This is a genomic window from Paenibacillus sp. FSL R5-0475 (genome assembly GCF_038004585.1).
GTDB lineage: Bacteria > Bacillota > Bacilli > Paenibacillales > Paenibacillaceae > Paenibacillus_AQ.
The window spans coordinates 3,285,417-3,343,087 of record NZ_JBBORK010000001.1 but is presented as its reverse complement, the minus strand read 5'-3'; the positions used below and the strand labels follow the sequence as shown (position 1 = coordinate 3,343,087).

General features: G+C 44.3%; 45 protein-coding genes (2 of these 45 cut by a window edge). 38 read left to right on the top strand and 7 right to left on the bottom strand.

Annotation, left to right across the window (positions count from 1 at the left end):
- Positions 1-640 carry the 5' portion of a LysR family transcriptional regulator gene (locus tag MKX41_RS14965; protein WP_076284590.1) on the bottom strand. The gene continues 272 nt to the left of window position 1, outside the view, so only the first 640 of its 912 coding nucleotides appear in the window; the start codon lies at positions 638-640; its stop codon lies off the left edge, out of view.
- A 189-nt stretch (positions 641-829) separates the two neighbouring features.
- Positions 830-2,179 carry an FAD-binding oxidoreductase gene (locus tag MKX41_RS14960; protein ID WP_340971511.1) on the bottom strand — a complete coding sequence of 450 codons (1,350 nt, stop codon included), beginning with the start codon at positions 2,177-2,179 and terminating at the stop codon, positions 830-832.
- Between the two features lie 257 nt (positions 2,180-2,436).
- Here MKX41_RS14960 and leuC point away from each other — a divergent pair, with 257 nt between their 5' ends.
- The 17 genes from leuC to mglC all read left to right on the top strand — a co-directional run bounded on the left by leuC (position 2,437) and on the right by mglC (position 27,244).
- Positions 2,437-3,861, top strand: a complete 1,425-nt coding sequence (gene leuC / locus MKX41_RS14955; RefSeq protein ID WP_042190084.1) for a 3-isopropylmalate dehydratase large subunit — start codon at positions 2,437-2,439, stop codon at positions 3,859-3,861.
- A gap of 29 nt (positions 3,862-3,890) precedes the next feature.
- Positions 3,891-4,493 (top strand): 3-isopropylmalate dehydratase small subunit, encoded by a 603-nt coding sequence (gene leuD / locus MKX41_RS14950; RefSeq protein ID WP_042190082.1) that lies wholly within the window; start codon positions 3,891-3,893, stop codon positions 4,491-4,493.
- 186 nt (positions 4,494-4,679) lie between these two features.
- Complete coding sequence (locus MKX41_RS14945) at positions 4,680-6,248, top strand: N-acetylmuramoyl-L-alanine amidase family protein (RefSeq protein ID WP_340971508.1); 1,569 nt, start codon at positions 4,680-4,682, stop codon at positions 6,246-6,248.
- 147 nt (positions 6,249-6,395) lie between these two features.
- Positions 6,396-7,835 (top strand): N-acetylmuramoyl-L-alanine amidase family protein, encoded by a 1,440-nt coding sequence (locus MKX41_RS14940; RefSeq protein WP_340971506.1) that lies wholly within the window; start codon positions 6,396-6,398, stop codon positions 7,833-7,835.
- A gap of 114 nt (positions 7,836-7,949) precedes the next feature.
- Complete coding sequence (locus tag MKX41_RS14935; protein WP_340971504.1) at positions 7,950-8,609, top strand: GerMN domain-containing protein; 660 nt, start codon at positions 7,950-7,952, stop codon at positions 8,607-8,609.
- An 87-nt stretch (positions 8,610-8,696) separates the two neighbouring features.
- On the top strand, positions 8,697-11,429 hold the full coding sequence (locus MKX41_RS14930) for an S-layer homology domain-containing protein (protein WP_340971502.1): 2,733 nt from the start codon (positions 8,697-8,699) through the stop codon (positions 11,427-11,429).
- A gap of 219 nt (positions 11,430-11,648) precedes the next feature.
- Complete coding sequence (nth, locus tag MKX41_RS14925; RefSeq protein WP_042190074.1) at positions 11,649-12,329, top strand: endonuclease III; 681 nt, start codon at positions 11,649-11,651, stop codon at positions 12,327-12,329.
- A 25-nt stretch (positions 12,330-12,354) separates the two neighbouring features.
- Positions 12,355-12,621, top strand: coding sequence for a hypothetical protein (locus tag MKX41_RS14920; RefSeq protein ID WP_042129455.1), 267 nt, complete (start codon positions 12,355-12,357; stop codon positions 12,619-12,621).
- Between the two features lie 404 nt (positions 12,622-13,025).
- On the top strand, positions 13,026-16,712 hold the full coding sequence (locus tag MKX41_RS14915) for a dynamin family protein (RefSeq protein WP_340971497.1): 3,687 nt from the start codon (positions 13,026-13,028) through the stop codon (positions 16,710-16,712).
- Between the two features lie 149 nt (positions 16,713-16,861).
- Positions 16,862-18,052, top strand: coding sequence for a formate-dependent phosphoribosylglycinamide formyltransferase (gene purT, locus MKX41_RS14910; RefSeq protein ID WP_042190070.1), 1,191 nt, complete (start codon positions 16,862-16,864; stop codon positions 18,050-18,052).
- Positions 18,042-18,506, top strand: coding sequence for a GNAT family N-acetyltransferase (locus tag MKX41_RS14905; protein WP_231573317.1), 465 nt, complete (start codon positions 18,042-18,044; stop codon positions 18,504-18,506). The genes purT and MKX41_RS14905 overlap by 11 nt, the downstream gene beginning before the upstream one ends.
- A 157-nt stretch (positions 18,507-18,663) precedes the next feature.
- Complete coding sequence (locus tag MKX41_RS14900) at positions 18,664-20,316, top strand: response regulator (protein WP_339266128.1); 1,653 nt, start codon at positions 18,664-18,666, stop codon at positions 20,314-20,316.
- A 2-nt stretch (positions 20,317-20,318) separates the two neighbouring features.
- Positions 20,319-22,148, top strand: a complete 1,830-nt coding sequence (locus MKX41_RS14895) for a sensor histidine kinase (protein ID WP_340971494.1) — start codon at positions 20,319-20,321, stop codon at positions 22,146-22,148.
- Positions 22,145-23,167 (top strand): substrate-binding domain-containing protein, encoded by a 1,023-nt coding sequence (locus MKX41_RS14890; RefSeq protein ID WP_076284597.1) that lies wholly within the window; start codon positions 22,145-22,147, stop codon positions 23,165-23,167. The genes MKX41_RS14895 and MKX41_RS14890 overlap by 4 nt, the downstream gene beginning before the upstream one ends.
- 283 nt (positions 23,168-23,450) lie before the next feature.
- Entirely contained in the window at positions 23,451-24,527 is a 1,077-nt protein-coding gene (locus tag MKX41_RS14885) for a galactose ABC transporter substrate-binding protein (RefSeq protein WP_143764073.1), read from the top strand.
- 145 nt (positions 24,528-24,672) lie between these two features.
- A complete protein-coding gene (locus MKX41_RS14880; protein ID WP_076284598.1) occupies positions 24,673-26,184 on the top strand; it encodes a sugar ABC transporter ATP-binding protein in 1,512 nt (503 codons plus the stop codon).
- A 52-nt stretch (positions 26,185-26,236) separates the two neighbouring features.
- A complete protein-coding gene (gene mglC, locus MKX41_RS14875) occupies positions 26,237-27,244 on the top strand; it encodes a galactose/methyl galactoside ABC transporter permease MglC (protein WP_339266122.1) in 1,008 nt (335 codons plus the stop codon).
- Positions 27,245-28,351: 1,107 nt separating this feature from the next.
- On the opposite strand, the gene MKX41_RS14870 is transcribed toward mglC, so the two are convergent.
- Positions 28,352-28,621 (bottom strand): hypothetical protein, encoded by a 270-nt coding sequence (locus MKX41_RS14870; protein ID WP_340971490.1) that lies wholly within the window; start codon positions 28,619-28,621, stop codon positions 28,352-28,354.
- 238 nt (positions 28,622-28,859) lie between these two features.
- Between MKX41_RS14870 and MKX41_RS14865 the strand changes: the two genes are divergently transcribed.
- From MKX41_RS14865 to MKX41_RS14830, 8 genes are all read left to right on the top strand, one after another.
- Positions 28,860-30,824 (top strand): WG repeat-containing protein, encoded by a 1,965-nt coding sequence (locus MKX41_RS14865; protein WP_340971488.1) that lies wholly within the window; start codon positions 28,860-28,862, stop codon positions 30,822-30,824.
- Between the two features lie 258 nt (positions 30,825-31,082).
- Positions 31,083-31,862: a CAP domain-containing protein gene (locus tag MKX41_RS14860; RefSeq protein ID WP_340971486.1), complete on the top strand. Its 780-nt coding sequence runs from the start codon at positions 31,083-31,085 to the stop codon at positions 31,860-31,862.
- Between the two features lie 247 nt (positions 31,863-32,109).
- Positions 32,110-32,946, top strand: a complete 837-nt coding sequence (locus MKX41_RS14855; RefSeq protein WP_042190053.1) for a GDSL-type esterase/lipase family protein — start codon at positions 32,110-32,112, stop codon at positions 32,944-32,946.
- A gap of 108 nt (positions 32,947-33,054) precedes the next feature.
- The gene (locus MKX41_RS14850; RefSeq protein WP_340971484.1) at positions 33,055-34,035 is read left to right on the top strand and encodes an ABC transporter ATP-binding protein; all 981 of its coding nucleotides are present in this window, start codon (positions 33,055-33,057) and stop codon (positions 34,033-34,035) included.
- Positions 34,028-35,017: an ABC transporter permease gene (locus tag MKX41_RS14845; RefSeq protein ID WP_340971482.1), complete on the top strand. Its 990-nt coding sequence runs from the start codon at positions 34,028-34,030 to the stop codon at positions 35,015-35,017. The genes MKX41_RS14850 and MKX41_RS14845 overlap by 8 nt, the downstream gene beginning before the upstream one ends.
- Before the next feature lie 167 nt (positions 35,018-35,184).
- Positions 35,185-37,167, top strand: a complete 1,983-nt coding sequence (gene parE, locus MKX41_RS14840; protein ID WP_042190046.1) for a DNA topoisomerase IV subunit B — start codon at positions 35,185-35,187, stop codon at positions 37,165-37,167.
- 254 nt (positions 37,168-37,421) lie between these two features.
- The gene (gene gyrA / locus MKX41_RS14835) at positions 37,422-39,863 is read left to right on the top strand and encodes a DNA gyrase subunit A (protein WP_042190043.1); all 2,442 of its coding nucleotides are present in this window, start codon (positions 37,422-37,424) and stop codon (positions 39,861-39,863) included.
- A gap of 204 nt (positions 39,864-40,067) precedes the next feature.
- A complete protein-coding gene (locus MKX41_RS14830) occupies positions 40,068-40,499 on the top strand; it encodes a MarR family winged helix-turn-helix transcriptional regulator (protein WP_340971479.1) in 432 nt (143 codons plus the stop codon).
- A gap of 44 nt (positions 40,500-40,543) precedes the next feature.
- On the opposite strand, the gene MKX41_RS14825 is transcribed toward MKX41_RS14830, so the two are convergent.
- Together MKX41_RS14825 and MKX41_RS14820 are read right to left on the bottom strand one after the other, a co-directional pair.
- The gene (locus tag MKX41_RS14825; protein ID WP_231573316.1) at positions 40,544-41,290 is read right to left on the bottom strand and encodes an RluA family pseudouridine synthase; all 747 of its coding nucleotides are present in this window, start codon (positions 41,288-41,290) and stop codon (positions 40,544-40,546) included.
- A gap of 3 nt (positions 41,291-41,293) precedes the next feature.
- Positions 41,294-42,157 carry a class I SAM-dependent methyltransferase gene (locus tag MKX41_RS14820; RefSeq protein ID WP_042190039.1) on the bottom strand — a complete coding sequence of 288 codons (864 nt, stop codon included), beginning with the start codon at positions 42,155-42,157 and terminating at the stop codon, positions 41,294-41,296.
- A gap of 228 nt (positions 42,158-42,385) precedes the next feature.
- On the opposite strand from MKX41_RS14820, the gene MKX41_RS14815 reads away from it, so the two are divergent.
- From MKX41_RS14815 to MKX41_RS14800, 4 genes are all read left to right on the top strand, one after another.
- Positions 42,386-43,246 (top strand): helix-turn-helix domain-containing protein, encoded by an 861-nt coding sequence (locus MKX41_RS14815; protein WP_340971476.1) that lies wholly within the window; start codon positions 42,386-42,388, stop codon positions 43,244-43,246.
- Positions 43,247-43,338: 92 nt separating this feature from the next.
- Positions 43,339-43,704: a VOC family protein gene (locus MKX41_RS14810; RefSeq protein ID WP_042190035.1), complete on the top strand. Its 366-nt coding sequence runs from the start codon at positions 43,339-43,341 to the stop codon at positions 43,702-43,704.
- Between the two features lie 169 nt (positions 43,705-43,873).
- The gene (locus MKX41_RS14805) at positions 43,874-44,326 is read left to right on the top strand and encodes a flavodoxin (RefSeq protein WP_042190032.1); all 453 of its coding nucleotides are present in this window, start codon (positions 43,874-43,876) and stop codon (positions 44,324-44,326) included.
- Positions 44,327-44,351: 25 nt separating this feature from the next.
- Positions 44,352-45,107, top strand: coding sequence for a hypothetical protein (locus MKX41_RS14800; RefSeq protein ID WP_340971473.1), 756 nt, complete (start codon positions 44,352-44,354; stop codon positions 45,105-45,107).
- A gap of 78 nt (positions 45,108-45,185) precedes the next feature.
- Here the strand turns inward: MKX41_RS14800 and MKX41_RS14795 are convergent, their stop codons facing one another.
- Positions 45,186-46,031, bottom strand: coding sequence for a GNAT family N-acetyltransferase (locus MKX41_RS14795; protein WP_076284608.1), 846 nt, complete (start codon positions 46,029-46,031; stop codon positions 45,186-45,188).
- A gap of 89 nt (positions 46,032-46,120) precedes the next feature.
- Positions 46,121-46,408 carry a GNAT family N-acetyltransferase gene (locus tag MKX41_RS14790; RefSeq protein ID WP_340971471.1) on the bottom strand — a complete coding sequence of 96 codons (288 nt, stop codon included), beginning with the start codon at positions 46,406-46,408 and terminating at the stop codon, positions 46,121-46,123.
- Positions 46,409-47,291: 883 nt separating this feature from the next.
- On the opposite strand from MKX41_RS14790, the gene MKX41_RS14785 reads away from it, so the two are divergent.
- The 9 genes from MKX41_RS14785 to MKX41_RS14745 form a co-directional block, all read left to right on the top strand.
- Positions 47,292-48,194 carry an ArsR/SmtB family transcription factor gene (locus tag MKX41_RS14785; RefSeq protein WP_340971469.1) on the top strand — a complete coding sequence of 301 codons (903 nt, stop codon included), beginning with the start codon at positions 47,292-47,294 and terminating at the stop codon, positions 48,192-48,194.
- A 231-nt stretch (positions 48,195-48,425) separates the two neighbouring features.
- On the top strand, positions 48,426-50,174 hold the full coding sequence (locus MKX41_RS14780; protein WP_339266101.1) for an ABC transporter substrate-binding protein: 1,749 nt from the start codon (positions 48,426-48,428) through the stop codon (positions 50,172-50,174).
- Between the two features lie 55 nt (positions 50,175-50,229).
- Positions 50,230-51,183 (top strand): ABC transporter permease, encoded by a 954-nt coding sequence (locus MKX41_RS14775; RefSeq protein WP_042190021.1) that lies wholly within the window; start codon positions 50,230-50,232, stop codon positions 51,181-51,183.
- A gap of 16 nt (positions 51,184-51,199) precedes the next feature.
- Positions 51,200-52,123 carry an oligopeptide ABC transporter permease gene (gene opp4C, locus MKX41_RS14770; RefSeq protein ID WP_339242614.1) on the top strand — a complete coding sequence of 308 codons (924 nt, stop codon included), beginning with the start codon at positions 51,200-51,202 and terminating at the stop codon, positions 52,121-52,123.
- An 11-nt stretch (positions 52,124-52,134) separates the two neighbouring features.
- Positions 52,135-53,118: an ABC transporter ATP-binding protein gene (locus MKX41_RS14765; RefSeq protein ID WP_076284612.1), complete on the top strand. Its 984-nt coding sequence runs from the start codon at positions 52,135-52,137 to the stop codon at positions 53,116-53,118.
- Positions 53,111-54,076 carry an ABC transporter ATP-binding protein gene (locus tag MKX41_RS14760; protein ID WP_340971467.1) on the top strand — a complete coding sequence of 322 codons (966 nt, stop codon included), beginning with the start codon at positions 53,111-53,113 and terminating at the stop codon, positions 54,074-54,076. The genes MKX41_RS14765 and MKX41_RS14760 overlap by 8 nt, the downstream gene beginning before the upstream one ends.
- Positions 54,077-54,286: 210 nt before the next feature.
- Positions 54,287-54,895 (top strand): 50S ribosomal protein L25, encoded by a 609-nt coding sequence (locus MKX41_RS14755; protein WP_052404365.1) that lies wholly within the window; start codon positions 54,287-54,289, stop codon positions 54,893-54,895.
- Positions 54,896-55,218: 323 nt separating this feature from the next.
- Positions 55,219-57,066, top strand: a complete 1,848-nt coding sequence (locus MKX41_RS14750; RefSeq protein WP_340971463.1) for a fibronectin type III domain-containing protein — start codon at positions 55,219-55,221, stop codon at positions 57,064-57,066.
- Positions 57,067-57,485: 419 nt separating this feature from the next.
- Positions 57,486-57,671: the start of a hypothetical protein gene (locus tag MKX41_RS14745; RefSeq protein ID WP_340971461.1), read on the top strand. 360 nt of this gene lie beyond the right edge of the window; only the first 186 of its 546 coding nucleotides appear in the window; it begins with the start codon at positions 57,486-57,488; the stop codon falls past the right edge of the window.

Below are 57,671 nucleotides of genomic sequence, written 5' to 3'. Positions count from 1 at the left end.
TTCGGCACAGATCCATAGTCATTTTACGGAAGCCTTGGCCTTCTTTAAGTACGATAAATGGCTCGTCCTTTAGTTCTTCCAAAGAGGTCTTAGTTCCATCTAAGCTACGTTTAGCTAGCGGGTGTTCGGGTGGGACTGCAAGATCGATCCTTTCCTCACCCAGTTCTTCGTAAGCAAGTGCCGGAATTTCGAGCGGCAATGAGAGCAGGCTTAAATCAGTCTGACCACTCGCAGTGAGCTTCTCTAGGTTCATGGAGGAGTCTTCGAGCAGAGTGATTTCTACTTCCGGGTAATTTTGTTTAAAAACCGGAAGCACATGCGGCAGTAAATGTGCACCAGTGATCGGCATACTGCCTACAACGACGCGCCCGGTACGCAGTTCAGAAATATCAGACATTTCTTGTCGCAGCAGTTCTACGCCATCAATGATGATTTGAGCTTGCTCTACGAATTTAGATCCAGCATAGGTCAGTTCAACAGAGCTGGTATTTCGCTGGAACAGCATTACACCGAGCTCTTTTTCCAGCTTGGAAAGCTGCTGACTGAGTGATGGTTGGGCAATGTGCAGCTTGTCCGCTGCACGGGAGAAGTTTTTTTCGGCTGCGATTTGCAGTACATATTGTAGTTGTCTCAGTTCCATGTATAAACTCCTTTGGGAGATTGTTTTTACTTATAAGTATAAACTATGAAACTGAAGTTTTATATAGGTTCACATGTAAGTTCGTGCACGAACGCACTGACCGGCAAATAGGAAGGGGTGGATTACCAGTATTCGCTGGAGTCCTTTATGTTTGCCGGTCTAATTTCGATGCTACGCTATTATGTCTTACTATACTTTGCGGGCTGGAGAGATGCTTTGAGGGTTGTTAAATATATTTCCCGGGTCATATTTAGCTTTGACTCTCCGTAATCTAGGATAGTTCGCTCCATAATATACTGGTCCGGAATTTTTAATTCCCTGGTCTGGAACGTTGATGTAGCTCCCCACGATAAATGGCTGCAGCTTCCGGCGTGTATTTCGTACTACGAATATATTTCTGGCAGCTTCCGATTTCTTGATCCATGAGCTATTCCACTCAACATAGAATTTCGCTTTACGCCAGTAAAAGGCTGTAGATTTGGGTGACTTACGGCTCACAGCTCCACCCCAGTTGAGGAAAAAGAAACCTGCGAATTCTCCCTCCACTTTCTCTAAGAATTCACGCATGGACTTAATTGCCTTGTCCGGGAAGGGTTTTCTTACGAAACCGCTGGAGAACTGGTTGCTGACTCTTTGAGTTAGCACTGGATCAGGCGCTAACATAAAACTCACTACTTTTGTATAGGGCAAAGAGCGGATGATTTGATTCGTAGGCGTTCCAACGCTCGTAACGGGCTTTAAGAGGCGGGAAGCCTCTGCCTTTGATCCGAGGAACAGCCCCGTCATAGTGACATTACCGCCTTTTTTCGGACCAATGGATAATTCACTGCCCAGTTTGGTATTAACGCAAGGAGCCCAGAGTTGCCAAGCTTTGAATACCTTCTCGAACTGATCCCAAGGCCAGGTGATACGAAAAACGGTAGCCGAAGCTGGAGCAGGACGTACTTTGAATTTGTAACTGGTGTAAACTCCGAAATTCCCCCCGCCACCTCCGCGGGAAGCCCAGAGGAGATCAGAGTTACTATTCTTATTGGCACGAATAATTTTCCCTTTGGCATCAACCATTTCGAGTTCGATTAGATTATCACTAACAAGGCCCACGGTTCGCTGGAGCGGTCCGATACCCCCGCCTAGGGTGATGCCTCCGATTCCAACCGTAGGGCTATCACCGAATGGAGCCATATATCCTTGCCCAGCAAGCGTGTGTGCAATTCTCCCCACTGTATTTCCGGTACCCACAAAAACAGTTCCTGATTTTTTATTTAGTTTGATTTTCTTCATTTCACTTACATCGATGACAATTCCTCCGGTGACCTGTGAAAGATTAACCTCCAGAGAATGTCTACCGCTTCTTGCGCGGATGGGGACTTTATTCTCGTTAGCCCATTTTATGGCGTTCGCAACATCTTGTGTTTTTTGTGCGAAAACAAACACTTTCGGGAATTTGTCAGTATGCGGATCCCAATTCTTACGTGCCGTTTCATACCCTTGATCACCTTTGAAAATTACTCGCCCGGTAAGTCTCGTTCCTGACCTCAATTGTTCCAACTCCTTCTGCGCTAACAAATGCACTGCATTTCAACAACCAGGACCCGATATAGTATGAAGGGCATTCGTCTAAGGAGTGGGCTGACTAGGGTCTCAGCAAAAAAATCATCTTCAATTTATAGGTTAAACCTATCACTTCTATAGATATCATATCTTGGAATTATAAAGATGGTGATGTTATATTTAGATCATTCAAGAGAGACTCCACGCTCTCTTCCAATGAACGATTCTATTAATGAGGTGAAATTATGAGCAACAAGACAATGTTTGAAAAGATTTGGGATAATCATGTTATTCATCAAGAGGAAGGTAAACCTAGCATTATTTATATCGATCTGCATTTGGTTCATGAAGTAACTTCTCCACAAGCTTTCGAAGGACTTCGCCTCAGTAACCGCAAGGTTCGCCGTCCTGAGCTGACTTTCGCTACAATGGATCACAACGTTCCTACCAAGGATCGTTTTAATATTAAAGATCCAATTTCCAAGCAGCAAATTGATACACTTTCTAAAAACTGTGCAGATTTTGGTGTTAGATTGTTCGACCTGAATGATATCGATCAAGGCGTTGTACACGTAATGGGACCTGAGATCGGCTTGACGCACCCTGGTAAAACTATCGTTTGCGGTGACAGCCATACCTCCACACATGGAGCATTTGGTGCGCTGGCTTTTGGTATCGGTACTAGTGAAGTTGAACATGTAATGGCTACCCAATGTTTGCAGCAATCCAAAGCTAAGACTATGGAAGTTCGTTTCACAGGTAAACGCAATCCTGGCGTAACAGCAAAGGATATGATCCTTGGTGTTATTGCTAAGTATGGTACTGATTTTGCAACAGGTTATGTAATTGAATACACAGGTGAAGCTATTCGTGAGCTGTCGATGGAAGAACGTATGACCGTCTGCAACATGTCGATCGAAGGTGGAGCAAGAGCAGGTTTGATCGCTCCTGACGAAACTACTTTTAACTATCTGCGTGGACGTCAATATGTGCCGCAAGGCGAAGCATATGACGCTGCTGTTGAAGGATGGAAGAGTCTTGTTAGTGACGAAGGTGCTCAGTATGATACGGTGGTTGAATTCGATGTGGAGACATTGATTCCACAAGTGACTTGGGGTACTAGCCCGGGCATGGGTACAGATATCAACTCTAGCGTGCCAAATCCGGCTGACTTTACCACTGAAAATGAACGCAAAGCTGCTGAAAAAGCGCTTGAATATATGGATTTGACTCCTGGAACTCCTATTTCTGAAATTCCAATTGATTATGTATTTATCGGTTCTTGTACTAACGGACGGATCGAAGATTTGAGAGCCGCAGCCGTGGTAGCAAAAGGCCATAAAGTCTCTGACAAGGTTACTGCCATTGTTGTTCCTGGATCTGGTCGTGTTAAAATGCAGGCTGAGAAGGAAGGGCTTGATAAAGTCTTTACTGACGCGGGCTTTGAATGGCGCGAAGCGGGATGCAGCATGTGTCTTGCGATGAACCCTGATGTACTGCAACCTGGGCAACGCTGTGCATCTACCTCGAACCGTAACTTTGAAGGACGTCAAGGTCGCGGTGGACGCACGCATCTGGTATCCCCAGCTATGGCTGCTGCAGCTGCGATAAAAGGCCGTTTCACTGATGTACGTGATTGGAACTATAAGACGGAAGCTGTCAGCTCATAGAACTAGAGAGAACACGGGAGGATAAAACTATGGATGCTTTTAAAAAATTAACAGGAATTGTTGCACCAGTAGATCGGGTGAATGTAGATACGGATGCTATTATCCCAAAGCAGTTCCTGAAACGGATTGAACGGACAGGATTTGGACAATTTTTGTTCTACGAATGGCGTTTTGATGAAGCTGGTAACGATAACGCTGCCTTTGAAATGAATAAGCCACGCTATAAAGGTGCTTCTGTCTTGATCTCACGTGCTAACTTTGGCTGTGGTTCCTCACGGGAACATGCACCTTGGGCGATTATGGATTATGGGTTCAGAGTTGTTATTGCACCTTCTTATGCAGATATCTTCTACAACAACTGCTTTAAGAATGGCATTTTGCCGATCAAGCTTTCGGAAGAGCAAGTGGATGAGCTATTTAATCGGACAGCCGAGCATGATGGCTACCAGTTGACCGTGGATCTTGAGAGCAATACACTTCACGATGAATTTGGACTGAGCATCAGCTTTGATCTGGATGAGCACCGTCGTCAGTTCTTGCTGCAAGGTCTGGATGATATCGGATTAACCCTTCAGCATGCAGATGAAATTGCTGCGTATGAAGAGCGTCATGCGGCTAAGTTATTCTCTTAATAATAGGATATAACTGGTTTCATTCTTAACTTTTACAAAAATTACGCAAAACTTCTATTTCCGGGTGTCGGAAATAGAAGTTTTTTTGCTATAATCGAAATATTGATTGGTGATAAAGGAAACATTTGGTGATTTCTGTCGTCTTAATACTTATCTAGATCTATTACTTGCAGAAGGAGCGGGAAAATGAGAAGAGTTGGGTATCGAACGTTGCTACTATTGTTGCTGCCATTATTATTACTATCATTCACTGGACGTGAAGCTGCCGCAGCTGGTAGCAGCTCAGGCAGAATTATTATGGACAATCAAGAGCTTGCTTTGCCAAAAGGAATTAAACTTGAGAATGTCAATGGTAGCGTTATGATTCCCGTCAGAGTGGTAGTGGAGAATCTTGGATTTGAGGTATTGTGGGAGCAGCAGGCCCGCAAAGTAACGGTTCACCAAGATGGAAAAAGCATTGAGCTGGCTGTAGGAAAAAAAACAGCTGATGCGGATGGAGTAACGTTTGATTTAAACGCAGCACCCAAGCAAAGCGGTGGTACAGTTCTCGTTCCGATTCGCTTCGTAAGTGAGCAGTTCGGTCTAAAGGTTGGCTGGGATAATAGCGATAAAACGGTCTATTTGACGGGTGGACAAGCTTCGGTGGCTACACCTGAGGGAACCGTTACTAGTCCAACAGCAACAAGTACTCCTTCTCCAACCCAGATTACTACACCCGGCGTGGATAATGGCACAAGCACTGGAAGTGTTTTGCCCTCACCGACACCACAATCATCCTCAGTACCAGGAAGCACTGGTGTGAATGCAGCAGGTCCGCTGGTAAATGGGGCAGCCTTCACTGAGAATCGATTAATCATCGCTGTTTCTGGGGCCCCTAAACCTAGCATCACAAAAATGAGCAGTCCAGATCGAATCGTCGTAGATTTTCCCGGTGCAGCTTTTGCTCCTGATTTCGTAGGAGGTCTACCGAGTATTACCACAAACGGAAGTCCGCAAGGGAAGCTGGATGTTACTGGTTACCCTCTAGTTTCTGAGATCCGGTATGCGTTGTTCAGTGTAAGTCCTTCTACTGTTAGGTTCGTGATTCAAACGGTCGGGAGCCAGCCTTATCAATTAAGTACGGATGAAAGTACTGGACTGGTGACACTGGATTTGAATGTTACAGGCAGTGAAGGGAACCCCTCAGGTGGTAGTGGAATGACAGGAAAGCCAGTTGTAGTTCTCGACGCGGGTCATGGAGGGACACAATCAGGAGCAGTCAGTCTCACGGGTAAGCTGGAAAAAGACTTCAATCTGGCAGTTATCCGTAAAGTACAAACACTACTTATGCAGGAAGCTTTGGTTGACGTCGTATTTACTAGGACTGAAGACATTACGTTGGGTCTTCAGGATCGAGTAAATATCGCAGAAGCAGCAAAGGCTAATCTATTTATTTCAGTGCATGGGAATTCACTAGAGTTGGGTTATCCGAATAGAGACAAAATAAATGGCAGTGAAACGTACTATTCGCGTAGTGGGAGTCTGCCGCTTGCTCAGGTCATGCACAAACATCTGATAGCAGGTACTGGATTCAAGGACAACGGAGTAAGAACGAAGAGCCTGCATGTTACAAGAGAAACCAGTATGCCGGCAGTACTTCTAGAAGTGGGGTATCTTACTAATTCAGGAAATGAATCAGGGATGTATAGTGAGCAGCTTCAAGACAAATTAGCGAGAGAAATTGTAGCCGGTATTAAGGAATATCTAGGACTTTAATGCTTAATGTTGGTGAGATTTCTCAATTTTTATGGAATATATTCGCAACCTTTATAGATTATTAGCGTCTAATAGAGGTCTGAGGTTGACGTAGACAGGCCATCACGATCGCCATTCACAGGCGAATACTAGATTTAGAGGTGAAGAATGAAGAAATTCAGTTTGATGTTGTTTTTGTTGCTCTTAGTATTTGTTTTGCCTGAGAACGGACATGCTGCTGCCGGGAATAGCAAGATTTTTCTGGACGGCAAGGAGCTGACCGCAGGGCAAAATGTCCCGGTTGAGAATGTGAATGATACAATCATGGTGCCGTTAAGGTTGATCTCTGAAAGCCTTGGATATAACGTGGGTTGGGATCAGAAGAGCAAGACGGTAACGATTGAACAGCAAGGAAAGGTCATCAAATTGGTTGTGAATCAAAAGATAGCCTCAGTTGATGACAAGACAGTAACACTTACCACAGCACCTATCCTTCGTAGTAATACGACACTTGTACCGATTCGGTTCATTAGTGAACAGTTTGGATTAAATGTCTCGTGGGACAACGTGAAGAAGAGTGTGTATCTTATTACCCCAGGATCCTCAAATGATAACGGCAGTTCAGGTGGAAATACTGAAAATGGTGGATCTGAGGTTGTACCGCCGGTAGATCCTTCAAAGAATTTAACGATGGTAAATGGTGTGAGCTTTAGCGAAAATCGTTTGAGCATTGCCATGGAGGGTAATTCAGTACCGAAAGTGACAGTGATGACTGGGCCGGATCGGTTAGTTGTTGATTTACCTAATACCACCTTCTCAGACCTATTTGGCACAGGACAGATCCTTGATCCTGACCTAAACGGTAGCTTGGAAGTGAAAGATTATCCCGATGTATCAGGAGTACGTTACTCCCTTTATAGCACGAATCCTTATACAGTACGTTTTGTAATCGATTTGAACTATGCTAAGAATTACAACGTTAGCGTAACTGGAGACGATTCTAAGCTGGTTGTAATCGATCTAAATGCGGAAAGCACTGATGATACTACTACACAACCAGGAAATAATGGCAGAAAGCTAGTAGTATTAGATGCAGGGCATGGGGCTAAAGATTCTGGAGCAGTGGGTGTTACAGGTAAATACGAGAAGAATTTTAATTTGGCCATCGTACTTAAGACAGCTGAATTGCTGAAAAAAGAAAGTAATATTGACGTCGTGTTAACACGAAGTAATGATACTTTCTTGGAGCTTAAAGAAAGAGCAGCTATGGCGAATAATTTAAAAGCTGATATCTTCATATCTGTACACGCCAATAGCTCAGGTTCCTCATCAGCTAGTGGAACAGAAACGTATTATCAACGGGAAGCCAGTAAAGCATTGGCGAACGTGATGCATAAATATCTTGTTCAAGCTACAGGGCTTAGCGATCGCGGTGTACGTTATGGGAATTTCCATGTTATCCGTGAAACGAAAATGCCTGCAGTATTACTTGAAGTGGGATACCTTAGCAACAAAAAAGATGAAGCATTGCTCTTTACAGATGCACTTCAAAACAAAGTTGCGGCTTCAATAGTGAGTGGGATTAAGGAATATTTGGGTATAAAATAACAGACCAGTGGCAGACGAGCGCCGCAAAGTCAGCTTTCTGCTTTTATTTTAAAAGGCAAGAAGTGGTTTTGCGGTACCTGTCTGCCCGTATTCATCTAGAGGAGGCGTTTATTAATGATGAAACAAAAATGGAGTACAATTGGGATCGCTACACTGCTTCTGCTAGTGATTGCTGGCTGTGGAGACAAGCCTACTGCGGCTCCAGCAAATGGTGTGGAGCAAGATACTTCAAATGTTGTAAGTGGTGCGGGGGAAAGTACACCGGCTCCAAGCGATGAACCAGGAAATGAAGTGACTAGCACTCCGCAACCGACAGCAGATAATAGCAACACAGAAACTCAGGCAACTGCAAAGCCAGTAGCAGATGAGAAGCAAAAACAGAGCCAGAGTATCGATGCATATTATACGGATTCACAAGTTATGGATCTGATTCCTGCTAAGACTAGCATTAGCTTCTCTGACGATGTTGAGAAATATACAGAGACGTTCAAAGCATTGCAAAGCAACGAGAATACTGACCTTGTATCGTTATGGAGCAAGATTGAACTGAAATCGTTAAAGTTTGTTGATGGTCAAATTGTGATGGATCTTCATAAACCGGATGAAGCACAGCTGGGTGCTGGTGGGGAGTCCTTAGCGATTTCATCACTTGCCAAAACCTATTTTCAATTTGAAGAAGTAAAAAGCATCGAAGTTTTGGTGGATGGTGAAAAGGTTGAAAGCTTGATGGGTCATGTTGACCTAATGCATCCTATGACTAGAGATAATAGCTAATTGTTATTACAACAAAGGATAAAAGCATCTAACTGACGAATTTTAAATTATACTATTTATTTGAGTCATAGAGAGGGGAATAATCTATTGTCCGCGCAAAAAAGGTCAAAACGACCATTGAAGGCTTATTCTACGAAAGCAGTATCGGCTGTTATGGCTGGAACCATGATTTTTAGTGGCGCAAGCGCAGTGTTTGCAGACACAGCTGCTACGACAGCAGCAACAACCACTACACAATCTGTAGGGATTTTTAGCGATGTGAAGACAGGCTTCTGGGCTGAAAAGCATATTTATAAATTAGCATCACAAGGAATTGTGGTTGGAAATAATGGTTTATTTCGCCCGGGAGATTCTGTAACTCAGCAGGAAGCCGTGCTTATGGCATTACGTTTTATGAAGTTGCAGGATAAAGTGGATACTTCTTCAGCTGTGGCCTTGCCTACTGATTTTAAGGTTTCAAATTATTACAAAGATTATGTTGTTCTAGCTTTCCAGCAAGGTCTTTTGGACAAAACTACGGAAATGTCTCCTGATAATTTGAAAACTTCATGGGGTGAACGTAAAGCATCCCGAGAATGGATTGCTGAACTGTTAATTCGTGCACTAGGAAAAAGTGCAGATGCAACTGTAGCAGCTAGCAAACCGACAGGCTTTGCAGACGATTCTAAAGTTTCTGCGAACAAAAGAGGGTACATCAACGTTGCTGTTGATCTAAAATTAGCCAATGGTCTTGACGGTAATCGCTTTGATCCACAAGGGGCTGTGACCCGTGCTCAGCTGGCGACCTTTTTCAGTCGGGCAGAAGCCCATAATACACTTGAGTATGATAACACTTACACAGGAACAATTAGTCAATTGAAAGACGGGAAACTGACCGTGTTTAATAACGGAAAGTCTTCTACATATACCCTGGGAGCGAGCACCGCTTATTACACAAGCGCTTCTGAAAGTAGAATAAATCTAAGTGATATCCAACCTTACACAAAGGTTACTGTAATTGGAGCGACATATAATGCAGCTTATGTTGAAGTGACTGACCCTACACAACAAGTGGAGAGTCTTTCCGGAAGCTTCGCAATGGTAGCACCTGGTAATAAGCTATGGCTGAAATCAGCTACTGGGTTCACTGAATATTACTACGATGAAACGACTACCTTTGTAGACGCAAGTGGGACTCCAATTGAACCTGCTTCGCTGGTAGCAGACAGTGTAGTTACTTTGCAACGTGAGACTTACAGTGGATCACACAGAGTGGTCAATGTTCAAGTGACTTCAGGGGTAGTTAACAAAACGACAACAGGAACCATTCAAAGTATAGATCTAACTGGAAAAAGAATTACTTTTAAAAATGCTGCTGGTACGGTAGAAACCTTTAAATGGGAAGATGGAACTTCATTATTCACTTATCAAGCATCCGTATTGCAGCCTGCAGAATTGAAGACAGGTTCTGCTGTTAAATATACGGTTAAAGAAAATGTGATACGGTCTGTAGAAGTGACAGAAGGTGTTGAACGGACAGTTCAAGGTGTACTTACAGAACTGACCAGTTCAACTGTTGTTTATAAAAAAGAAGATGGAACTCGTGAAGTCAAACTCCTGGCAACAAAACCATCAATTGTTATTCCGAACATGAATAGCGCTGTGGCCGATGATCTTATAGCTGACACAGTAGGTGGGGACAAAATTCAGCTTACGCTGAACAGCAGTGATCAAGTCATAAAGATTGAAGTGTTAAGCCGTCAAATTGAGCAGTATAGTGGAGCGACGGTTATTGATTATAATACTAAAACTCAGCTGTTGACAGTTATGGATACCAATAAAAAGGCGCATGTCGTTCAGTTGGATGAAAAAACAAAACTGTTAATTGAAGGTGCACTTCCTAACTTAACTAATATCGGTACGAAACTTATTGAGAACCGTAAAGTAAATGTAAAAGCTATAGGACAACGGGCTTTATCGTTGGAAATTGTCACAAAGTATGAAGGAACCTTGACGGCTGTTAATACTTCCTCGAGAACTATTGTATTGAAGCTTAATGATGGGCAAACTTTAACGATGCCTTATCCACAATTAATTGATCTCTTTGGTAAGAATAGTCCAACTTTAAGTGATGTTCCTGTAGGTAGTAATGTGACAGCCTCACTGACAACTGGCCAGGACATTATTGCAGTACTGAAAGTGAAGACAGCTTTACAAGTTGAAGCAGCAACTGTTAATGCCGGAACCAATCGTTTGAGTGTTAAATGGAGCGGTGGAACAAGTGAGATCAATACTGCTGTACTTCCAATAACAAATGAAGCTGGCGAGAGCATTAAGCTGACAGCTGTGAAATCGGGAGATTTTCTTAATGTGACTTTTGATGGAAGCACTCCGCTTGCTATTCAGCTAGTTAAGCTTACAACGGGTCAGATTAGTTCAGTCGATGCTGCAGCGAATAGTTTGGTTGTAAAAGAGTATGCTGGAGCGGCACAAAACTTTGCTGTAAGCGGTGGGGTTAGAATCATACGTGATGGCGCCACAACAACTGCTCTTAGTAACTTAACAACAGCGGACAGAGTGGAGATTCGTAAAGACACGGATGGAGCGACAGTCATTCGTGTGTTACCACAGTTAACTCGTTCATTCTCTCGCTATGACAGTACGACGAACTCATTGGTGACTAAGAGAGCTAATCTGAACGATAAGTATCAGTTCACTCTTGCTTCAAATGTATATATTCATCAAGGAGATACGACATTGTCCGTGCAATCTCTGAAAGAAAATGATAATATTATAATGTATTTCAATAATGATATCGTGGTTGAAATTGTGAAACAATAGTAGCAATGGTGGATTTCTGAGTGAATCACCGTCTTGACACAGGAGCTTTGCCTGCGTCAAGACGTTTTTTTTGAAATATAAGAAAGTATAAGAGTTGTATTTTCTTGAAATGTATGAAACCATACGTTATAATACAGACTTTGCTTATATTTCTTTACATTAGAGATGACACGCTCATGTGAGTTTTAATGAGCGTAATCGCTCCGTGGAGGGGACACTATGAAAGTTGCAGAGGTCCGCCACATTTTGGATACGATTGGAGACTTGTTCCCTGATGCTCATTGCGAGCTAAATCACAGTAACGCTTTTGAATTAACGATAGCGGTACTGTTATCAGCCCAATGTACGGATGCAACGGTGAACAAAGTGACCGTGGACCTGTTCCAAAAGTACAAAGCCCCCATCGATTATATTTCTGTACCGCTGGAGGAATTGGAGGGGGATATCCGGCGCATCGGCCTATATCGTAACAAAGCTAAGCATATCCAAAGCCTATGCTCTATACTCATAGAACAGTATGGTGGCGAGGTGCCTGAGGCTCATGACTTGCTTGTAACTTTACCCGGTGTAGGTCGTAAAACTGCAAATGTAGTAGTATCCAATGCTTTTGGAGTTCCTGCCATTGCAGTGGACACGCATGTGGAGAGGGTTGCTAAACGACTTGCATTAGCAGGCTGGAAAGATTCTGTGCTGGAAGTGGAAAAGAAGCTGATGAAGGCTGTGCCACGTGACGAATGGACGATCACTCATCACCGGCTTATCTTTTTCGGACGATATCACTGCAAGGCACAGAACCCAAAATGTCAAGTTTGCCCGCTCCTTGATGTATGTCGAGAGGGCAAAAAACGTATGAAAACAGCTGTTGTCAGGAAAGCTAAAGATCATACGCCAAAAAGTTAGAGTTGAAGAAGAGGATGGGATAGAGATGAAATGCATTTCTGTATACACAGATAATTTTGAAGTGTTCTCGGATATTTTTGATCGCGTAGTGGAAAGCCCACTCGAAGAGAACGAAGAGCAAGAAGTAGAAGGTATCACGATCAGTCATTCCGGTGACGTTCCTGAACACTATTTTGAGCGTATGTCAGTGAAACCTGAGGTTGTTGTAATGAGAGATAAATCTCGTGGTTTGACTATTCTGCAACACGGAAAAGTATTCGAAATTCTGTTGCCTGTTTCGGAAACTGCATAAATTTAGAAGTGATAAAAGGAGTCGGCCCTAGGGTTGGCTCCTTTTTTGCTTCTTACTTTTCTAGCGAAAAAGCAGAAAGATGTTTGAATAACCTCATTTCGTAAGAGATGATAGGTTATTTTGTAAGTAGTGTGTATTTAATTTGTATCAAACTGGTGATAAACTGTAATTATTATTTATAAAAAAGGTTCTGCGTGACATCACAGAAATTACACCTGTATAAACATTGAATAAGCATAAACGTCTTCGGCGTCCTTATAAGGACGGTAAGCGTTTAAGCGAGAAATATAAGGATAATGTGAAACTTTTACTTTCTTATATTTTAAAAATGAGTCTGATTTCGTATTATTGAATGGGTTATATTCAAAGCATGATTAGATGGTAACAGTGGAGGTGGAGAGTCAGTGAGAGCGGAACAGGTTAGAATCGAGAAAGAGACATTAAGTGAAACGGCATCGCTGCTTTTCCAGTTGCGTGGATTAATGCATCGCTGGGGTGATGAAGGCTCTGAACGTATATATGAAGATTTACAACGTAAAGAGGGTGGGAATGAACTGACCCTTGCTTTTTGCGGACATTTTTCGGCAGGAAAATCCAGTATGATCAATCTTCTTTGCGGCAGTTCAGTGCTGCCTTCTGGACCTGTGCCGACTAGTGCGAATATTGTCTCTATACGCAGTGGAGTTCCACGAGTGCTTATTTATCCTAGAGTTGAAGGAAGTAAAAATGATCCTGCTCCTATAGAGACAACTCCAGAAAAATTACAAGAATACTGTCGAAATGGTGGTGAATATTCCGCAATTGAAGTGTGGAATGAGATACCACTGCTAGGCAAGGATGGCGTACTATTGGATACACCTGGTGTTGATTCGACGGATGATGGTCATCAGGCGGCCACCCGCTCTGCGCTGCATTTAGCTGATGTCGTATTTTATGTAATGGATTATAACCATGTACAGTCAGAGAATAATTTGGCCTTTGCTAAAAATCTTAGTGATTGGGGTAAACCTTTGTATCTGATTGTTAATCAGATCGACAAGCACAGGGAACAAGAGATTTCCATTGAGGAATATAAACGTCAACTTGAAAATGCTTTTGAACAATGGGGGATTCATTGTGCGGGAATTCTATTCACCTCTCTCAAAAAGAAAGAGCATCCTCTTAATCATTGGGATCATCTACTCAGCCTTATAACCGAACTGTTGGAACAAAAGGAGCAACTGCTTCAATATAGCTTGTCTCGTTCTATTCATCATACAGCGGATTCTTCTCTAACTGCATTCCGTGAAGATCAGCAGGAGGAAAGAGCAGCTCTCCTTGAAGAACTAGAAGGTACGAATGCAGAGACAGTGACGAATGAACTGAAGTCACTCGAAGAAGAGAAGGAACGACTTGAGGCGTTGCCTCAGCAGTCACGAGCGAGTTTGCGAACTGGCCTAGACACCTTACTTAATAATGCTAATCTAATGCCTGCAGATGTAAGAGAGGCGTCGGGAAGCTATATGGAAAGTGCTAGCCCTACGTTTCGATTAGGGTTATTCTCTACGGCTGCACGGCGGGAGAAGGAACAAAGTAAACGACTGGCAGTCTGGCAAGGACTGTTGACCCGAGAGGTTTCCGCTCAGCTGGAATGGCATTTGATTCAGCTGGTACGTGATTGGGCGGAGAATCTCGGGCTGTGGGAGGAGGAGGCGGAGACGACTCTGAAGCAAGGGTTCCCGGCGGTGAGCCAGGAGTGGCTGGCGGCTGCAGTTAAGCCGGGAACGGGGTATAGCGGCGAGGCGCTGCTCAATTTCTGCCGCACACTTGCGGCTGATATTAAGAGCCAGTTCCGCCGTGCCGCGTTAGCGGTGAGCGATGTGCTGTTAGCGAAGCTGCCGCCGCTCATGGAGGAGCAGCGTGCCGTACTCCAGCGCCGCGAACAGGCTCTTGCGCGGCAGGCGCGCGCCGTTGACGCGCTAGCCGCGCTGGACCGCGCGGCAGCTGCCCGCGCGCACGAGCTCGCGGCGCTGCTGCCACCGCGCCGGCCCCTCACCCCCGGCATCCTGCCGGAGGTGAGGGTAACCCCGCGAGCGGCTGCGCAGAGCGCCGCACCGCGGGAGGTCCAGCCGCCGCAAAACGTCGCGGCTGGAAGTGCCGCCGCCGCAAATTGGGCGGCGGGAACGGCTTCGCCGGCGGGCGGACGCCGCCGGCTATCGGCAGCCGCTGACGCGCTGGCGGCTGCGGCAGAGCTGCTGCGCCGCGAGCCAGCGATGGCATCGGCGGCGCGGAGTCTGGCCGCACGGGCGGAGGATCTCGCCGGCGGCCGCTTTACCCTCGCGCTGTTCGGTGCATTCAGCGCGGGTAAGTCCTCTTTCGCCAACGCTTTGCTCGGCGAAGAAGTACTGCCCGTGTCTCCACATCCCGCCACGGCTGCGGTCAACCGCATATTGGCGCCGGAAGGTGACTTCCGCCATGCCAGCGCGGTTGTCACAATGAAGACCATGGCAGATTTCTGGGATGACATCTGCCATTCCTTCAGTGTGCTGCAACTAGGAGAACCACAGCAAAACTCATGGACAACAGTTCTAGCAAGCTTGCCTGCAAGGGGAGTTCATCCTTCTGCGTTGCCACATTCTGGATTTCTAAGGGCAGCAGCGGCTGGCTGGGCAGAAGCTGAGCCCTTGCTGGGAACGGTGCGAACGGTTGATTTAGAAGAATACCGAGGCCTTGTAGCAGAGGAGACCCGAGCCTGTTTTGTGCAGGGGATTGATTTGTATTATGCCTGTCCATTGACCGAAAGCGGAATTGTACTCGTGGATACACCAGGAGCCGACTCATTGCATGCTCGTCATACAGGCGTAACCTTTAATTACATGAAAAACGCAGACGCGATTTGTTTTGTTACCTATTACAACCACGCCTTTTCAAAAGCAGATCGAGGTCTGCTTGCGCAGCTAGGCCGAATTAAAGATAGCTTTGCACTTGATAAAATGTTCTTTATTATCAACGCTTCTGATCTTGCTTCAGGCGAAGATGAATTGGAAGAGGTACGAGAACATGTTGCTCAAAATTTACGTGCAGGCGGCTTACGCTCGCCGAGAATTTATGCACTCTCTAGCTTGCTTGCTCTGGAAGGCAAAACCCAGCATGATTATGCACGCTATGAGGCTTCCCGTTTCCATCATTTTGAGCAAGCCTTATCAAACTTTGCGGGAGATGAACTTCCTCAACTTTCACTTAACGCAGCTGCAGAGAGCATCGCATCTGTTCGCCGCAGGGCGGCAGAGTGGCAGAATCTCGCTTCTATGGCGGCAAACGAGCGTGAAGCAGGATTAAAAGAAATGCAAGAACGTCGTCAGCTAGCTATGAAGAGACTTTCCCTATTGGAGACCGAAGAACGTCCTAGCAGAGATCTTGTTCATGAAGGTGAGGAACTGATCTATCATGTCTGTCAACGAATCAGCTTCTCCTTCACCAGAAATTTTCAGGAATCTTTCCACCCCTCATTATTACGTGAGGACGCAGGAAATTTAAAAGCTATCTTCGCTGCGTGTGGTGCAGAGCTGATGCGTACCACTAAGCGTGAATTGGAGCAAGAGCTATGGGCGACAACGCTGCGACTAGAAAGTACTGGGCGTAGACTTGTTCATGAAGCGGCTGAAGCGGCTGCTACTGAGCTGTTTTTCTCTACTCAAGAGTTTCATCTGATGGAGAATGAAGAAGCAGCATGGCCTTCTCCTAGTGAGCTGGAATGCCAGCTTCAGTCCGTGGAATGGCCAACCTTATGGGGACATTTCAAATCCCCTCGCTATTTCTTTGAAGGCGCTGGCCGGGAGCAAGTCAAAGGTGCGGCTGAGCCTCTTGTGAAAGAAGCTGTTAATGTTGCGGCGGCAGAGCAGAAGAAAAAATTGCTTGCGCATTATGTCGATTGCATAGCCAGAGAATTAAAGGTTGCTGCAGAACGCCTACAAGAAGGGTTAGCGGAGCAAGAGAAAGCGATGTTAGATCTCCTTAAAGGGGGTGAATCCGCAGATCATTGGGGTCAATTAGGTCACCAATTATCTCTCTTGGAACAATCTTTCGTTGATAGATTAGACAAAAATCTTTGAAATTTGTAGGAAATTGTCGAAGAACACTTGCAATCTGGCGTATGATGGATGAAAATAAAGAAGCCTGAAAATATACAATGAAACTGTTTTGTTTTCAGAAATTTATGGAAACGAGATAGTCAATTTGCCGAAAGAGGTTGAAATCGACAATGTGGGGAGCTCCTTTTTCAGCTCAAAGCCGCAAGCTGCTGCTACTGGGCAGCGGGGAACTGGGTAAGGAAGTCATAATCGAAGCTCAACGTCTTGGCGTAGAGACCGTAGCTGTAGACCGTTATAGCGATGCACCAGCGATGGGTGTAGCTCATCGTTCACATGTTATTGATATGCTGGATGCAGAGGCGCTTAAAACGCTTATTCGCTCAGAAAAACCGGATGTTATTGTTCCGGAGATTGAAGCAATCGCTACTCATGCTCTTCAAGAGCTTGAAGAGGAAGGTTTCTTCGTTGTTCCGACCGCACGAGCGGCTCGTCTGACCATGGACAGAGAAGGCATTCGCCGACTTGCTGCTGAAGAACTTGGATTGCCAACAGCGGATTATCGTTTTGCAGATAGTCTGGAAGAACTGCATCAAGCCGTTGCAGAACTAGGCACTCCTTGTGTCATCAAGCCGATTATGAGTTCTTCCGGCAAAGGTCAGAGTGTTTGCAAAAGACCGGAGGATGCGGAAGAATGCTGGAACACTGCTTTGGATGGAGCGAGAGCTAAAGGCACTCGTGTTATCGTAGAGGCATTCGTTACCTTTGAAAGCGAGATTACACTTTTAACGGTGCGGTCCGTGTCTGGCACGATATTTTGTCCACCTATTGGGCATATTCAGAAGGACGGGGATTATGTCGAATCATGGCAGCCTCACTTTATGAAGGCGGAACTTCTGGATGAAGCTCAGTCTATTGCCAAGGCAGTTACCGATCAGCTCGGAGGTTTTGGTATTTTTGGAGTGGAGCTTTTCTTGACGGATCGAGGCGTATTGTTTAGTGAAGTGTCCCCTAGACCTCATGATACGGGGATGGTAACGATGGCAACGCAGGATTTATCTCAATTTGCAGTGCATGTCAGAGCTATTCTTGGTTTTCCAGTCCAGTCAGTACAATTACTGACACCAGGTGCCTCAGCTACGCTGAAGGCTGAAGGAGAAGGACGAGCTTTTGTTGTGACCGGAATTGGTGAAGCTTTGGATCTACCTAGGACTCAGGTTCGGGTGTTTGGTAAACCAGAAGTCCGTCCAGGGCGGCGGATGGCTGTAGCGTTAAGTGCGGCGGAAAATGTGGAAATCGCGCGGACGGTAGCCAAGCAGGCAGCGTCTATGCTAAAAGTGGAGGTAAATGAGGATGAACAGTAGTACCATGGCACCTGTACTGGAAATTCGCAAATGCGGCTTGAATGATCTGGAGAGAGTGACAGCGCTTCTGCGTGAATTCGGCTATCCAACAACGCTTAGCGTGATGAAAGAGAGACTTGAAAGCATGGAGAATAACCATCTCCAATGCACGCTTGTTGCAGAACTAAACAATGAAGTTGTGGGAATGGTCGGTCTTAGACAGGTAATCTCGTATTACAAACAGACAGATTGTATCACTGAGATTACTGCACTTATCGTATCAGAAGAACTCAGAGGAAATGGACTCGGTAAAAGACTTGTGGCCGCAGCTGAAGAATGGGCACGTGAGCAAGGTTGCTGTCAGCTCTTCTTGAGAAGTGGTAACCGCGTAGAACGCGCACCGGCACATGCTTTTTATCGTCATCTAGGTTTCGAAAAGACAGCAGGCTATCGCTTTAACAAAGCGTTGCTATAATACTTATAGGTTCCGATCATCCCCATCCCAGCTACGGCGGGATGGTTTTTTTTGCTCAAAATCTATTTAAATAACTTAACCATAGATGGAATAGTTTGAATCATATAGAATGAATTTTATGACAGCTAAATAAATCGTGTCCAAAGAGGGATGAGAAATGTACAAGTTAATTCTTGCTGAAGATGAAGAAGATGTAAGGGAAGGGGTCATCAGTCAGATTGATTGGGAGCACTATGGCTTCGAAATTGTAGAACAGGCGGAGAATGGACGAGAGGCAGCGGATGCGATAGATCGTTTACTCCCGGATGTAGTTGTGACTGATATTCAAATGCCTTTTATGAACGGGCTGCAGCTGGCGGAATGGATTCGCGAGCGGCATCCTAATACCAAGATCATTATTCTGACAGGGTATGATGAATTTGAATATGCACAGAAGGCGATTAAACTGCAAATCGATGAGTATATTTTGAAACCGTTTTCTTCACAGGAGCTGATTGATGTTCTGCTAAAGGTCAGAGCCACTATAGAGGCTGAAATCGCAGAGAAGGAGAATGTTTTTGTACTCAGTGAGCATTATCGGAAAAGTCTGCCTGTGCTGCGTGAGCAGTTTTTATCTTCACTAGTTTCACGCAAGTTACGAATGAATGAAATAGACGAGAAAAGTTCGGAATACGGAATAGATCTACATGGAAAATGGTTCCAAGCCTCGGTAATTAGTGTGGATTATATTCGTCCAGAGCGGGAAACGGTTAGCCTTACCGCAGGTAAGCAAATTTCTTTGCGAGATACGGGAGAGAGAAATTTACAGCTCTTCGCTGTGCTGAATATTGCAGAAGAATTATGTAATAAGCATAATTTTGGCAGGGTGTTTATCCATCGTGATGAGGTAGTGCTTCTTTCCATTTGTGATGCAGGAGAAGAAACTGAAATTACGGGGAAGACTTTTGAAATTCTAGAAGAAATCCGCCACAATGTGCAGCGGTTTCTTAAGCTAACGGTAACCGCTGGTTCTGGAACGGTTTGTCACTCGCCTGCTATGCTATTTAACTCCTTTGGAGATGCCATGCAAGCGTTAGATTATCGTCTCATTCTTGGCAATAACAGAGTCATTTGGATCGAGGATGTGGAGTCACGTTCGAATACACTCTTGGCCTATGATGAATTGACCCAGCAGTCCTTAATCCGAACGATTAAGATGGGAACCGTACAGGAGCTTAAGGAGGTCGTGGAGGAGTTATTTGGCGGATTGAATGCTGAGCAGGTATCTACTCAGGATTATCAGATTTTTTTGCTGGAGATTATTACATCCATCCTGCGTGTAGCCAAAGAGTCCGGTAGTGATGCTGCTAAGTTCGTTGGATCTGGCATTTCCTCATTAACTGAGATGAATAAATTCAATAGTATGAGTGAAGCCAAGCAATGGATTATTACGATCTGCAGCCGGCTAATGGACTCTATTGCCTTAGAACGCCAATCTAGCTATAAGCTGCTCATTGATGAAGCTAAAGATTACATCCGTAGCCATTATGAGGAATCGGATATTTCTATCGGAAAGGTCTGTCAGCATTTACATATCAGTACGGGTTATTTTAGCAGTATTTTTAAGAAGGAAATGAAGATGACTTTCGTTAGTTATCTCTTGCAAATCCGATTAGAGGCAGCGAAGGAACTTTTACGCTCCACGGAACTGAAGGCTTTTGAAATCGCCGAGAAAATTGGCTTTGCTGATCCTAACTATTTCAGCTTTTGCTTCCGTAAAAAATATGGTCAGTCTCCCAAAGAGTATAAAAATAGCTCCAGAGGAGGGTAGTTATGCGGCAAGAAAAGCCATATTCTTTTCGACTGCGGCCGCAGCATCCAACAGGGGGGAAACGCCGGTTGTCCTCTAAGCTGCGTAGTATTCAAGTAACGATTACGCTCACTTTTACATCCGTTGCCGTTCTTGTAGCCGTCGTTGTCAGCCTTATGCTGTATAACAAGTTTGCGAAGACAGCAGAAGAGAATGCCAATATGAATATGCAGCAGATTATTGAGCAAGTGAACTACAATTTGGAGCTTTATGTAAAAGGAATGCGAAATATTTTTGAAACTGCAGAAGATCAAATTACGAATAGTCCCTCCGTGGACTCTGCTTTACTGATGGAAAGAATGGCCATGTTAATGGGAAGTAGAGAGGATCTGGTTTCTGCTGCGGTTTTTACACCACAGGGGAAATACGTCGTGGGTACAGCAGGACAGAAGTTGCGCAGCAACACACAGTTAGAAACCCAGAGCTGGTTTACAACGGCCAAAAGAACATCTGAGATCTCCTATTCAGCGCCCCATATTCAGAACTTGTTTAAAGGTCAATATATTTGGGTTGTGTCGATCAGTAAACTCATTCAATATCAGGAAAATGGAGTCCTAAAAACGGGTATCCTCCTGATGGATTTTAACTTTCGCACCATAGATGAGCTGAGTAAGCAGGTTAAGCTTGGTAAAAGAGGATACGCTTACATCCTCGATCAGTTAGGCAACATCGTGTATCATCCGCAGCAGCAGCTTATTTATGCTGGTTTAAAGTATGAGAATGTGGAGCCGGTATTGGAATATGCTTATCGTAGCTATTTGGATGAGTCTACAGGTGAAAAACGATTTATTACAGTACGTACGTTAGAACAAACCGGGTGGAAAATAGTAGGTGTTGCTTATTATGACGAGATCGTGACCACCAAGCGTGATCTGAACAACTTTTTATCCTGGTTCTTAGCGGTAGTTATTTTATGTGTAATTATCGTATCTGTCTTTTTGTCTGCGCGAATTGCCCGCCCGATCCGTAAGCTGGAACGGACACTTCAGCAGGTAGGAGAAGGGGATCTTAATACTCGAATCGATGTGAGTGGCGCCTATGAGGTAGAACAGTTGTCTAAACGCTTTAACCTCATGCTACAGCGTATCCGTCAATTGATGGATCAAATTATTTATGAACAAGAGACGAAACGTAAGGGTGAGCTTGAAGTTCTGCAATCCCAGATTAATCCACACTTTTTGTACAATACTTTGAACTCTGTGATCCGGCTTGCTGAGCGTGGTAAGACGGAGGAGGTCGTTACAATGATTCAATCTTTATCTAAGTTTTTCCGAATTAGTCTAAGCAAAGGGAATAATATGATTACCGTGCAGGAAGAGCTTGATCATATTCGTCATTATCTCGTCATTCAGAGCTTTCGTTTTAAAAATAAATTCCGCTACGAGATCATTGCACAAGATGAAGTACTGCAGTGTCAGACGATTAAGCTGATTTTGCAGCCGATTGTAGAGAATGCCTTGTATCACGGAATAGAAATGATGCCTGATGAAGGCTTTATCTCTATCCAAGCAGAACTGAAGGACAATCTTGTCATTATAAGGATTAGTGATAATGGATTAGGAATGTCCAAGGAGACTATGAAGGTTATTTTGACAGGCGGCAGTAAGAGTATGAGTGGTTCCGGGGTAGGCGTAAGAAATGTGAACGAGCGTATTGAGTTGTACTATGGCCGTGAATATGGACTTTCTTTTGAAAGTGAAATTGAAGAAGGCACTACGGTTATCCTTATCTTCCCGGCACTAGCAAAAGGCGAAGGCAATGAAGGGCTTAAGGAGGATGAGACATCGTCATGAAAACCTTTCGTTTTTGGCTAACCTTGTTAATGTGTGCGGTGTTATGGACTACAGTTACCTCTTGTTTTAATTCAGCGCCCAATTACATTAACACAAATAAGACCCGTAATATTCATCTTATTGTGAAAATGAACAGGGGCGATTACTGGAATACGGTTAAATTGGGAGCAGAAGCTGCAGCGCAGGAATTCAACGTCAAACTAACCTTCAAAGCTCCGGACTCCGAGAGTGACATCACAGAACAGGTGAAAATGGTGCAGGACTCCATAAAAGAAAAAGCAGACGTGATTATTTTAGCTGCAAGTAGTTACATGGGGCTTGCTCAGGTTGTAGATCAGGCGGCTTATTCCAAAATCCCTGTCATATCCGTAGATGCGGAAGTAGGTTCAGCAAGAGTAAGGACATATATTGGCTCGAACGGCTATGAAGCGGGTCAAAAATCTGCAGAAAGATTGATCAAGCTGTTAAAAGGATACGGCGAGGTTGGCATTATTAACTTCACCAATTCAACGCAGAGTGAGAAGCTGGAGTCTTCTAACGGCATTGAGTATGGTGCAAGAGATGCGGAGGAGCGGGAGAAGGGATTTTTAAATTACACTGCACGTTATCCGAATATACAAGTGGTTGAGATTTCATACACGACCTCCAGTATTAAGGATGCAGAAGATCTTACACAACTGATGCTGCTGAAGCATCCGAATCTTCGGGGAATCGCGAGCCTGAATGAGACTGCTTCACAGGGGGCGGCAATGGCTATCCAAAGTCGGGGGCTGCAAAATATAAAAATGGTAGCCTTTGATAGCTCTCCTTCCATGATGGAATTGCTGCAGGACGGTACTGTTCAAGCAACAGTGATCCAAAATCCTTTTAGCAACGGGTATTTGGCTGTAAAACATGCCGTTGAAGTGATCGAAGGAATCGATGTACCAGAACGCGTCGATACAGGAACAAAGTTAATTGATTTGGACAATATGCTGTGGCCAGAGAATCAAAAGCTGTTATTTCCGTTTGTTAGATAGAAGCTGATTTAAAATAGGCGCCGAAGGCGTTTATGCTTATACGTTTCGTGTAACGGATACCATCCTTGAATGGGGCGGTATTCGTTTTTTATTTTAGAATATAAGAAAGTATAAATTTTTAATGAAAATCATCCTTATATTTCTTCTTGGGTTCATTAGAATTTTTATAGTAATGAGTAGGATTTTATATTCGCAAGCGTTTTCAGGTGAGGCATAATATGGATGTACCCGAGACGATCAGGGGCAAACAAAAAAAGAAGTATAAATAGGAGGTCAATGAATAATGAAAAAAATCACTTCCGTTCTATTAGCTAGTGCTTTGCTGGGTGCTGCTCTGACAGGCTGTGGTGGCAACAACAAAACTACAGATAGTGCTACAGACAAGGCAACTAACGCTCCAAAGACTGAGAACTCGGGCACTACAACAGAAACGCCTAAAGTTGGGGTCGCCATTTACAAATTTGACGATACTTTTATGACAGGTGTTCGTAACGCTATCGATAGTGCTGCTAAAGGCATCGCTACAGTAGATATCGTAGATAGCCAAAATTCACAACCCACACAAAATGACAAGGTTGACTTATTCATCACTAAAAAATATAACGGGATGCTGATTAACCCAGTTGACCGTACAGCTGCTGGCGTCATTATCGAAAAAGCAAAAACAGCAAATATTCCAGTGGTATTCCTTAACCGCGAACCGCTTCCTGAAGATATGAAGAAATGGGATAAAGTTTATTATGTAGGTGCGAAAGCAGAAGAGTCCGGTACAATGTCCGGTCAACTGATTGTTGACTACTGGAAAGCACATCCTGAAGCGGATAAGAACGGCGACGGTGTTCTCCAATATGTAATGCTGAAAGGTGAACCAGGACACCAAGATGCTGAGCTTCGTACTACTTACTCTATTCAAGCTATCGAAGATGCAGGAATCAAGGTAGAGAAACTGGCTGAAGATACAGCAATGTGGGATCGCGTAAAAGGACAAGAAAAAATGGCAGCATTCCTTGGCTCCCACGGCGACAAAATTGAAGCGGTTCTTGCTAACAACGATGATATGGCCCTCGGTGCAATCGAAGCTCTGAAAGCTTCCGGCTACTTTACGGGTGACAAATTCATGCCGGTAGTAGGTGTGGATGCAACGGCTCCTGCGATTCAAGCGCTGGAAGATGGAACAATGCTTGGTACAGTGCTGAATGATGCGAATAACCAAGGTAAGGCTGCCATCACAGTTGCTGCTCTGCTTGCTAAAGGCGAAACGCCTTCGAAAGATAATGTAGGCTTTGATATCACTGACAACCAATACGTATGGATTTCCTACAAAAAGATTACGAAAGACAACATAGCTGACGCTAAGTAATTAACCTCGGCTACAGAGTTACTCATGATCATATGACAGCACGGGGAGCGGATAACCGCTCCTCGGTATTTCTTTTAGGCAGGGAACAGGATGGAACCGCTGTGCCTCTCATAAAAAAGAAAAAAAGCGTAGGGGGCGTAACAACATGGAAAAAGCTGAGTTTTTGCTGGAAATGAACAACATTACTAAAGAATTCCCCGGCGTTAAAGCGCTGGACGATGTTAGTTTAAAAGTAAGACCGGGTTCGGTGCATGCACTTATGGGTGAGAATGGTGCAGGTAAGTCCACACTTATGAAATGTCTTTTTGGTATTTATTCACCGGATGCCGGTGAGATCTTTTTGGATGGTGAGAAGGCTTCTATCAGCAGTTCAAATGATGCGTTAAAAAGTGGTATTTCGATGATTCACCAGGAGTTGCATCCCGTGCCGTTCCGAAGTGTTATGGAGAATATCTGGCTAGGACGTTTTCCAACGAAGGGAATCGGACCGATTCAGTTTATTGACCATAAGAAAATGTTCACTGACACGGAAAATTTGTTTAAAGATCTGGATATCGACCTGAATCCCGAAACATTAGTGGGTAAGCTTTCCGTATCCAAAATCCAATCCATTGAAATTGCGAAGGCTGTCTCTTTTCACTCCCGAGTTATTGTAATGGATGAACCCACTTCTTCCTTAACCAGTGTGGAGGTGGAACATTTATTCAGGATCATACGGGATCTCAGAAGTAGAGGCGTAGCTATTATCTATATATCTCACAAAATGGAAGAGATTCTCGCAATCTCTGACGAAGTTACTATTATGCGTGACGGTAAAAAAATCGGAACCTGGCCAGCGGCGGAATTAACTACAGATATTATCATTTCAAAAATGGTGGGCCGCGATTTGACCAGCCGTTTCCCTGAACGCTTCAACGTACCTGGTGAAGTATACATGAAAGTGGAAGGCTTAACCTCTCCGGAGGAAAGATCTTTTAAAGATGTGTCTTTCGAATTAAGACGTGGAGAGGTCCTTGGTGTTGGGGGTCTGGTAGGTGCCCAGAGAACTGAAGTAATTGAGGCGTTGTTCGGTTTGCGAGCCTTGAAATCCGGAACGATCTCTATTAAAGGCAAGGTTGTTACTATCAATTCTCCGAAAGATGCTAAGAAACACGGAATGGCTTTGCTTACCGAAGAGCGTCGTGTAACCGGTATCTTCCCAGTTTTATCTGTCCATGAGAATGGTGCGATTGCTAATCTCCATCGTTACCAAAAACCGTACCTCTTGCTGAATAGCAAGAAGAAAAAAGTTGAAGTAGATAAAATGATTGAAAAATTACGAACTAAAACACCTACAACCAAAACGTTAATCATGAATCTTTCTGGTGGTAATCAGCAAAAGGTGCTACTCGCCAGATGGCTGCTTACTGAGCCCGAAATCCTGCTTCTGGACGAGCCGACCCGTGGTATCGACGTAGGGGCTAAATTCGAGATTTACTCCATAATTGCCGACTTGGCCCAGCAAGGGAAGAGTATCATTATGATCTCCTCTGAAATGCCGGAGCTGCTCGGAATGTCTGACCGTGTAATGGTCATGTCGGAAGGACGGCTTACAGGAATATTAGAAGGCGAGCAAGCTACGGAAACCGAAGTTATGCGTCTCGCTGCACAGCATTAAGGAGTACGGATAGGAGAATATGTTTGCGTAATTTTAAGGGGGATCACTACTAATGAACGTTAAAAAAGCTCAATCCTTTGTGACTCAAAACGCAATTTACATTGTGCTGGTACTGCTGATTATGGGGATCATCATATACGATCCAAACTTTATGTCCATCAACACCCTGCGTGACGTACTGATTCAGTCGTCTACACGCGTTATCATCGCACTTGGGGTTGCCTTTATCCTTATTACGGCAGGTACTGACTTGTCCGCTGGACGGGTGGTTGGTTTTACGGCAGTTATCTCCGCTTCGATGCTGCAAATCCCAGACTATTCCCGTCGTTTTTTTCCAGATCTTCCGCAAGTGGAAGTATGGCTTCCAATCCTTATTGCTATCGTTGCTGGTCTTCTCTGTGGACTTATAAATGGTATTGTCGTTTCCAAGCTTCATGTTCCGCCATTTATCGCTACCTTGGGTACAATGCTAATCGTGTACGGGCTGAACTCCCTGTACTTTGATATGGACCCGAACCAATCCCAGCCAATCGGCGGTCTGCGTCCTGATTTCACCAAGATCGGCTCGGGCTTTATCGGGAGCGGCCAATATTCAATCCCGTATATCGTGCTGATAGCCTTGGGTGTCGCTGCCATTGTGTGGGTGGTATTCAATAAAACCAAGCTGGGTAAGAATATGTATGCTATTGGCGGAAATATGCAGGCAGCTAAAGTATCCGGTATCGATGTATCCAAGAACCTGATTTACATCTATGCCATTGCTGGTGCGCTTTATGGTCTGGCAGGCGTTCTGGAAGCTGCTAGAACAGGTGGAGCAACTAATAACTACGGTAACATGTATGAGCTTGATGCCATTGCAGCTTGTGTAGTTGGTGGTGTATCTACAACCGGGGGTATCGGTACTGTGCCGGGTGTTCTAGTGGGGGTTATCATCTTTACTCTCATTAACTACGGTCTGACCTTTATCGGTATTAGCCCGTACTATCAGTTGATTATCAAAGGTTTGATTATTATAGCCGCTGTCGCATTTGATATGCGGAAGTACTCTTCGAAGAAGTAGCAGCGTGGTTGCGTGGTGATTAAGTGCTAACTCCGGGGAATATTGGGCTTACGATCGCTGTTGTTCTCAGATTCCTTGATTGATACCGCGTTAGCGGTTGGAATCTGAGAACAAAGGCGACCACTTCGTTTCTACAGCTCCAAAATTCCCCTCCGTTATCCTTATCACCTCGCTGGGGTAGGGCAGAAGAAGCGTTTGCTAGTTATCGCAAACGCTTTTTGGCATGCCTGTTTCGATGGCTTCGCTTCGAAAAAGTAGCAGGTAAAAACAAACAACTAACACTGTCACAAATAAAATTGCGACAACCAAAACTGCTATAACTAAAACTGGCGCAACAACACTGCTGCAACTAACACCGTCACAACCAACATTGCTACATCCAATACCGCTACAACAACACTGCTGCAACAACACTTCTGCAACTAACACCGTCACAACCAACATCACTATACCCAATACCGCTACAACAACATCGTGCCAACACCTTCGTGCGAACACCTTCGCCTACTGCCGCCAGTAATCCTATAGCGACTTAGCCACGTCTAAGACCAACTTATATTACATGCAGAAACTTCACTTGTTTTTGTTTGAAATGTGGCAAATGAACGGTAAAAATCCCGTAGAATCGACGAAAATGAGCTAAAAGTGGTAAAAGAACGGTAATAATCCCGCAGAATCGGCTGAAATGAGCTACAAGTTGCAAAAGAACGGTAAAAATCCCGTAGAATCGGCTGAAATGAGCTAGAAGTGGTAAAAGAACGGTATTAATCCCGTAGAATCGGCTGAAATGAGCTACAGGTGGCAAATGAACGGTAAAAATCCCTTAGAATCGACGAAAATGAGCTATATGAAGCGGATGCATGAAGAAACAAGGGCATAAATACCCCAGAAATAGCGGAAAAGAGCCCTAGTGGAAGAATAAGGGGTATAAATGCCCCAGAAATAGCGGAAAAGAGCCAAAGTGGAAGAATAAAGGGTATAAATGCCCCAGAAATAGCGTGAAAGTGCCATAGTGGAAGAATTAGGGGTATAAATGCCCCAGAAATACCGAAACGAGCTACTGTGGAAGAACAGGAGGTGTAACTGCCTTGAATCGATAGAAACGAGCTACATAGTGAGATAGTATTGACGAAACACGCTGATAGCAGCGGAGAGAACAGAATGATTGCGTACAAGCAGTAGCGTTCGCCTTTGTTTCCGAATTTCATCCGAAACTGAGGTGCAAATCAAGAAATTTGGAGACAGCAGCGATGGGAGTAACATTCCGTTCGTGGAGCGACTGCTCAGCACATACCGCATCATCACATCAATCGCACTTCCGTGCTCACTCAACACATCTCGCACAAAATCAAACCCACCCACATACTTACTCTGCACATCCTACGTTACTCCTCGCTCCAGGCGTGCTCTATCCAAGTCCCTCCGCCCGTTAGTCCGCTCACGCAAGCCCCGCCTCACCACTTGCACAGCTTTCAGTCTCGCCGTCACGTTCTCCCTCACGCAACACCTATTACACACCCTAACCCTTCTCCCACACCTCAAAGATCAAAATCACATAAACCAACATTCTCCCATATTCTATAGGCAAATGCCTTTGTTAAAGGGGAGCGACTCGATGTTAAGGATTAGATTGAATGAGCTGGGGAAAGGGAATGACAATGGTCCATTGCAAGCGGATGTATGGAGATGGGACGGCATTGGCTGGAACGAATATATTACGCAGCAAGAAGAAGATTTCATACGCACAGAAGAGGAGCTGTTCGTTACGATCCCGGCAGAGGCGGGATTATATCGTGTAGACTACTCTAATAAGCCTTATGAGACGCCGTATGTATTACCGGAGTGGGTTGATGACGAATTAAGGAATACTGGGCTACATCCGGCGCCCTTTAATCTTAAAGAGGGTATGCTCTGGGGATATATTAACGACGAAGGTCGTGCTCAGATTGAACCTAGATACGAATATGCTGAGGATTTTCAGAAGAACGGGCTAGCAATTGTACAACGAAAAAACAGTAGCGGACTGATCGACAGCTCTGGAAGGGAGCGGGTGAAGCCCATTTACTCGTTTATTGCCCCTTTTTCGGAAGGACGCGCAGTAGTATCAGATGCGAAAGGGTACACATTTATCGATGAAAAAGGTAAAGAGGTGACTCCAGCCCGTTATGATTATCTAAACTCATTGCATGAGGGACTTGCATTATTTTCGAAACAAAATACAACGGGTGGTCAATCACTATATGGGTATGTAGATGCGCAAGGCAAAGAGGTTTTGCCTGCAATTTATGTGGACGCCAATGATTTCATGAATGGTGTGGCTTTAGTCAAGATTAAAGAGGGGGAGTACGCACTCATTGATCCTGAAGGAAAGATTCTCTATACGTACAATCATCCATTCGTAGGGAGTCCGGGTGATGGGCTGCTCTCCTATCAAGAGACTGAGAACGGTAAGTACGGCTATTTAAACACGGATGGAACAGTAGCTATTCAGCCACAATTCACTTCTGCCTTACCTTTCTCGGAGGGGCGTGCAGTAGTGAATACCGCTGAGAACTATGGCAACGCCTACGGGCTGATTGATAAACAAGGAAAAATGATTATCCCCGCGAAATATTATGAAGTCCTGCAGCTTGGTGAAGGCAGAGCAGCTATAGGAACACCAATATTCCCTAGTCAACCTTATCGAGGCTCACGGTATATTATCGCTGATGCAGAGACAGGAGCAATTCTGAGCAATCATACCCTGCTTGGTGTGAATAATTATCAGGACGGACTGGCATCTGTATATGATGCTAAGGAGACTTTTTTTATAGATCGAACTGGAAAAAGAGCAGCTCAGCCTCCAGTTATTCAAGGGACGGGAACACTTACCCTCAGTGGACGCTTAATTAGAGCAGATATAGATCAACGTACAGCATATTATGATCGTCAAGGGAAGCAGATTTGGAGGCAAAATGGAGTCATCCCACTGAGACCTCCATATTCCGTAGTCGAGAAGAAGTACAAACCGAACAGGGATTATCTGGTTTACTATCCGGTTGTTGAAGGAATTGCAAGCGCGGAAGTTTCTAGAGAGGTTAATGATAAATTACGGAAGCTTTCGCTAGTCGAAGACCCAGGTAGTAATGGAGCAACACAGGATTTCAGTTATAATGGTGATTTTTCAGTGTCCTTTTTCCGCAAAAACCTTCTAGTGCTGGAGTTAACGGGTTACCGTTATCCTTTTGGAGCAGCCCACGGCATGCCTACCAAAATCTTTACACATACTAACGTACGTAACGGAAGGTTCTATAAGCTAGGTGATTTGTTCAAGCCAGGAAGTAGATACGTGGAGAAGCTCAGTAAAATCGTAGGTAAGCAGATTGAAAACGATCCTGAGTACTCCTATGTTTTTCCGGATACGTATAAAGGAATTACCTCAGATCAGCCTTTCTTTGTAGATAATGAAGCGTTATATCTTTATTTCGCACCTTATGAGATTGCTCCTTATTCTGCGGGTTTTCCTACTTTCCGTATTCCTTATGCAGAAATTATGGGACTTATCTCTACTGAGGGAGAATTTTGGCAGTCGTTTCACTAGTTACTTTTTATCTATTAGCACATAGAAGTTGCTATTCTCTCGAGAATGGCGACTTTTTTTGCTTTTTAACGCCAATATCGAATGCAATTCATGCTCAGGAAACTTACAATCAAGACTAGTAAATGTTAAAAATTAGAAGAGCACAGCTGATAGATTTATGCTACAATGACTGAGGAACAAATTACAACTTTGTAACATTTGTAGCTGGTCACTCTAAGCAGAAACATATATTACACACAAGAAAGAGGAGATGGCAGAATGAAGAACAAGAGATTAAGAGCAATTATTGGTGGTAGTGTAGCAGCTGTTATGGCACTTAGTATTTCTCTTCCACTCGAAGCGAATGCGGCCTCAACTGAGGTAACAGTAATTAAATCAGGTACTAGCTATGAGCAAGTTTTACAATATTTAAAACAAGCTAACCTACAGGGATTCCCTATTTTTAATAGCACAATCGTGGTGTCCAAGCCTCAAACAGGAACGGTTCCAAACAAAGATACATCTACCGGAACTCCGGTTACTAAGCCTTCGGATACAACTACTGTAACCAAGCCTGTAACTAAGCCTTCGGATACGACTACTGTAACTAAACCTGTAACTAAACCTGTAACTAAACCTGTAACTAAACCTACAGAAACTACACCTACTACAGGTGCTGCGAGCAATAAAGGAACTTATGTTCAACAGATCGTAACGCTGGTAAATAAAGAGCGTGCAGCAGCTGGTTTGAAGCCTGTTTCTGGGTTGGACAGCCTTCATAAAGTAGCAGCTACAAAAGCTACGGATATGCGTACTAATAACTATTTTTCACATACTTCACCTACGTATGGTTCACCATTCGATATGATGAAATCCTTTGGGATCACTTATAACGCTGCAGGCGAGAACATCGCCATGGGTCAAAAAACACCAGAAGAAGTAATGAAAGCATGGATGAATAGTCCTGGTCACAAGGCTAATATTTTGAATGCTAACTTCAATTATATCGGTGTAGGGTATGACAATAACTATTGGGTTCAAGAATTTATTGGTAAATAATTGAAAAAAGTTGCTGGAATCAAACGTTCTCCGATGAAAATCGGGGAACGTTTTTTTGTACCCAAACTTTAATCGCTAAATTTTTTTGAGAATTTTCGTATTCAGATTCGGGTTAAATAAGCGGATTAGCTGGATTTATTTCTATTTTAGACATTTGCAAAACCGGTATGGAAGATTTATGTTTATGTACATAGTTAAGATCTTTGTAAAATGTGGAACAATACATAATAGAACGGCACACGGAGGGATGGCTTTGAATGATTCAAAGTGGACATGGCGCACGGTCAGCCTGATTTCCATAGTAACAACAATAATTCTAATTGTAGGTTTAGTTTATGCGGTCAGAGACATCATCTATCCGGTTGGAGAAGCGTCAGGGACCAACTTACCTCAGCAAACAGCCGCTCCAGTGACGGAGACGGTTAAGAAGCTCAAAGTTGTTGCTCTCGGAGATTCGCTAGCCAAGGGAACTGGTGATAACACCGGAGAAGGATTTGTTAAGCGTACGGTTAGTGGTTTATCCGCTAAAGGTGTCGAAGTTGATTTACTGGGTAACATGGGAATTAATGGTTTAACAACTGCAGGACTGCAAAGCAAGCTGGATGAAGATGGTATAGATTACGCGCTGCATATGGCGAATGTCATTCTGCTCTCGATCGGAGGGAATGATTTATTCAAGGACTCCAATATTTTGCAGAATAGTGGCGCACTTCAAAGTGAATCCACGACTGATCAAGAGCTGACTCCAGAGTCTTTGCTAGCAGCCCTTCCGGAAGCAGTGGAAAGATTAGGTAAGATTCTGGAGAAAATCACGGAAATCAATCCAAACGCTCAAATTTATTATATGGGGTTATACAATCCCTTTGGTGATATACCAGATCTACTTGTACCAGGTAATCAGGCGGTTGCGAAGTGGAATAATGCGGCAATGGATATTATTAATAAGCACAGCAATATGACATTGGTTCCAACCTTCGACTTGTTTAACAAGCATTTGGACAAATACTTATCAACGGATCATTTTCATCCGAATGGGGATGGCTATCAACGAATTGGAGAGCGATTCATTCAGGCTATACACTAGAACAGAAGTGAGAGCCAGCTTTCTAAGAATGATGATTTGTATTAGATAAAATATCCTTTGAGCAAGTACTAGCCAAGGAAATGACAGTAACAAGGAGCTAAGGAGAATATGACAAAAGCGAACAGTGGAGAATCCAGCCCGGTCGTCTTGTCTGTAGACGGGGTACGGAAAAAAATAGGGCGAAAGTGGATTATAGATGATGTTACGTTTGATGTGAGAGAAGGAGAAATTTTTGGCTTCCTCGGACCCAATGGAGCTGGGAAGACAACTACGATTCGAATGCTTGTTGATTTGATTCGTCCAAGCGAGGGCAAAATCACGGTATGTGGTTACAATGTGAACCGAAATCCGGAAAAAGCGTTGCAATTTGTTGGCTCTATCGTTGAGAATCCTGAGGTATATACCTATTTGACGGGATGGGAGAATTTACAGCATTTTGCCCGAATGCAGCCAGGTATAGATAATGCACGCATTAGTGAAGTTGTAGATATCGTTCGGTTGGATCAACGAATCCATGATAAGGTAAGTACATATTCGCTTGGGATGAGACAACGACTTGGTATAGCGCAGGCTCTTCTGGGACGTCCGCGTCTGCTTATTCTGGACGAGCCTACAAATGGCTTAGATCCAAAGGGGATTAAGGAGCTGCGAGAATTTATACGTAAGCTAGCAGATGAGGGCTTGGCCGTATTTGTATCGAGTCATTTACTTAGTGAAATCCAGCTTCTCTGCGACCGTGTTGCGATTATTAGTAAAGGGCGAGTACTTGCAGTGGGTGCGGTAGATGAGCTGATCGCTCGAAATTCTCCGTATGTACTTTGGGAGCTGGAGCCTTTTGCTGAAGCTAGGGGATTACTGGCTGATCGCCCAGATATTCAGATTCAGAATCTGGAAGACGTTACCTTGGATGATTCAATAATTGCAGGTATGGGCCCAAATTCTTTAATCACAATTATGGATCAGGATTTGATCCCCGAGATTGTGGCTGTTATGGTAACTGCTGAAATCGAAGTTAGGGCTGTGCATAAAATCAATCCGACACTGGAACAGCTATTCTTGAAACTAACGGAGGGTGAGAACGTTGAATAATATGCTTCCGCTAATCCGTAATGAATGTTTAAAAATCATAAAAAAGAAACGGTTTTATGTTATACTGCTGATTCTGATTGTACTGGTGCCTATGTTCACCTACGCTCAAATGCGCTCAGCTGAGCGTAGCCGAGATAAATTCAACTCCGATTGGCGCCTGGAGATCCAGCAGCAGATCATTGATAATCAAAATTCTTTGGGTAGCGACCGAATTCCAGAGGAATGGAAGACTTATCGGCGAATATTTGTACAGCAGCTTCAATATTACCTTCACCATGATGTGAATCCGAACGAGCCAAGCGGCGTTACCTTTACCCGTGAGTTTTTGGATAATTCCGTTACTTTATTTATTCCGCTGCTCATTATGGCGGTAGCCTCAGATTTAGTTTCTGCGGAGCGAACTACAGGGACGATCAAAATGCTGCTGACAAGGCCAGTTAAGCGTTGGAAAGTTTTGTTTAGCAAATTGGCGGCACTGCTTATGTTTGTCTCGCTTATTGTACTCTCCACATTTGTGATCAGCTACCTTATCTCTGGTCTTGCTTTTGGATATAAGGGCTTTAATATCCCTGTCTTTACAGGCTTTAAGATCAGTGGGGACTCGGTGGATATGTCTACTGTACATGCAGTACCACAGTGGAAATATATGCTTATGCAAGGTGGATTGGTCTGGTTCGTAAGCGTCGTAGTTGCCCTGCTTGCTTTTATGATCTCTGTACTTGTAAGGAGCACTGCTGCTAGTATAGTGGTCATGATGGCAGCGCTGATCGCCGGGAATATTCTGACCAATATGGCTTCAGCCTGGACAACAGCGAAATATTTATTTATGGTAAATCTTGGACTGACTGGCTATTTGTCAGGAACTCCCGCACCCATAGAGGGGATGTCCTTGTCATTTTCCATGGCTGTACTGGCTGTATGGGGGGCTGCTTCGGTGATCATTTCATTCGCCGTCTTTACGAAAAGGGATATTTTGAATTAGAATGTACAAAGTGACGAAAACGTTTGTTTGCATTTCTAGAGATATAAGAAAGTATAAGTTTTCACTTATACTGTATGTCTTATATTTCTCGCTTAAAGGCTTACCGTCTTTATAAGGACGCCGAAGGCGTTAATGCTTGAGTATAGAGAAAAGAAGGAGGAGCATGAATGCTCGAACAGATCGATATGTTTGCTGAAGTTTCTAATAACGGCGAGAATAGCCGTACTGGATACGATGCTGACGACATTCAAGTGCTCGAAGGTCTGGTTGCAGTACGCAAACGACCTGGCATGTATATCGGCAGTACAAGTTCTTCGGGACTACATCATCTAGTATGGGAAATTGTAGATAATGCTGTGGATGAGCATTTAGCCAAGTATTGTACGAAGATTGACTTACTACTTCGCAAAGATGGCTCAGTAACGGTGACGGACAACGGTCGTGGGATTCCAACTGGAATGCATAAGACAGGAGTGCCAACGCCGCAAGTTGTATTTACAATTTTGCATGCAGGCGGTAAATTCGGTGGATCTGGTTACAAGAAATCAGGCGGTTTGCATGGCGTAGGGGCTTCAGTAACGAATGCTTTGTCTGAATGGCTTGAAGTAGAGATTTATCGTGAAGGCAAAATCCATCGTCAACGTTTTGAATATTGGGTGGACAAGAAGGGGAAAGAGCATGTTGGCGAACCAGTAACGGGCCTTGAAATTCTGGGCAACACCAACAAAACCGGTTCGAAAATTACTTTTAAACCGGATATTCGCGTCTTTCCAAATGGAATTGCCCTGAATTATGATACGCTGGCAGAGCGAGTACAGGAGATTGCTTTTCTGAATTCCGGTCTGCGTATTACGCTGCATGATGAGCGGAGCAATCGTCAGGACGAGTTCTTTTACGAGGGTGGAGCAAGCCAATTCGTACAGTTCCTGAATGAGGGCAAGGATGTTCTACATGATGTTATTCACTTCAGCGCTGAAAAGGACGATATCGAAGTGGAAGTAGCCCTTCAGTACAATGGAGGCTATACAGAAACCTTGGCTTCCTTCGTTAACTCCATTCCTACTCGTAGCGGCGGTACTCATGAGACAGGCTTTAAGACCGCGTATACTCGTGTGTTGAATGATTATGCACGACGTACACAGCTGCTTAAAGAAAAGGATAAGAATTTAGAAGGAAATGATTTGCGCGAAGGTATGATGGCTGTCATTAGTGTCAAAATGTCCGAGGTTGAATTTGTTGGACAGACGAAGGATCAGCTTGGTAGTGCTTCTGCTCGTAGTGCAGTAGACTATATCGTATCTGAGAATATGGCTCGTTTCCTGGAAGAAAACCCACAGGTAGCACAGAGCCTTTTGAAAAAATCAATTCAGGCCTCGAAGGCTCGGGAAGCGGCTCGCAAAGCCCGCGATGAGATCCGTACAGGTAAGAAACGTAGCGAGAGCTCGAATCTTGGCGGAAAATTATCACCTGCGCAGTCTAAGGACGTTACACGAACTGAGCTGTTTATCGTAGAAGGTGATTCAGCTGGTGGCTCAGCGAAGCAAGGCCGTGATTCAAAGATTCAGGCGATCTTGCCGCTAAAAGGGAAACCGATGAATCCGGAAAAAGCCAAGCTGCTGGATATCCTGAAGAACGATGAATATAAAGCGATCATTTCCACGATTGGTGCAGGAATTGGTCCGGATTTTACCGTCGAAGACAGCAATTATTCCAAAATTATCATTATGACCGATGCGGATACAGATGGAGCGCATATTCAGGTGCTGCTGCTGACATTTTTCTATCGTTATATGAAGCCGTTAATAGATGCCGGAAAGGTTTTTATTGCTCAGCCTCCGCTTTATAAGCTGACCCGCAAAACGGGCAAGCTGGAAACCGTAAGGTATGCATGGAGTGATGAAGAACTGCAAAATTACTTAAAGGAATTCGGCAAAAACTTCGAGCTTCAGCGTTATAAAGGATTGGGTGAGATGAACCCTGATCAGCTGTGGGAAACAACGATGAATCCAGAATCGCGTACACTGCTTCAGGTGCAGATTGAGGATGCTGCTAAGGCTGAGCGTCGTGTTTCTACACTGATGGGTGATAAAGTCGATCCACGTAAACGCTGGATTGTTGAGAATGTCGATTTCACTGAAATTGTAGAGTAGTTGCAGTTAGTAGTGCTGCAAGTGACGAATACTTCCACTGTTTTTAATTTTTTGGTGATAGGCAAACGGAGTGGCGGAATCGTTCTGGAGGAGCGTTAGCGTTCGCCTTTGTTTCCGGATTTTATCCGCTAACAGCGGTATAATCAAAAAATCTGGAAACAACAGCGACCGGAAGAATGATCCGCAAAGCGAAGTGAAAGAATATCACCAATCTTTAAGAAAGTGGACAGATTGAGGAACAGAAGGTGAGCAAAGTGAGTAGTTTATCAGAACAATTTTTGCCGGCTTTTCTGGAAGAGGTCGTCGGTGACCGCTTTGGTCGGTATTCCAAATATATTATTCAGGACCGGGCGATTCCCGATGTCCGCGATGGACTTAAGCCTGTACAACGCCGTATTCTTTATGCGATGTACGATTCTGGCAACACGCCTGACAAGCCGTACCGCAAGTCGGCCAAAACCGTCGGGGATGTAATGGGTAATTACCATCCACATGGTGACTCCTCGATTTACGACGGTATGGTTCGTATGGCACAGCCATGGAAGATGGGGCATGTTCTTGTTGACGGTCATGGCAACTGGGGCTCGATGGACGATGACCCAGCTGCGGCAATGCGTTATACAGAAGCACGCTTATCTCCGATTGCAATGGAGATGATGCGTGATATCGAGAAGCGGACGGTGCTGTTTAAGGACAACTTTGACAATACAGCCAAAGAGCCTGTGGTTGTTCCTTCCAGGTATCCGAATCTACTCGTAAACGGCACGAGTGGGATTTCCGCAGGCTTTGCCACTGAGATTCCGCCACATAACCTACGTGAGGTTATTGATGCTTGTATCGCAGTGATGCAGAAGCCGGATATTGAACTTGAAGATATCATGACCTTTATGAAAGGTCCGGATTTCCCTACAGGCGGCACTATTATGGGCGGAGACGGCATCATGGATGCTTACCGCACTGGTAAAGGCCGTATTTATTTACGCTCCAAGACTGAGATTGAAAATATGCGTGGAGGCAAGCAACAAATCGTGATTACGGAAGTTCCATTCCAGATTGTAAAATCACGACTAGTTACCTCCATGGAGAATATTCGATTAGAGAAGAAAATCGATGGCATTGCTGAAGTTCGTGATGAGAGTGGACGAGAAGGACTTCGGATTGTAGTTGAACTCAAGAAAGAAGCGGATGCCCAAGGCGTTTTGGCGTATCTGCTCAAAAAAACCGATCTACAAATCACCTATAATTTCAATATGGTGGCGATTGTCAACAAGGCTCCGCAACAGCTTGGTCTTAAAGCCATCCTGGAGGCTTATATCGCGCATCAGCGTGAAGTAGTGACTCATCGCACCCAATTTGATCTGGAACGCGCAGAAGACCGTGCTCATGTCTTAGAGGGCTTGGTTAAGGCACTGAATATTCTGGATGAGGTCATCGCTGCCATCAAAGCATCGAAGAACCGTCAGGATGCTCAGAACAATCTCGTGTGGATGTTCGGGTTCAGTGAACGTCAAGCGGATTCTATTCTTACCTTACAATTGTATCGTCTGACGAATTTGGAGATTACTTCACTCCAAAAAGAATTGGATGAAATGATGGCAAAGATTACACATCTGCGTGGCATTTTGGAAAGTGACAAGAAGCTCGTAGCTGTAATCCGTAAGGAATTGCTGGAGATCCGCGACAAATACGGGATCGATCGCCGTTCGCTGATCCAAGGCGAAGTTGAGGAGCTTAAGGTTAGCCTTGAAGCGCTGGTCAACGCAGAGGATGTGCTAGTAGCACTCTCCGCAGACGGTTATATTAAGCGTACAAGTATGCTTTCCTTTACCCGCTCTGGTGGGGAACGTCATACATCAGGCGTTAAAGAAGGCGATCATATCGTTAAGCTGCTCGATGTGAATACCCGTGACAGTCTGCTGGTATTTACGCGCAAGGGGCAGTACTTCTTACTTCCTGTTCACCAGATTCCAGAGTTTAAATGGAAAGAACCTGGTACTGCGATTGTTAACGTTATCGGATTGTCTAAAGGGGATGGAATCATTAGCGTGATTCCGGTCAATAATCTTGATGATCCACAGCAAAGCCTCGTGTTTATCACCCGCAGAGGTCAGGTTAAGCGTACAGAGCTCAAGGAATACTCTACAAGCCGCTCTGGAGCCGTAGCAGCCTGTAAGGTAGCAGACGGTGATGAGATCATTACAGTGGCTACTAGTACGAATGACAAGGACATTGTACTCGTGACTCGTGAAGGAATGAGTATAAGATTCCATGAGAATGAAGTTAATCCTATGGGCCGTGTTGCATCCGGTGTAAGAGGCATTCAGCTTCGTGAGGGCGATGAGGTGATTTCTTGCTTCTGGGTCAGTGAAGATGAAGGTGAGATCCTTTCTATCTCCGATATCGGATATGCGAAACGTTCATTACTAGTGGATTATCCATCTCAAAGCCGCGGTGGCAAAGGGATGCCAACCTTTGAATTTAAGGAAGGTAAGCGAGTACGACCAAATGGTAGTAAATTAGCAGGGGCTTTCTATTGCAGAGAACCGCTGGAACTTAATGCAATTACACGAGAGAATGCACATCACACGTTCTCTTCTGAATCTGCACCACTCGGAGAGCGTCGTTCTACAGGCAAACAGATTGTTCCTGTGGAGAAAAAGGATGAGATTGTTAATCTTTTCCCGGCAGTTAAGTAAAACGAATTAGTAATAAACAGATTTGTTAAAATAACTTATCAAGGTGCTTAGTCAATTCTTCTTGAGAACTGACTAAGTGCCTTTTTTTAATTTTCCCGCTTATCAGTTTAGAAGATTTATTTTTCTTCTTTTGCAGGAAATGGAATTTGTTTCGCGAAAATGTAGTTATACCGGATAGAACCGCAAGGAAAGGAAGGAATCAGTGTGCACGCTTCTGAATTCAGTAAAATTTGGCATAAAATTTTAAAAGATTACAAACTACATATGGACAGTAATCTTGCCCCATCGCTAACGGATGCCCAACTCACAGTACTTGAACTGCTTCAGGAACGTGATGCCATGAAGCCTTCTGATCTGGCTCCACATCTGGCGACCAGTCCTGCAGCGGTTACTATGTTACTTGATCGGATGGAGAAAAATGGGCTTATCATTCGGGAGAGAGATGCTGCGGATCGCCGTATTGTATGGGTGAGTATAACGGAAATTGGAACGAAGGAGACTGTACGTGGTTTGAAGATCCGCAGTGATTTTTTTGCAGAAGCACTTGATCCGATATCCTCTCATAATCAACAGCTACTACTCTATTTAATGGGCAAAATGGTTGTTACAACTACACCGGAAGGTTCTACACCATGAATATATACAACAACACTTTATTTCAAAAAAAAGAAGGCCATCCATTAACGGATAGCCTTCTTTTGTAATTCCTTGGACCATAAATCCCAAGGATGGGTTTGCGGAGGCAGGGAAATAAGTTCTACTTCTTCTTTAGTAACAGGGTGGGGAAAACCTACAAGTGCAGACCACAGTGCAATTTGCTGTCCAGGTCTGTTCACCGAAGCTCCATACTTCTGATCACCGTATAAGGGGCAGCCGATGGAGCTAAGCTGCACTCGAATTTGATGTGAACGACCGGTAAGTAAATCGATCTTGAGCAGGCTGTAACCCTCAGCGCTGCCAAGTACTGTGTAATCCAGAATGGCTTCCTTACCGCCGGGTGTTCCTTTCCGGACTACAGTGACGGTATTGCTCTTGGCGTCTTTAAGCAGCGTATCGGTAAGACGGCCATGAGATGCTGGTGGTTTTCCGTGCACGACCGTTAAGTACACCTTATGAAAGCTGTGAGTTCTGACACACTCGGATAGTCTTGAGGCTGCTTTTGATGTCTTGGCAAAGATCATTGCACCCCCAACCGGACGATCCAGGCGGTGGACTAGCCCCATATAGACGTTGCCAGGCTTGTTAAAGCGTTCCTTCACATCTTCTTTGAGCAGGTTGAGCAGATCAGGATCTCCAGTAGCATCCTCCTGAACAGGAATATTCACGGGCTTCACTATGCCTAGAAGATGATTATCTTCGTATAACACTTCAAAGCGCTTCGACATTCCGTCCAGCGGCTCGTTGCTGCCAGATAAATGCTGTGTCATGGTTTACGCCTCCCAGCGTCCCAGAATACCGCATGGCAGGTTCATGCCGGAGGAAGTGATCGGAAGACCGATTTCACCGGAGGTGAGCTTCCCGCCATAACGTTTACCCATGGTCATCGACAACATATTACGTAGGACAGTTGGAGAAATCCCAGTGGTGTATGAATTGATTAGCATAAACAAAGGTTTGTCGCTCATTATTTGCATACAGCTCTCAAGGAAAGGATATAAGCTGGATTCCAGCTTCCACATTTCTCCGCCAGGTCCTCTTCCATAGGAAGGCGGGTCCATTATAATCGCATCATACTTACTACCACGACGTTGTTCACGTTGTACGAATTTGAATACGTCATCCGTGATGTAGCGAACTGGACGCTCGCCCAGACCGGACAGCTGGACATTTTCTTTTGCCCATTGCACCATTCCTTTGGCTGCATCCACGTGAACAACAGAAGCGCCGGCACTTGCGGCGGCTACAGTAGCTCCACCAGTGTAAGCAAATAGATTCAGTACTGAGATCGGACGGTTAGCAGCCGCAATCTTGTCCATCATCCAGCTCCAGTTGGCCGCTTGTTCAGGAAATAACCCTGTATGCTTAAAATTTGTAGGACGCAAATGGAATTTTAATTTTCCATAACTAATTTTCCAATCATCCGGAATTGTTTTCTTCATTTCCCATTGTCCACCACCCGCTGAGGAACGGTGATAATGACCGTGTACATCACGCCATTTCGCTGTCTCATTGGAGAGTGGCCAAATAATTTGTGGATCCGGACGGCGCAGGATAATGTCACCCCAACGTTCAAGCTTCTCTCCACCGCCAGTGTCAATTACTTCATAGTCTTTCCAGTCGCTAGCTATATACATTTTTTAATCCATCCTTCAAAAATTCATTTAGCCTTTATTGTACATCATTTCACCATATAGCTACAAACAAAATACGCACAAGCCCAACACTCTACTTATTTTATCCAATGAAGATTATGTGTATAATATTTCCATGCTCACAGCTATTATTCTGGCAGATCAAGCAATGATTGTGTATGATCAGATATCAGAGTCTTTACAATATTTATGATCGGAGAATAGCAGCTTATGTTCAATCTCGCGCCTCTATATTTCCCGATAACTGCAAATCCAGCACAAACTAGTGAATTTCTACCCAGTCAAGCTTTGCAGCCATATATTCGCTGTTTCTGGGGCTCTGTCACACCGCGTATTCCTACAGAGGCATCCGTTCACGTAGTGGACAAGGCATCTGGTTACGAACCTCGAATGGAAACAATTATTCCAGATACATGCATGGACATTATTTGGAATCTGAATGAGTCGACAGGCTTAACAACTACCGTTTTTTCCGGCATCAATGATGCTCCTTTTGAAGTCCCTTCAGACAGAGGGGAAGGTATGATCTCAACCTTTGGTATCCGATTTCATTTCTGGGCCGTTCATTTTTTTGCAGATGACCATCTCCGGGATGTCCTGAATGCATTTGTAGATGTGGACCAATACTTTTGTACTTTTAAAAAAGAGCTAGGACTTCTGCTGGAACAAGCAAATTCTATGAATGAAAGGATAGCGGCTGCTGAGGCTTATCTTTTTCAGCGTCTTGAGCATGGTGGACGGACTAATGATCGGATGATGAATGCAATTTATACCCTAATTAAACAAAAGGGTGTGGTAACAGCTGAGGATTTGGAAACCAGCTCTAATCTAAGCCGACGCCAACTTGAAAGACTTTTTCAAGAATACATAGGTGTATCACCTAAAAAAACAGCTGACCTTGTACGATTTCAAAATGTATGGCGGGAAATGTATCAACTGCCTGTGCAGACGAAGAATATGCAGGATCTTATTTTTACGTATGGATTCAGCCACCAGCCTCATTTTATAAACAGTTTCAAGAAATATGCAGGAAGAACACCACTTGAGGCTTTAGTCTATGCGGGCAGATAAATGTCGCAATTTTGCAATACAAAGGGTGCTAGCCTTGTTAAACTCAAGTAAGAAATGGGCACTATGATGATGAGAATGAAAGGGGACAAATTATGATTTCGTCTTTTGAAGGTACTAACATCTACACTAAGGATACTGCTGCGTTGGCTGCATTTTATTCGGAGGTGCTAGGGATTCCAATTCCGTTCGAAGGCTACGGCAATTTTGATGGCGCAAAGATTGGATTCGACAAGAAGCAGCCTGGAATCATCATTTGGGATGAGACGAAATGGGAAAAGCTCACGACTGGCTTTGTTAATTTAGTATTCAGCTGTGATAATCTCGATGAGACGTACGAGCAGTTAAAGGCTAAGGGACTGGATTGTCAGCCACCGGTTACGATGGCGTATGGCGGGAAAGAAATGAATTTCCGCGATCCAGATGGTAATCACATTACCTTGCTCGAAGGAGCATACTAAATAATTTTGAACAAAAAAGGGATTGAACGCAAACATCAACCGTGTGAATAAACGGGAGTTTGCGTTTTTTTTATTTTATTCATTTGACAATGATAATCATTATCAAATAAGATGAGGGTGAAGCACACATCATTTAAATTTTATGTTTAGTAATGGGAGGAACAGAAAGATGACTAAAGTGCTAGTGGCATACGCCAGTCTAACTGGAAACACTGAGGAAATGGCTGAATTGATTGTAGAGGGAATACGCCAAGCAGGCGGTGAAGCCGTTTTGAAATCGGTCACTGAATGTAACGCGGTTGAGATAAATTCATATGAAGGCGTTCTGTTAGGAGCATACACTTGGGGAGATGGTGAGCTACCTGATGAAGCTCTTGATTTCTATGAGGAGATGGATGAGCTTGATTTGACCGCTATGAAATCAGCAGTTTTTGGCAGTGGAGACACAGGTTACGCGATTTATTGTGGAGCCGTGGACTTATTCGTGGAGAAGTTAAAGGAACGTGGAGCTGTGATATTACAGGATAGTCTTAAGATTGAATATGGCCCGAACGCTGCTGAAAAAGAAGCTTGCCGTCAATTCGGTCGTCAATTTATCGAAGCTTGTATGGTGGCATCATAGGATGGGCGGGCCAGCGGGAAGTTGGATGAAGAAACAAGTGAATTTACATACGCCTCCATATAAACGACTGCATGATTATCGAGTGGAGCACATTATGCTTGGAGGGGCCGAGAATTTATCAAGCGGAGCTCCAGCGACCGGGCTCCCACGCTGGCGCCAGCAGGTTCAATATGCTGTAGGGCATACACTTAACGACTTTTATAGTTTGCTGCCTGAAGTTCGAAGGGAGACACCGATACAATTTCTGTTAGAGCGTCGTTGGCCACCTAGGGGGGATGCTTTTCCTTCATTACTGCAATATTGGGATATCAAGACGAGTATAGCGGATGAACTAATGCGTATCGTTTCGACCAATCATTTACTGGAAATTCCGGTAATGCTATACGAGCAGTGGTATGTGTCAGTCCCGGAGCTGAGCTTGGAGCTTTCGATGATTACTCAATTAGCTTGGAATTCTACTCAGAATGGTCGAAGCCTGAACATTCAGAAATTTATGGTGAATGGCAATGAGGATACTATTGCGGGCTTTTTGCATATGACAAACGTCTTTTGTTATGCGGCTTACGGTGAACCTGCGGAGACCGTGGAAATCTACTCCTTGCTAGACGGTCGTAAATACACTTACAAGGGAAATGCAGTCCCGTATAAGGAGTCTTTGGATTATGTTCGATTGTTATCTGTATTTCTGGAGCAGGAAGTGCACGCTGATGGCTCATTAAACTGTAGCGACCGTAGAAATGATAGAGGCGAAGCTAATGTTGGAGGCTTTGGGCTCATGTGATTACTCCTAATAATAAAATAAGGCCTCCTGCTCTACAGGCGAGAATGCCCATTAGACAGGAGGCTTTAATTCTATGGATTAGCCGATATAACGGTAATAATCCTGTTTATTCTGAATGATAAAGCCACAGCTTTCATATAGCTTAAGCGCATTGGGATTATCTAGAGCGACCTCGAGATTAATTCCATTATAGTTTTTACGTTCTCGTTCGATCGTTTGAAGAAGTGCACTTCGTCCAATGCCTAGCCCACGTAGCTTCTTGCTGACAGTAAATCCATAAATCCAGGTTTCATTATCTTCGGTCCACAGCCGCATTTTACCAACAGGTTGTCCGTCCATTTCGATCATAATATGTTCTTGCAGGCCTTCCTGTTTCTGCAGGTCATAGAGTTCGGCAGCATCTTCAGTCTTTATGTCAAAGCCTCCACAATCCAGCTCAACGAGAATTGGGGCTTCGTCTTCACGAGCAGGGCGTAAGATCACAGTCCCTGTGGCTGAGCTTGCTTCAGAAGAAGCAACCGAATTTCCGCCCCATTTCATTTGGTATTCCGCGTGATTAAACTCTAGTGGTAGCGTTTGAAGGAATGCTACACCAGATGATGAGGCAGCAGGAGCGTTTAGAAGTAGGGTATCAACATTGCCTCGTTTGATAATAGTTTGCGCTCGGTTCCACAGTGAGGTGAAGATGCCCCGTCGGCGGTAGCCTGGTCGAACCATCCCACAGACCTCCATATCGCTTCCAAATCCATAAAGTCCTAAGAAGCCGACGAGTAAATCATCTTCATAAGTCACGAGCCATTCCGTATCTCCTACGCTTGATGGCTGGCGAAGCATGTCCCAATTCAATTTCAGTGAAATTCCATCATATTGCTCACAGCGTTCTTGTAATTCTTCTATATTTCTCAAAGTATCAGTAGTAGTCAAACCCGTTTCCTCCTAAAGTGTATTTGAACTAAGTGTATTAGTTCGAATAGGTTAATAAAGCTTCACGGAAACGGGAACGGAGATCAGTCTCACTCGCCTGTGTTCCCGCTCAGCACGTCCTTATACTCCGGATGCTTCTCAAATTGATGAGCTGCATAGGAGCACACAGGAACAATTTTCAAATTTTCATTTCGAGCCTTATCTACAACAGCCCGTACAAGTTCTTCACCGGTACCTTGACCGCGCAGTTCCTCAGAGACACGAGTGTGGTCAATGACCAATTCCCCAGCATCTTTATCCAAACTGTATGTGATCTCGGCAAGGTCCTTACCGTCGTTCGCAACAAAAAAACGTCCTGTTCCAGTTTGAATTTGCATCTTATGGCTTCACTCCTAAAATGTTATTGCCTATATTTTACTACCACGATTTGCAAAAAGCGAGGAATGAAGCAGATTGATTGCTCGCCCTGGACGTTTGATGGCGTTCCATAGATGGATTTATCGGGGAAGTTAGGATTACTGGTGTGAATAATGCGCTCATGTTACTCAAGGCAGTTGCTTTGTAATGTTTGTTCTGCAAGTAGTCTGGCTTTGCGGAATGGGGATAGAATGCAGACGTGATCGAGTGACTTTTGGCGAGCCGAGAAGGTGGAAGGGGTTGGATTTCTGGACAAGCTAGTGTGCTGGATACGCAAGCCGGCCCAGACATTCCTGGCACTCTGACGCAGGAACATCCAGGACAGCCGGACTCATGGGAATCCTTGAGACCTCAGCGTGGCCAAAATTCCTGTTATCATAATCATCCACTGGAGCTTTCGGACTCAGATGACGCTAATTGCAAATTTTTAGCCGTTTGAGTAAAGTTTCGGACTCCATTGCAACTATTCCTTAGGAAAAAGCACAAATTAGGCGATTTCTATGCCAATAGCGCCTATGGAGTCCGATAGAACCCCAAATTGGGGGGAATACTGCTTATAAGGTCCACTGTGCCCGATAGCAACTTCGTGAGGGTATGTGTTCACCGATGGAGCCGAACTGTAATGTCCTGCTGCATATGAGTAGCAATTCCCTTTTAGACTCTCGCAATCTCAAAATCAAAGTGAGATGCAAATAAATTCTGCATTCAAACAGTAGTCAAGCAGCAGTCAATGAATTTTTATACACTCCCGTTTATAAAGTAGCTTGCGTATTCTCAGGATAATACAATAAGATTAAGAGAATATCTCACTACTGAAAAGAACCGCTAGCAGGAGGAATCATTGTGGAATACAAAGTTGAGGTTGAATTTGGATCGATTTATGAGTTGTTGAATAGCTTACATACTTATCTATGCAAAAAATCCTATAAGAAGATTGACCTAGGGGTAGTGTGGGTTACTGAAATTGAAAGCACCCTAAGTGAGGAACTATTATCCCGTCTGAAGGAAACTGAACTAAACAATGAATGGAAAATGTTGAATCTGCTCATTTACTGTTGTCCATTCAAGGATGATGTAGACAGTGTATTGAACTGGATTGAAGGGTTAACAGTTGGCGAGTTATATGAGACCTTATCAAAATATGTAAAGGTATTTCCAAGCCATATGGAGGATTACCGTAATCGCGTAGTATTTTTACTCTCCGAATGGAACCGCCAGTACTTTAGTCAATGCAATCCTGCGATTCTAAGCAAATTACAACAGCATACGGATTTGAAGAACATGGAGCTTAATGCACTGGAAACTGCTGATTTTGTGAACAAAACGACCAACGGATTCTATTTCATGCCTACTGATGGGCTTAAGAAGCTTGTATTAATTCCACAGTATCATTTTCAGCCTGCTAATATCATCTATTGCTATGGTGAATTAACAATCTGTCATTATGCGGCCTGGATTTCGATGGAGAACGAGGAAATTTCACCTTTTATGTATAGAGCCATTCGTAGTCTGGGTGAAAAAAGCCGCCTGAAAATTCTCCAAGCTCTTAGCGGTGGTCGCAAAACATTCACCGAAATTGTTAAGCATGCGGGAATCTCGAAGGGGATTGTTCACGATCATATTTTTAATCTTCGTTGTGCGGGTTTGCTTCATGCCTATATTGAAGGGGAGAATGTCACCGGATATAGTCTGCGTCTGGAAGGCATTCATCGGATGAATGAGCAGCTATTTGAGTATTTAAAATAATCATTTCACAAAAAAAAAACATCTAAAAGTCAGAATTCTCTTATGCAGAGAGGGTTTTGGCTTTTTTTAGTTGTCTTAATTTTCATTTGATTCTGTTTATAGAGAATTTTTTTAAAGTTCTCTCTTTACAGAACTCGAAAACCTTTCTATAATGAACATCAGAAGTTATTCATACTTAACAGGTAGGAATTATAGTTATTATTCTATTAGAGAGAAAAGGGAGATAGGTACATGAGAAAAAATGCGATTGTAATCACTTCATTACTGCTTACGGGTTCACTGTTACTTTCTGCTTGCGCTAACAACAGTAATAACGAATCCTCGTCTGGTAACAACGCGGCTGCAGGGTCCAATTCAACCAATGTGGAAGCAACAACTCCGGCAGAGACTGTTCCTGCGGGTGCGCTAAGCGAGCCTTTTACCGCAACCGATTTGTCCAAACTTCCAGCAGTTGCACAGAAACGTACAGACACCATTATCGTAGGGTTAACGGACCCAAGCGGAGCTTTTACTCCGTATTTTCAGCAAAGTGGTTATGATGGCAATGTATCCTCACTGCTATACGCTTCTCTCGTAACTGTAGACGATAAAGGCGTTCCAACACCGGAGCTTGCAGAGAGCTGGGATGTTTCGGATGATCAGCTTACATACACGTTCCACTTGAGAAAAGATCTGAAATTCAGCGACGGTTCACCATTGACAGCAGATGACGTGGCTTTTACTTGGACGATCCAATACGACAAATCGTATGACGGTAGCTCCCAGCTTCCATCACTAAATGTTAAAGGCGGCAAAGCCTATAAAGATGGTTCTGCTACAGCAATAGAAGGGATAAAAGTGATTGATCCACAGACGGTCTCAGTGACACTTGAGCAACCAAACGCAACAGCGCTGGTACAGCTCGGCTCGAATGTTCTGTCGAAAGCTTACTATGGCAAGGACTATAAATTTGGAGATCTTGAATACATCAAGAAGCTGCATGAGAAGCCACTTGGAGATGGACCTTACAAGCTGGAGAAATTTATTCCGGGGCAAGAAGTGCGTTTTGTAGCGAATGAGAATTATTTCAAAGGTAAACCAAAGACGGAGCATTTCATTTATAAAACTACGGAAGGCGATGTATGGCAGTTCGTAGAAACAGGTGAGGTAGACTACGCTTCTTTTAGTGCGACAGACGAGAATATCGAGAAGCTGAAAGCGCTCGGTTTTGTGAATATTATTCCTTACACTCCAAGTACCTATGGTTATTTGCAAGTCAATCTGAAGCATGAACAGCTCAAGGATAAGCTTGTACGTCAAGCCATTGTGTACGGTCTGGATCGTCAGAGTATTTATGTAGATGCAGCGCAAGGTGCAGGCTCAATTGCCAACATCCCGGCATCCCCTATCTCTTGGTCTTACACGGAGGAAGGCATTAATCCTTACAAATATGATCCGGAAAAAGCAAAACAATTGCTGGATGAAGCAGGCTGGACAGTAGGCGCGGGTGGTATCCGTGAAAAAGATGGCAAACCGCTTACCATTCACTACCTCGGCTCTAAGAGCAAAAATACAGATATTTTCATTGCTGTAGCTAAAGAGAATTTTGAAGCACTGGGTATCGATTTCCAGCCTGAGGTTTTTGCAGACTTTAACTCTTTGGTATCTAAGGTAGAAGGCGGGGACTACGATCTCGTATCCTTCTCCACTAGTATGTTGACTGATCCGGCTGACGGGTTCATGCAATTCTTCGATGGAGAAATCACGGATTATGACAATCCGAAATTCCTGGAACTGTACAATAAAGCCTTGGCTACTACTGATATTGAAGCACGCAAAGCGGTATACAAAGAGCTGTATCAGCTCTTCAATGATGAACTGCCTATTATTTTCACAAGTTACAAAAAGACTGTATACGCCTATAACGGACGTATTGAGAATCTATCGGTCAGCCCGTTCATCGGTCTTGCTGGCAGTCTTCCAACTTGGAGCCTGAAATAAATAAAACAGTGTCCCCTGCTCTGATGAGCAGGGGACAAATCATAAGGAGTCTGTCATGAGCGCTTATTTATCGAAAAGACTGTTGTACATGGTCATTATCTTATTTGCGGCATCATTATTGATCTTCTGCCTGTATGCATCAACCCCCGGCGATTTCATAACTGGAAATATCAAATTGACTGCAGAACGTAAAGCTGAGCTGCGTGAGATCTACGGCTTGAACAAGCCGATGCTTGAGCGGTATGGAATCTGGATGAAGAATGCGCTGCATGGCGATTTCGGGTATTCCTTAGCCCAACAAAAGCCTGTGCTGCAGCTTTTTAATGATTATATTTGGAATTCCTTTCTACTGGCTGCCGTTTCCACGTTTCTGACGTGGGTGATTGCAGTTATTATTGGTGTGATTTCAGCCTATAAGCAATATTCATGGTTCGATACTCTCGTGATGATCGCTATATTCGCAGCAATGTCACTGCCGTCATTTTTTATAGGCTTATTCTTGATCAAAATTCTGGCCGTCGATCTGAAGTGGCTGCCTCCGGGTGGAATAATCACTACGGGCAGTAATGCTACGGGTCTGGCGTATTTTAAGGAGATTGTAACGCATATGACCCTTCCGGTTGTTGTTATGACCCTCCTTGGATTGGGCTCACTCACCCGTTATTTCCGCAGTAATATGATCGATGTCTTAAAACAGGATTATATCCGCACCGCCCGTGCTAAAGGCCTAAGGGAGCGAAAGGTGCTCTTTACACATGCTCTACGAAATGCTTTATTGCCTGCGATTACTCTGGTTGGTTTCGAGCTTCCAGCACTATTTGGCGGATCACTTATTATAGAAAAAATATTCAATTGGCCTGGGATTGGCCAGCTGTATATGCAGTCCTTCGGACTTAGGGATTATCCTTTGCTGATGGGCTTTACGATGTTTATTGCCATACTTACCGTCATAGGAACGTTGCTTTCGGATGTTTTGTACCGGATTGCTGATCCTAGAGTTCGGCTATAGAGAGGAGGAAGCTGACGTGGCAGTTCAAAGTAATGTAGCGGGTATCTCGAAACCACAGACCACCAAAGGAAAATCCTCTTTATTCCGGCAATCCCTTCGGAGGTTGCTGAAGAACAAGCTGGCGGTATCCGGGTTTGTGGTAGTGATCTTTATGTTTGCGCTTTGTTTTCTTGGTCCTCTGTTCTCTCCCTATACGGATAACAAAATTAATATGGCACTGATGAACAAGGCCCCTAATATGAAGCATTGGCTTGGCACTGACGCGCTGGGCAGAGATATTTTGACCCGGGTGATGCAGGCAGGACGCATTTCACTAACCGTAGGACTGGCATCAATGGTTCTTTCGGTGTTCATCGGGGCCCTTTTGGGAGCCATAGCTGGGTATTACCGCGGAATCGCCGATCAAATCATAATGCGGATTGCGGATCTTCTATTGACGGTTCCGAGTTTGCCGCTGCTCTTTATTTTTGGAGCATTATTATCGGAGTGGAAGATTCCAACGGACTACCGGATGTATATCGTTATGCTTATGCTCAGCATTGTGAGCTGGCCAGGTATGGCGCGTATGGTACGGGGGCAAATGCTTAGTCTGCGAGAACGTGAGTTTATGCAAGCAGCTGTAGTATTAGGCCTTCGGGATCGCCGTAAATTATTTAACCATTTGCTGCCGAACATTATCCCGCTGCTGATCGTTATGGCAACGCTCAACATCGGTGGCGCTATTCTGAGTGAATCGGTTCTTAGCTTTTTTGGGCTAGGTGTTATGCCGCCAACGCCAACCTGGGGCAATATGATTGACGCAGCGAATAATATGATCGACTTCAAGGATCGGCCGTGGCTGTGGATTCCGCCTGGGCTATCCATCTTCGCGACAGTAATCGCGATCAATATTTTTGGTGACGGACTCCGGGACGTACTTGATCCTAAACAGAAGAGGTAGGTGACCCTCACATGAGTGATTTAATGAATATAGACGGTCTAAGTACATACTTCTTCACGGAAGAAGGAAAAGTGAAAGCCGTTGATGATGTAAGCTTCCGTGTCCGTGAAGGAGAGACGGTCTGTATCGTCGGAGAATCGGGCTGCGGCAAAAGTGTAACTGCAATGTCCATCATGGGTCTTGTTGAAGAGCCAGGGGGCAAGGTTGCCCATGGCAAAATTGATTTTCAGGGTGAAGATTTGTTGCAAATGGACAAAAACACACTGCGAGCCATCCGTGGCAACGAGATCGCGATGATCTTCCAGGAGCCCATGTCCTCCCTTAATCCTGTAATCAAGATCGGTGAACAAATTATGGAGCCGTTGATCGTGCATTTGAAGATGAATAAGAAGCAGGCGCGTATCCGGGCGATTGAACTAATAAAACAGGTAGGCATATCACGACCTGAGCAAATTGCTGATAGTTATCCACATGAATTAAGTGGAGGGATGCTGCAGCGGATAATGATCGCTATTGCTATCGCATGCAGTCCAAAGCTATTGATTGCAGATGAACCGACAACGGCGCTGGATGTAACGATTCAAGCACAAATTCTGGATATGCTTCGTGAAATTAAAGACAACTCCGGCATGTCTATTCTATTAATCACCCATGATCTGGGTGTAGTCGCGGAGATGGCTGATTACGTGATTGTTATGTACTCCGGAAAGATTGTGGAGGAGGGGGAGGTTGTTGAATTGTTCAACAATCCCAAACACCCTTATACGAAAGGGCTGCTCAAATCGAAGCCAGTTATCAATCAGCGGCAGGATGAGCTGTATTCCATACCAGGTCAAGTGCCAAATCCGCTAGAGCTGGTACCCTCTTGTTATTTTCATGACCGCTGTGAGCATTGCATGCCTGTATGTGTCAGCCAGCAGCCCCAGCTTAAAGAAGTGGCCAGCAGACAAAAGGTAGCTTGCTGGTTGTATGAGGAGGCGGTTGTTCATGCCTGAGGCATTGCTTGAGGTCAATCATCTGAAGAAATATTTCCCTGTTACCAAGGGATTGCTTAACCGCACGGTTGGGCATGTAAAAGCCGTTGATGATATTAGCATCACGCTTCAGCCAGGGGAGACGTTTGGGCTTGTAGGAGAATCCGGGAGCGGGAAGAGTACAGTCGGACGGACGATTTTACGGCTAACGGATAAAACGGCAGGCGAGATCAAATTCAAAGGGATAGACATTCATTCTTTGTCTCCCACTGAATTGCGAAATATCAGACCCCAAATGCAGCTAATCTTTCAAGACCCGTATAGCTCACTTAACCCTCGGGTCCGCATAGGAGATGCTATCGGAGAAGCTTTACTGGATCATGGGTTATGCTCAAAATCAGAGGTTCGTGATCGGGTGCTTGAGGCGCTTGAGGCATGTGGTTTATCCTCTTATCATATTGATCGCTTTCCGCATGAATTCTCAGGAGGACAGCGACAACGGATCGGAATCGCGCGTGCGCTTGTGCTGAATCCTGAGCTAATCATTGCAGACGAGCCAGTCTCGGCCTTGGATGTGTCCATCCAAGCACAGATTATTAATTTATTTAGTAAGCTGCAGCAGAGCCGTGGGCTCACCTATTTGTTTATCTCCCATGATTTGAGTGTGGTTGAGCATTTATGTTCAAGAATCGGTGTTATGTATCTGGGATCTATGATGGAGACGGCTTCTAGAGATGAATTATTTAAGAATCCGCTTCACCCGTATACCAAGGCATTGCTATCAGCTGTTCCAATACCTATTCCCAAGCTGAAAAGGGAAAGAATTGTCCTTAAGGGGGATATTCCAAGTCCGGTGAACCCACCTTCTGGCTGTAAATTCCATACCCGGTGTCCCTATGCTCAAGAGGTTTGCAGATCTGAAATCCCGGAATTCCGGGATGCTGGCAATAACCACTTTGTAGCTTGTCATTTGGTCTGATAGCTGTCAAAGATACAATGATGATTCGCTCCTAAGTCTTGAATAATTAAAGTTGAATTGTATAATAATACAATTTGACCTTATTTTTGCCTGAGCACAAAAAGTCTTAGAGGGTTTCGAAGCCAGGTTAATGGGGTAATAGAGAGTGGTTAGGTTAGACGTACATATCTAATCGGTCTAGTATAAAATCCCTACTTAGGAGGAATCATCGTGAATACAACAGTACGTTTGACAGAAAGATCCGGCTCGACTTCTTCACAGCGCAGAAAAGGCTTTGTACCGGTAGTCGTGTACGGTGCAGGTTCAGATAGCCAGTCCTTTACAGCGGATGCTAAGACAATTACCGGGATTTTGGCTAATAACCCTCGGGCAGTATTAACCTTGGAATTACCAGACTCGGGTAAAAAGAACGTTGTCATCCAAGAAATCCAGCGCCAGCCAGTATCCAAACAACTGCTGCATATTGATTTTCAACAAATTGATATGAAGGCTAAATTGGATACAAAAGTGGCATTCCACTTTACAGGTGATCCAGTAGGTGTGAAGAGTGGCGGCGTGCAGCAAATTGAATTGCATGAGCTGGATATTCGCACACTTCCAGATAAATTAACGGCATCCTTTGAGGTGGATCTCAGTGGACTAGATATTGGTGATCAATTGCTGGTGTCTGATCTTCCGAAGCATGAAGGCTGGGAAGTATTGACGCCTGAGGACACTTTGATTGTCCGGATCGCACCTCCAGCAGCTCAAGAGCCAACCGATGAAGATGCTGCTGAACCAGCTGCAGTCGAAGCTTCTGGTGAAGATAAAGCAGAATAGAATAGTGATTAAATCATAAAGAGCAGATAGAATCCTACCCAAGGAGCTGTCTGCTCTTTTTGTTTTGTCTTCGTGAACACGAATTAATAAAATAAGTGCGGTCTTTCGTATAGTTTCTTAAATGGGATTTATGGTTGTTTCGCCTCATTTAGTTAAAATTTTACAGAAAATCGTTGACGAATAGGCCGCGAAGGCTGAAAATGAGGACAATTACCATGGTAAAGAATTCAAAAGTTCCTGTTGTCGCTGTTTGAAAACGCTTTAGTATTATACTTCAAAGAACTCTCATTGCCCAGTTCATCATGATTATGAGGAGGAAAGTTATGAAGATGAGGAAGCTGTTTTCGATCTTAATGACAAGTCTGTTGGTGCTTGGGGTAGCTCTACCTTTTGGTGGAAAAGCGAGTGCAGATGCCACAAGTGATGCTTCAAATCGTGCTCTAATCTGGTTGAAGGCCCAGCAGGATGCAACAGCGGGGTATGCTTTTGAGGGACTGGTAGATAGCTTTGAAGATTTCTGGGGACCAAACAACCCCAAACAGATTGTATACACGTATGATCAAGCGGTTGCAGCTATCGCCTTTATTGTAAAGGGTGAACGGACGCGGGCAGAGCAGGTTTTGAACAAAATGCGGGACATTCAAGATCCTTCAGGCTTCTGGCTGAATTCTTATTGGTATAACAACGGCTTCGGAGAAGAAATCCGTAAACATGTGGGACCGGTAGTATGGATGGCAATGGCTGCTATGGCCTATGAGAAGGAATATAATGACACGCGATATCGTCCGATGGCGCTCAAAGCGCTCGATTGGAGCTTACAGTATAAAAAGGCAAATGGCAGTATTGCTGGAGGATGGAGTGCTTGGAGTAACTCCGATGAGCCTTGGAGCTCAACCGAGCACAATATCGATATTTACCGAGTGCTGCAGTATTATGCTTCGGTGGATTCCTCAAAGGCTGCCACATACAATAGCGCAGCTTCTGGAGTCAAAACCTTCCTGGATAATTATGTGTGGGATGACAGTGTCAAACGCTTCAAGGGAGGCTGGAAAAACGATACGAATCTGATTGACCCTAAAATTCCATTGGACGTGAATCCATGGGGAGTACTGGCTTTAGGCGTATCCGGAACGCATAACTATGGAGCAAGCTTAGCCTATGTTGAAAATGCCTCCGGCACCCCGGGGACCCTTGCAAATCCGCGTTACAAGCAGACGCTTACTTACAATGATGCTGGGAATACGCTGACCGGCTATGATTTTGACTGGACGGATGAAGTTTTACCCGCATATGACGATAACGGGAATCAAATCGGTAACACGGGTGCTGATGTATGGTTTGAAGGAAGCGCATTCATGTCGCTCGCCTACTTTATGCAAGGCAATGTATCCAAAGCGGATGCCATTAACACTGAAATTATTAAAAAGCAAGGCACAAGCGGCGCTTCACTAGGGGGAATCCCCTATTCGCTGAAAGGGACCAGCAACAGCTATTGGGTGATGGCACAGCAAAACTGCGTGTCCAGCACGGGTTGGTTAATTCTATCACTACACCGGTTTAATCCATTCACAGGTCAATACTTGACAGGTGGTGGTAATACTGGAGACACGACAGCACCTACTGCACCTGCTAATCTGACAGTAACCAGCAAGACGGATACAGCAGTTAACCTGAGTTGGTCTGCTTCAACTGATAATGTTGGTGTAACGGGATATCTTGTTTATCGTGGAACACAGCAGGTAGCCTCTGTGGCAGATACTACAGCTACTGTTACTGGACTAACTCCAAGCACAGCCTATACGTTTACAGTAAAAGCTACGGATGCAGCGGGTAATCTATCATCCGCTAGTAATGCCGCAACAGTTACTACAAATCCCACTGGAGGCAGCGGAGGCGGTGATCATGTGACGGCTGACTTTACAGCAGGGGTAACGAGACTTTCTTCAACAGAAGCGAGCATTTATATTACACCTGTAACCAGTGCTCTTTATGTAGATGTGCATTATAAGGTTAACGGGGGGCCACAGCTTAATTACCGGATGATCAATAGCTCAGGTACATGGAAACAGACTGTGAGTGGGTTAAGTGCTGGCAGCAGCATTGAGTACTGGTTCACTTATGAGAAATCCGGCCCACAATATGATTCAGCTCATTATACCTATGTGCAGTAAGGTTAATGAAAGACTTAAACGATAAGATTTGTAGATAGAGCAAGTAAAATGAAGAAGGCTGTCCCAGATGCCATAGTATTGGCTCGGGAGGGCTTTCTTTTCTTTGTTTTAGGCTATGTTAAATCATATTGTTGATATTTAAGTTTTACGAACGTTTGTTCTGTTATTGAGATGACACTATGGTAAGGAGTTGATTACCCATTGGATTTGAAGGAAATGAAGTAAATTCCAACGGAATCATTCCAAGGTATCGTCGAAATGGACGAGGGGTTTAGTGCAACAAATTTACTTTTACAACGTATATATAGTGCTTCCATATTTAGGGATATTAAGGGGATTAAGAGGTATGTTACTGAAGTATATCTACGAACTAACAAGGTTTTCCATTGGTATTAATTCAAATAATTAGAGGTGATTTCATGAACAAATCTGGATTTATATTTTTTATTGCTGCAATTATATTTTTAATATCAGGATGTCAAAAGGCTGGTTCCAACGATGAATTAGCTAAAGCGCAGGTGCAGGTTAGTGCATTAGGATCTTCATTTAGTATCCCTACACTGGATGGATATGAAGTTAGTTATATACAACATAAATTCCCTTCA

Excerpts from the sequence above, each read along its gene's own strand:
- leuC (WP_042190084.1), top strand. The coding sequence starts at position 2,437 with ATGAGCAACAAGACAATGTTTGAAAAGATTTGGGATAATCATGTTATT.
- leuD (WP_042190082.1), top strand. The coding sequence starts at position 3,891 with ATGGATGCTTTTAAAAAATTAACAGGAATTGTTGCACCAGTAGATCGG.
- MKX41_RS14945 (WP_340971508.1), top strand. The coding sequence starts at position 4,680 with ATGAGAAGAGTTGGGTATCGAACGTTGCTACTATTGTTGCTGCCATTA.
- MKX41_RS14940 (WP_340971506.1), top strand. The coding sequence starts at position 6,396 with ATGAAGAAATTCAGTTTGATGTTGTTTTTGTTGCTCTTAGTATTTGTT.
- MKX41_RS14935 (WP_340971504.1), top strand. The coding sequence starts at position 7,950 with ATGATGAAACAAAAATGGAGTACAATTGGGATCGCTACACTGCTTCTG.
- nth (WP_042190074.1), top strand. The coding sequence starts at position 11,649 with ATGAAAGTTGCAGAGGTCCGCCACATTTTGGATACGATTGGAGACTTG.
- MKX41_RS14920 (WP_042129455.1), top strand. The coding sequence starts at position 12,355 with ATGAAATGCATTTCTGTATACACAGATAATTTTGAAGTGTTCTCGGAT.
- purT (WP_042190070.1), top strand. The coding sequence starts at position 16,862 with ATGTGGGGAGCTCCTTTTTCAGCTCAAAGCCGCAAGCTGCTGCTACTG.
- MKX41_RS14905 (WP_231573317.1), top strand. The coding sequence starts at position 18,042 with ATGAACAGTAGTACCATGGCACCTGTACTGGAAATTCGCAAATGCGGC.
- MKX41_RS14900 (WP_339266128.1), top strand. The coding sequence starts at position 18,664 with ATGTACAAGTTAATTCTTGCTGAAGATGAAGAAGATGTAAGGGAAGGG.
- MKX41_RS14895 (WP_340971494.1), top strand. The coding sequence starts at position 20,319 with ATGCGGCAAGAAAAGCCATATTCTTTTCGACTGCGGCCGCAGCATCCA.
- MKX41_RS14890 (WP_076284597.1), top strand. The coding sequence starts at position 22,145 with ATGAAAACCTTTCGTTTTTGGCTAACCTTGTTAATGTGTGCGGTGTTA.
- MKX41_RS14885 (WP_143764073.1), top strand. The coding sequence starts at position 23,451 with ATGAAAAAAATCACTTCCGTTCTATTAGCTAGTGCTTTGCTGGGTGCT.
- MKX41_RS14880 (WP_076284598.1), top strand. The coding sequence starts at position 24,673 with ATGGAAAAAGCTGAGTTTTTGCTGGAAATGAACAACATTACTAAAGAA.
- mglC (WP_339266122.1), top strand. The coding sequence starts at position 26,237 with ATGAACGTTAAAAAAGCTCAATCCTTTGTGACTCAAAACGCAATTTAC.
- MKX41_RS14865 (WP_340971488.1), top strand. The coding sequence starts at position 28,860 with ATGTTAAGGATTAGATTGAATGAGCTGGGGAAAGGGAATGACAATGGT.
- MKX41_RS14860 (WP_340971486.1), top strand. The coding sequence starts at position 31,083 with ATGAAGAACAAGAGATTAAGAGCAATTATTGGTGGTAGTGTAGCAGCT.
- MKX41_RS14855 (WP_042190053.1), top strand. The coding sequence starts at position 32,110 with ATGGCTTTGAATGATTCAAAGTGGACATGGCGCACGGTCAGCCTGATT.
- MKX41_RS14850 (WP_340971484.1), top strand. The coding sequence starts at position 33,055 with ATGACAAAAGCGAACAGTGGAGAATCCAGCCCGGTCGTCTTGTCTGTA.
- parE (WP_042190046.1), top strand. The coding sequence starts at position 35,185 with ATGCTCGAACAGATCGATATGTTTGCTGAAGTTTCTAATAACGGCGAG.
- MKX41_RS14825 (WP_231573316.1), bottom strand. The coding sequence starts at position 41,290 with ATGACACAGCATTTATCTGGCAGCAACGAGCCGCTGGACGGAATGTCG.
- MKX41_RS14820 (WP_042190039.1), bottom strand. The coding sequence starts at position 42,157 with ATGTATATAGCTAGCGACTGGAAAGACTATGAAGTAATTGACACTGGC.
- MKX41_RS14815 (WP_340971476.1), top strand. The coding sequence starts at position 42,386 with ATGTTCAATCTCGCGCCTCTATATTTCCCGATAACTGCAAATCCAGCA.
- MKX41_RS14810 (WP_042190035.1), top strand. The coding sequence starts at position 43,339 with ATGATTTCGTCTTTTGAAGGTACTAACATCTACACTAAGGATACTGCT.
- MKX41_RS14805 (WP_042190032.1), top strand. The coding sequence starts at position 43,874 with ATGACTAAAGTGCTAGTGGCATACGCCAGTCTAACTGGAAACACTGAG.
- MKX41_RS14800 (WP_340971473.1), top strand. The coding sequence starts at position 44,352 with ATGAAGAAACAAGTGAATTTACATACGCCTCCATATAAACGACTGCAT.
- MKX41_RS14790 (WP_340971471.1), bottom strand. The coding sequence starts at position 46,408 with ATGCAAATTCAAACTGGAACAGGACGTTTTTTTGTTGCGAACGACGGT.
- MKX41_RS14780 (WP_339266101.1), top strand. The coding sequence starts at position 48,426 with ATGAGAAAAAATGCGATTGTAATCACTTCATTACTGCTTACGGGTTCA.
- MKX41_RS14775 (WP_042190021.1), top strand. The coding sequence starts at position 50,230 with ATGAGCGCTTATTTATCGAAAAGACTGTTGTACATGGTCATTATCTTA.
- MKX41_RS14765 (WP_076284612.1), top strand. The coding sequence starts at position 52,135 with ATGAGTGATTTAATGAATATAGACGGTCTAAGTACATACTTCTTCACG.
- MKX41_RS14760 (WP_340971467.1), top strand. The coding sequence starts at position 53,111 with ATGCCTGAGGCATTGCTTGAGGTCAATCATCTGAAGAAATATTTCCCT.
- MKX41_RS14750 (WP_340971463.1), top strand. The coding sequence starts at position 55,219 with ATGAAGATGAGGAAGCTGTTTTCGATCTTAATGACAAGTCTGTTGGTG.